46 protein-coding genes and 2 tRNA genes (2 of these 48 cut by a window edge) are annotated in these 57,671 nt (G+C 65.4%); 25 read left to right on the top strand and 23 right to left on the bottom strand.

The features are described from left to right. The 11 genes from hisI to pyk form a co-directional block, all read left to right on the top strand. A protein-coding gene (gene hisI / locus AC3IMC_RS12305) for a phosphoribosyl-AMP cyclohydrolase (protein ID WP_490918839.1) crosses the window boundary here: on the top strand, positions 1-288 show its 3' portion. Its footprint begins 174 nt before the window's first position; only the last 288 of its 462 coding nucleotides appear in the window; its start codon lies off the left edge, out of view; its stop codon occupies positions 286-288. 112 nt (positions 289-400) lie between these two features. Beyond that, positions 401-1,963: an anthranilate synthase component I gene (locus tag AC3IMC_RS12300; protein ID WP_490918838.1), complete on the top strand. Its 1,563-nt coding sequence runs from the start codon at positions 401-403 to the stop codon at positions 1,961-1,963. Beyond that, on the top strand, positions 1,963-2,607 hold the full coding sequence (locus AC3IMC_RS12295) for a Trp biosynthesis-associated membrane protein (RefSeq protein WP_490918837.1): 645 nt from the start codon (positions 1,963-1,965) through the stop codon (positions 2,605-2,607). Before AC3IMC_RS12300 ends, AC3IMC_RS12295 begins: the two co-directional genes overlap by 1 nt. A 105-nt stretch (positions 2,608-2,712) precedes the next feature. Next, complete coding sequence (locus AC3IMC_RS12290) at positions 2,713-3,000, top strand: HGxxPAAW family protein (RefSeq protein ID WP_490918836.1); 288 nt, start codon at positions 2,713-2,715, stop codon at positions 2,998-3,000. Then, positions 3,000-3,821 (top strand): indole-3-glycerol phosphate synthase TrpC, encoded by an 822-nt coding sequence (trpC, locus tag AC3IMC_RS12285; protein WP_490918835.1) that lies wholly within the window; start codon positions 3,000-3,002, stop codon positions 3,819-3,821. Before AC3IMC_RS12290 ends, trpC begins: the two co-directional genes overlap by 1 nt. A gap of 79 nt (positions 3,822-3,900) precedes the next feature. After that, entirely contained in the window at positions 3,901-5,220 is a 1,320-nt protein-coding gene (gene trpB, locus AC3IMC_RS12280; protein WP_490918834.1) for a tryptophan synthase subunit beta, read from the top strand. A gap of 11 nt (positions 5,221-5,231) precedes the next feature. After that, positions 5,232-6,080 carry a tryptophan synthase subunit alpha gene (trpA, locus tag AC3IMC_RS12275; RefSeq protein ID WP_490918915.1) on the top strand — a complete coding sequence of 283 codons (849 nt, stop codon included), beginning with the start codon at positions 5,232-5,234 and terminating at the stop codon, positions 6,078-6,080. A 3-nt stretch (positions 6,081-6,083) separates the two neighbouring features. Next, positions 6,084-7,238 carry a prolipoprotein diacylglyceryl transferase gene (gene lgt, locus AC3IMC_RS12270; protein ID WP_490918833.1) on the top strand — a complete coding sequence of 385 codons (1,155 nt, stop codon included), beginning with the start codon at positions 6,084-6,086 and terminating at the stop codon, positions 7,236-7,238. Between the two features lie 264 nt (positions 7,239-7,502). After that, on the top strand, positions 7,503-12,116 hold the full coding sequence (gltB, locus tag AC3IMC_RS12265; protein WP_490918832.1) for a glutamate synthase large subunit: 4,614 nt from the start codon (positions 7,503-7,505) through the stop codon (positions 12,114-12,116). Beyond that, positions 12,109-13,566: a glutamate synthase subunit beta gene (locus tag AC3IMC_RS12260; protein WP_490918831.1), complete on the top strand. Its 1,458-nt coding sequence runs from the start codon at positions 12,109-12,111 to the stop codon at positions 13,564-13,566. Before gltB ends, AC3IMC_RS12260 begins: the two co-directional genes overlap by 8 nt. 64 nt (positions 13,567-13,630) lie before the next feature. Continuing rightward, entirely contained in the window at positions 13,631-15,118 is a 1,488-nt protein-coding gene (pyk, locus tag AC3IMC_RS12255; RefSeq protein ID WP_490918830.1) for a pyruvate kinase, read from the top strand. Between the two features lie 136 nt (positions 15,119-15,254). On the opposite strand, the gene AC3IMC_RS12250 is transcribed toward pyk, so the two are convergent. Continuing rightward, on the bottom strand, positions 15,255-15,860 hold the full coding sequence (locus AC3IMC_RS12250; RefSeq protein ID WP_490918829.1) for an ANTAR domain-containing response regulator: 606 nt from the start codon (positions 15,858-15,860) through the stop codon (positions 15,255-15,257). Between the two features lie 204 nt (positions 15,861-16,064). Here AC3IMC_RS12250 and AC3IMC_RS12245 point away from each other — a divergent pair. Further along, positions 16,065-16,146: transfer RNA gene (locus AC3IMC_RS12245), tRNA-Leu, on the top strand. Between the two features lie 194 nt (positions 16,147-16,340). Here the strand turns inward: AC3IMC_RS12245 and AC3IMC_RS12240 are convergent. The 9 genes from AC3IMC_RS12240 to AC3IMC_RS12200 all read right to left on the bottom strand — a co-directional run bounded on the left by AC3IMC_RS12240 (position 16,341) and on the right by AC3IMC_RS12200 (position 25,772). Further along, positions 16,341-17,555: a glycosyltransferase gene (locus tag AC3IMC_RS12240; RefSeq protein ID WP_490918828.1), complete on the bottom strand. Its 1,215-nt coding sequence runs from the start codon at positions 17,553-17,555 to the stop codon at positions 16,341-16,343. Positions 17,556-17,794: 239 nt separating this feature from the next. Beyond that, entirely contained in the window at positions 17,795-18,454 is a 660-nt protein-coding gene (locus AC3IMC_RS12235) for a GntR family transcriptional regulator (RefSeq protein ID WP_490918827.1), read from the bottom strand. Positions 18,455-18,493: 39 nt separating this feature from the next. Next, positions 18,494-19,123: a 4-carboxy-4-hydroxy-2-oxoadipate aldolase/oxaloacetate decarboxylase gene (locus AC3IMC_RS12230; protein ID WP_490918826.1), complete on the bottom strand. Its 630-nt coding sequence runs from the start codon at positions 19,121-19,123 to the stop codon at positions 18,494-18,496. Then, positions 19,120-20,493 carry an MFS transporter gene (locus tag AC3IMC_RS12225; protein ID WP_490918825.1) on the bottom strand — a complete coding sequence of 458 codons (1,374 nt, stop codon included), beginning with the start codon at positions 20,491-20,493 and terminating at the stop codon, positions 19,120-19,122. The genes AC3IMC_RS12230 and AC3IMC_RS12225 overlap by 4 nt, the downstream gene beginning before the upstream one ends. Next, the gene (locus AC3IMC_RS12220) at positions 20,490-21,389 is read right to left on the bottom strand and encodes an NAD(P)-dependent oxidoreductase (RefSeq protein ID WP_490918824.1); all 900 of its coding nucleotides are present in this window, start codon (positions 21,387-21,389) and stop codon (positions 20,490-20,492) included. Before AC3IMC_RS12220 ends, AC3IMC_RS12225 begins: the two co-directional genes overlap by 4 nt. A gap of 727 nt (positions 21,390-22,116) precedes the next feature. After that, positions 22,117-22,251, bottom strand: a complete 135-nt coding sequence (locus tag AC3IMC_RS12215) for a hypothetical protein (protein WP_490918823.1) — start codon at positions 22,249-22,251, stop codon at positions 22,117-22,119. A gap of 59 nt (positions 22,252-22,310) precedes the next feature. Beyond that, the gene (locus AC3IMC_RS12210; RefSeq protein WP_490918822.1) at positions 22,311-23,285 is read right to left on the bottom strand and encodes an aldo/keto reductase; all 975 of its coding nucleotides are present in this window, start codon (positions 23,283-23,285) and stop codon (positions 22,311-22,313) included. A 589-nt stretch (positions 23,286-23,874) separates the two neighbouring features. Beyond that, positions 23,875-24,519, bottom strand: a complete 645-nt coding sequence (locus AC3IMC_RS12205; protein ID WP_490918821.1) for a TetR/AcrR family transcriptional regulator — start codon at positions 24,517-24,519, stop codon at positions 23,875-23,877. 662 nt (positions 24,520-25,181) lie between these two features. After that, the gene (locus tag AC3IMC_RS12200) at positions 25,182-25,772 is read right to left on the bottom strand and encodes a TetR/AcrR family transcriptional regulator (RefSeq protein ID WP_490918820.1); all 591 of its coding nucleotides are present in this window, start codon (positions 25,770-25,772) and stop codon (positions 25,182-25,184) included. Between the two features lie 132 nt (positions 25,773-25,904). Here AC3IMC_RS12200 and AC3IMC_RS12195 point away from each other — a divergent pair, with 132 nt between their 5' ends. Beyond that, positions 25,905-26,582 carry an NADPH-dependent F420 reductase gene (locus tag AC3IMC_RS12195; RefSeq protein ID WP_490918819.1) on the top strand — a complete coding sequence of 226 codons (678 nt, stop codon included), beginning with the start codon at positions 25,905-25,907 and terminating at the stop codon, positions 26,580-26,582. A 337-nt stretch (positions 26,583-26,919) separates the two neighbouring features. On the opposite strand, the gene AC3IMC_RS12190 is transcribed toward AC3IMC_RS12195, so the two are convergent. Beyond that, the gene (locus AC3IMC_RS12190; RefSeq protein ID WP_490918818.1) at positions 26,920-28,614 is read right to left on the bottom strand and encodes a phosphodiester glycosidase family protein; all 1,695 of its coding nucleotides are present in this window, start codon (positions 28,612-28,614) and stop codon (positions 26,920-26,922) included. 516 nt (positions 28,615-29,130) lie between these two features. Between AC3IMC_RS12190 and AC3IMC_RS12185 the strand changes: the two genes are divergently transcribed. Further along, positions 29,131-30,969: a sensor histidine kinase gene (locus AC3IMC_RS12185; protein ID WP_490918817.1), complete on the top strand. Its 1,839-nt coding sequence runs from the start codon at positions 29,131-29,133 to the stop codon at positions 30,967-30,969. Positions 30,970-30,977: 8 nt separating this feature from the next. Continuing rightward, on the top strand, positions 30,978-31,637 hold the full coding sequence (locus AC3IMC_RS12180) for a response regulator (RefSeq protein WP_490918816.1): 660 nt from the start codon (positions 30,978-30,980) through the stop codon (positions 31,635-31,637). 29 nt (positions 31,638-31,666) lie between these two features. Here the strand turns inward: AC3IMC_RS12180 and AC3IMC_RS12175 are convergent, their stop codons facing one another. Together AC3IMC_RS12175 and AC3IMC_RS12170 are read right to left on the bottom strand one after the other, a co-directional pair. After that, on the bottom strand, positions 31,667-32,305 hold the full coding sequence (locus AC3IMC_RS12175) for an AfsR/SARP family transcriptional regulator (RefSeq protein WP_490918815.1): 639 nt from the start codon (positions 32,303-32,305) through the stop codon (positions 31,667-31,669). Between the two features lie 288 nt (positions 32,306-32,593). Continuing rightward, positions 32,594-33,487: a hypothetical protein gene (locus tag AC3IMC_RS12170; RefSeq protein WP_490918814.1), complete on the bottom strand. Its 894-nt coding sequence runs from the start codon at positions 33,485-33,487 to the stop codon at positions 32,594-32,596. 320 nt (positions 33,488-33,807) lie between these two features. Here AC3IMC_RS12170 and AC3IMC_RS12165 point away from each other — a divergent pair, with 320 nt between their 5' ends. Then, positions 33,808-34,860, top strand: a complete 1,053-nt coding sequence (locus AC3IMC_RS12165; protein ID WP_490918813.1) for an isocitrate/isopropylmalate family dehydrogenase — start codon at positions 33,808-33,810, stop codon at positions 34,858-34,860. A gap of 4 nt (positions 34,861-34,864) precedes the next feature. On the opposite strand, the gene AC3IMC_RS12160 is transcribed toward AC3IMC_RS12165, so the two are convergent. The 5 genes from AC3IMC_RS12160 to AC3IMC_RS12140 all read right to left on the bottom strand — a co-directional run bounded on the left by AC3IMC_RS12160 (position 34,865) and on the right by AC3IMC_RS12140 (position 40,966). Beyond that, the gene (locus AC3IMC_RS12160) at positions 34,865-36,076 is read right to left on the bottom strand and encodes an MFS transporter (protein WP_490918812.1); all 1,212 of its coding nucleotides are present in this window, start codon (positions 36,074-36,076) and stop codon (positions 34,865-34,867) included. Then, a complete protein-coding gene (locus AC3IMC_RS12155; RefSeq protein ID WP_490918811.1) occupies positions 36,073-38,070 on the bottom strand; it encodes an aconitate hydratase in 1,998 nt (665 codons plus the stop codon). The genes AC3IMC_RS12160 and AC3IMC_RS12155 overlap by 4 nt, the downstream gene beginning before the upstream one ends. A 77-nt stretch (positions 38,071-38,147) precedes the next feature. Then, entirely contained in the window at positions 38,148-39,227 is a 1,080-nt protein-coding gene (locus tag AC3IMC_RS12150) for an ABC transporter substrate-binding protein (RefSeq protein WP_490918810.1), read from the bottom strand. A gap of 33 nt (positions 39,228-39,260) precedes the next feature. Continuing rightward, positions 39,261-40,004, bottom strand: coding sequence for an ABC transporter permease (locus AC3IMC_RS12145; RefSeq protein ID WP_490918809.1), 744 nt, complete (start codon positions 40,002-40,004; stop codon positions 39,261-39,263). A 116-nt stretch (positions 40,005-40,120) separates the two neighbouring features. Then, the gene (locus AC3IMC_RS12140) at positions 40,121-40,966 is read right to left on the bottom strand and encodes an ABC transporter ATP-binding protein (protein WP_490918808.1); all 846 of its coding nucleotides are present in this window, start codon (positions 40,964-40,966) and stop codon (positions 40,121-40,123) included. A gap of 140 nt (positions 40,967-41,106) precedes the next feature. Here AC3IMC_RS12140 and AC3IMC_RS12135 point away from each other — a divergent pair, with 140 nt between their 5' ends. The 3 genes from AC3IMC_RS12135 (at position 41,107) to AC3IMC_RS12125 (ending at position 44,257) form a co-directional block, all read left to right on the top strand. Continuing rightward, positions 41,107-41,898 carry an IclR family transcriptional regulator gene (locus AC3IMC_RS12135; protein ID WP_490918807.1) on the top strand — a complete coding sequence of 264 codons (792 nt, stop codon included), beginning with the start codon at positions 41,107-41,109 and terminating at the stop codon, positions 41,896-41,898. Positions 41,899-42,020: 122 nt separating this feature from the next. Continuing rightward, entirely contained in the window at positions 42,021-43,340 is a 1,320-nt protein-coding gene (locus tag AC3IMC_RS12130) for a CaiB/BaiF CoA transferase family protein (RefSeq protein WP_490918806.1), read from the top strand. Further along, positions 43,340-44,257 (top strand): hydroxymethylglutaryl-CoA lyase, encoded by a 918-nt coding sequence (locus tag AC3IMC_RS12125; protein ID WP_490918805.1) that lies wholly within the window; start codon positions 43,340-43,342, stop codon positions 44,255-44,257. The genes AC3IMC_RS12130 and AC3IMC_RS12125 overlap by 1 nt, the downstream gene beginning before the upstream one ends. A gap of 115 nt (positions 44,258-44,372) precedes the next feature. Here AC3IMC_RS12125 and fdhA read toward each other — a convergent pair whose 3' ends face one another. The 3 genes from fdhA to AC3IMC_RS12110 all read right to left on the bottom strand — a co-directional run bounded on the left by fdhA (position 44,373) and on the right by AC3IMC_RS12110 (position 48,420). After that, complete coding sequence (fdhA, locus tag AC3IMC_RS12120; RefSeq protein WP_490918804.1) at positions 44,373-45,593, bottom strand: formaldehyde dehydrogenase, glutathione-independent; 1,221 nt, start codon at positions 45,591-45,593, stop codon at positions 44,373-44,375. 125 nt (positions 45,594-45,718) lie between these two features. Beyond that, positions 45,719-47,119, bottom strand: a complete 1,401-nt coding sequence (locus tag AC3IMC_RS12115; protein ID WP_490918803.1) for a ferredoxin reductase — start codon at positions 47,117-47,119, stop codon at positions 45,719-45,721. After that, on the bottom strand, positions 47,116-48,420 hold the full coding sequence (locus tag AC3IMC_RS12110) for an aromatic ring-hydroxylating oxygenase subunit alpha (RefSeq protein WP_490918802.1): 1,305 nt from the start codon (positions 48,418-48,420) through the stop codon (positions 47,116-47,118). Before AC3IMC_RS12110 ends, AC3IMC_RS12115 begins: the two co-directional genes overlap by 4 nt. A 498-nt stretch (positions 48,421-48,918) precedes the next feature. Here AC3IMC_RS12110 and AC3IMC_RS12105 point away from each other — a divergent pair, with 498 nt between their 5' ends. Next, positions 48,919-49,191, top strand: coding sequence for a hypothetical protein (locus tag AC3IMC_RS12105; RefSeq protein WP_490918801.1), 273 nt, complete (start codon positions 48,919-48,921; stop codon positions 49,189-49,191). 74 nt (positions 49,192-49,265) lie between these two features. On the opposite strand, the gene AC3IMC_RS12100 is transcribed toward AC3IMC_RS12105, so the two are convergent. Then, complete coding sequence (locus AC3IMC_RS12100) at positions 49,266-49,937, bottom strand: Pr6Pr family membrane protein (protein WP_490918800.1); 672 nt, start codon at positions 49,935-49,937, stop codon at positions 49,266-49,268. A 312-nt stretch (positions 49,938-50,249) separates the two neighbouring features. On the opposite strand from AC3IMC_RS12100, the gene fdh reads away from it, so the two are divergent. The 3 genes from fdh (at position 50,250) to nrfD (ending at position 55,785) form a co-directional block, all read left to right on the top strand. Further along, positions 50,250-53,585: a formate dehydrogenase gene (gene fdh, locus AC3IMC_RS12095; protein WP_490918799.1), complete on the top strand. Its 3,336-nt coding sequence runs from the start codon at positions 50,250-50,252 to the stop codon at positions 53,583-53,585. 104 nt (positions 53,586-53,689) lie between these two features. Further along, a complete protein-coding gene (locus tag AC3IMC_RS12090) occupies positions 53,690-54,697 on the top strand; it encodes a 4Fe-4S dicluster domain-containing protein (RefSeq protein ID WP_490918798.1) in 1,008 nt (335 codons plus the stop codon). Then, positions 54,694-55,785, top strand: a complete 1,092-nt coding sequence (gene nrfD / locus AC3IMC_RS12085; protein WP_490918797.1) for an NrfD/PsrC family molybdoenzyme membrane anchor subunit — start codon at positions 54,694-54,696, stop codon at positions 55,783-55,785. The genes AC3IMC_RS12090 and nrfD overlap by 4 nt, the downstream gene beginning before the upstream one ends. 14 nt (positions 55,786-55,799) lie before the next feature. On the opposite strand, the gene selD is transcribed toward nrfD, so the two are convergent. Beyond that, positions 55,800-56,825 carry a selenide, water dikinase SelD gene (gene selD, locus AC3IMC_RS12080; protein WP_490918796.1) on the bottom strand — a complete coding sequence of 342 codons (1,026 nt, stop codon included), beginning with the start codon at positions 56,823-56,825 and terminating at the stop codon, positions 55,800-55,802. 44 nt (positions 56,826-56,869) lie between these two features. Here selD and AC3IMC_RS12075 point away from each other — a divergent pair. Then, positions 56,870-56,964 (top strand) — tRNA-Sec (locus tag AC3IMC_RS12075). 35 nt (positions 56,965-56,999) lie between these two features. Continuing rightward, positions 57,000-57,671, top strand: partial view of an L-seryl-tRNA(Sec) selenium transferase gene (selA, locus tag AC3IMC_RS12070; protein WP_490918795.1) — the 5' portion only. Its footprint extends 660 nt past the window's final position; 672 of the gene's 1,332 nt are visible here — the first part of the coding sequence; the start codon lies at positions 57,000-57,002; its stop codon lies off the right edge, out of view.

The following is a 57,671-nucleotide window of genomic DNA, read 5'->3' as shown; positions in this document are numbered from 1 at the left end:
CAGCAGTACGACACCAACGAAGTCCTGATGCTTGGCTGGATGGATGACGAGGCGCTGCACCGCACCATGACCACCGGCCGCGTCACCTTCTACTCCCGTTCCCGCCAGGAGTACTGGCGCAAGGGCGACACCTCCGGGCACGTCCAGTGGGTCAAGTCCGTAGCAATGGACTGCGACGGCGACGCGCTGCTGGTGCGCGTTGACCAGGTGGGTGCCGCCTGCCACACCGGCACCCGCACCTGCTTCGACGGCAGGGCGCTGGACGTTACCACGGGCCAGGCGGACTAGGCCGGACAGGCTGCCGGCCGCCGGTTCCACCGGGACCGCGGCCATTCCAGGAAGCAGAATCAAGGAGCCGGCAGGGCCGGCCCTTTCGAAGAACAGGCGGACAATCAAAGCCATGCAGGACCTTGGAACCATCAGCCCGACACTTGAGGAGTTCCGGGAACTTGCCGGCCACAGCCGCGTCATCCCGGTCAGGCTCAAAGTCCTCGCCGACGCCGAAACCCCCATCGGCCTCTACCGGAAACTGGCGCAGGGGCAGCCCGGTACGTTCCTGATGGAATCGGCGGCCGTGGGCGGGGCATGGTCCCGCTACTCCTTCATCGGGGCGCGATCACGGGCAACCCTGACCACCAAGGACGGCCAGGCCCACTGGCTCGGCGAGCCGCCGGCCGGCGTTCCCGTGGACGGCAGCCCCGTGGACGCCATCCGCGACACCGTCGAGGCCCTGCGCACCGAGCGCTTCGAAGGGCTGCCGCCCTTCACCTCGGGCCTGGTGGGCTTCCTCGGCTGGGAAACGGTCCGGCACTGGGAGCGGCTGGTGAGCCCGCCGGAGGATGACCTGCAGCTGCCTGAGATGGCCCTCAACCTGGTCACCGACATGGCCGTGCATGACAACGTGGACGGCACGGTCCTGCTCATCGCCAACGCCATCAACTTCGACAACAGTTCCGAGCGGGTTGACGAGGCCTGGCACGACGCCGTGGCCCGGGTCAAGGAACTGCTGGCAAAGATCAGCGCCCCCGTGGTGCAGCCCGTGTCCGTGCTGGCACCGGCGGCGCTGGACTTCGCCTCCAGCGTCCAGGAACGCTGGGATGAGGCGGAGTACCTGGCGGCGCTGGACCGCGGCAAGGAAGCCATCGTGGACGGCGAGGTCTTCCAGGTGGTGATTTCGCGCCGCTTCGAGATGGAATGCCAGGCCTCCGCCCTGGATGTGTACCGCGTCCTGCGGAACACCAATCCCAGCCCCTACATGTACATCTTCAGCCTTGCGGACGCTGAGGGCCGGGAATACTCGATCGTCGGCTCCTCCCCGGAAGCGCTGGTGACCGTTACGGGCGAGGAAGTCATTACCCACCCCATCGCAGGCTCGCGCCCCCGCGGGAAGACCGTGGAGGCGGACAAGGCCCTCGCCGAGGAGCTCCTGGCCGACCAGAAGGAACGCGCCGAGCACCTGATGCTGGTGGACCTGTCCCGGAACGACCTTTCCAAGGTCTGCGTGGCCGGCACCGTCGACGTCACGCAGTTCATGGAAGTCGAGCGCTTCAGCCACATCATGCACCTGGTGTCCACCGTCGTTGGGCAGTTGGCTCCCGACGCCACGGCGTACGACGTCCTGAAGGCAACGTTCCCGGCCGGCACGCTGTCCGGCGCCCCCAAGCCGCGCGCCCTGCGCCTGCTGGACGAACTGGAACCACACCGCCGCGGCATCTACGGCGGAGTGGTGGGATACCTGGACTTCGCCGGTGACATGGACATGGCCATCGCGATCCGCTCCGCCCTGATCCGTGAGGGCCGTGCGTACGTCCAGGCCGGCGGCGGCATCGTGGCTGACTCGGTCAACCCCACTGAGGCCCTGGAGACGGTCAACAAGGCGGCGGCGCCCCTGCGGGCGGTGCACACGGCCGGTTCCCTGCATAATATCTCCGCCGAGTCGCTGCCTGGCGGGACGGACTCCTGATGCCCGAGGCAGGACCCGGAGCCGGGCAGGCGGGGAAGTCCAGCAAGGGCAGCGGCACACCTATCTGGGCGCGGAAGTCCACCCTGGTGCTGCTGATCGCACTGCTGGCCCTGGCCGCCTTCGGTACCACCACACAGACTTGGCTGACCGTCGCGCTGGACCCGGACCAGGTGGGCCAGGGTGCCGCCTCGCAGAACGCACTTCAGGTGCAGGGGAGCAAGGCCGCGACCACCGTTACAGCCCTCGCGCTGGTGGCCCTCGCCGGCGGCCTCGCCGCGGCCATCGCAGGCAGGATCGCCCGCTGGATCATTACCGCGATCATCGTCCTCGCCGCCGGCGGCGTGGCCACCGCCGCGGCCACTGTCCTGGCCGACCCGCTGACGGCAGCGCAGGGATCCATCGCGGCCGCAACGGGCATCTCGGGAAGCCAGGCGCAGGTGGACGTGACCGCCTTCCCGGTGCTCGCCGTCGTCGCCGGCTGCCTGCTGGCCCTTGCCGCCCTGCTGATCCTGCCCGCGTCCCGGTTCTGGCGCACGCGGACCAAATATGACGCCCCGGGAACCGCAGGGGCAGCCGCACCCGCCGGCCCGGTGGACGAAATCGACAGCTGGGACCGGTTGTCCCGCGGCGACGACCCGACCTAGGTCCGTCCGCACGCCGTCCGGCGGTCCGGGCAGACGCCCGCGGTACGCGGACGGTGCCCAAAAAATGGCAGAATGTAAGCAGTATCCATCCTGAGGAGATTTTCCATGAGCAAAGCACCTGCGTCCGTTTCCAAGTCCGGCACCCGCACGGTTGCCCCCGGCGCCATCGACCACAGCCAGGAACTCGGCCACGGCAACAGCCCCGCAGCCTGGACCTGCGTCATCGTCATGCTCATCGGCGCACTCATCGCAGCCATCGCCTTCGTGATTGCCAGCACCCCCATCTTCATCGCCGGTGCCGCTGTCATGGTCGTGGGCCTGATCCTCGGATACGTCATGCGCAAGGCAGGCTACGGCGTCGACGGCAGCAAGCTGAAGAACTCCGGCCACTGATGGCGACTGTTCTCGACGACATCAATGCCGGTGTCAGGGAGGACCTGGAGGCCAGGAAACGCCTTGTTTCGCTGGCTGAGCTGAAGGACCTTGCCCAGGCAGCCGCCCCTGCGCGCGACGCCTGGGCCGCCCTCGGCGGGACCTCCCCAACGCGGGAACAGCTGAAAGTCATCGCGGAGATCAAGCGCCGCAGCCCGTCCAAAGGCGATCTCGCCAGCATCGGCGACCCGGCGTCGCTCGCCAGGCAGTACGCCGACGGCGGTGCCTCCGTCATCAGCGTCCTGACCGAACAGCGCCGCTTCAAGGGCTCCCTGGCAGACCTCGACGCGGTGCGTGCCGCCGTCGACGTTCCGCTGCTGCGGAAGGATTTCACCCTTGACGAGTACCAGATCTGGGAAGCCCGCGCCCACGGCGCGGACCTGATCCTGCTGATCGTCGCTGCACTCTCGGACGCGCAGCTGAAGGAGTTCTCCGCGCTGAGCCGTGAGCTCGGCATGAACGTGCTCGTCGAGACGCACACCGAAGAGGAAATCGAGCGGGCGGTGGCCGCCCAGGCGCGCATAGTCGGCGTCAACGTGCGGAACCTGAAGACGCTCGACGTCGACCGTTCAGTCTTTGCCTCACTGGCGGGTCTGATTCCGGCCGGGTCGCTCGTGGTTGCCGAATCCGGCGTCAGGGACGCCGCCGACGTCACGCATTACGCCGCCAGCGGCGCCAACGCAATACTGGTGGGCGAAGCCCTGGTAAGCCACTCGACGCCGCGTGAGCGGATCGCCGAATTCACCGCCGCCGGCGCCGCCGCCATCGCCGCACGCGGCTGAAACCCCGCGGCGCGGCAAACCCGTCCGGCACCGGCCGGACTGCACACCTTTGACCACTTACTCTGAACAGGATGGACTGATGGCTGACGCACCTTCAGGAAACGCTGACAACAACACCGCGGAAGCCTTCCTGCAGGGCGGTTCCCTCCGCCACGCCCCGGGGCCGTATTTCGGCAACTATGGTGGGCGCTGGATGCCCGAATCCCTGATCGCCGCCCTGGATGAGCTTGAGGAAACCTTCAACAAGGCCAAGGACGATCCCGAGTTCCGCGCTCAGATCGATGACCTGAACAAGAACTACTCGGGCCGGCCCTCGCTGCTGACCGAAGCCAAGCGCTTTTCCCAGCATGCCGGAGGCGTCCGGGTGTTCCTCAAGCGCGAGGACCTCAACCACACGGGATCCCACAAGATCAACAACGTCCTGGGCCAGGCGCTGCTCGCCAAGCGCATGGGCAAGACCCGGGTCATTGCCGAGACCGGCGCCGGCCAGCACGGCGTCGCCAGTGCCACCGCCGCCGCCCTGATGGGCCTTGAATGCGTCGTTTACATGGGAGCGGAGGACTGCCGCCGCCAGGCGTTGAACGTCGCCCGCATGGAACTGCTGGGTGCCAAGGTCATCCCTGTCACCAGCGGGTCCCAGACCCTCAAGGACGCCATCAACGAGGCCCTGCGGGACTGGGTGGCCAACGTCGCCAACACCCACTACCTGCTGGGCACCGCCGCCGGCGCGCACCCGTTCCCGGCCATGGTCCGCTACTTCCATGAGGTCATCGGCGAGGAAGCCCGCGCCCAGATCCTCGAGCAGGAAGGACGACTCCCCGACGCGGTGTGTGCCTGCATCGGCGGAGGCTCCAACGCCATCGGCATCTTCCACGGCTTCCTGGACGACCCCTCCGTCAGGATCTACGGCTTCGAGGCCGGCGGCGACGGTGTGGAGACCGGACGCCACGCGGCCACCATCACGCTCGGCAAGCCCGGCGTGCTGCACGGTGCACGTTCCTACCTGATGCAGGACGAGGACGGGCAGACCATCGAGTCGCACTCCATCTCCGCAGGCCTGGACTACCCGGGCGTTGGACCTGAGCACTCCTACCTGTCCGACATCGGGCGGGTCAGCTACGAGCCGATCACCGACAGCGAGGCAATGGACGCCTTCCGGCTGCTGTGCCGCACCGAGGGCATCATCCCCGCGATCGAGTCCTCGCACGCCCTTGCCGGGGCCATCAAGGTGGGCCAGCGGCTCGCCGCGGAGGACCCTGCAACAGCTTCGGAAAAAATCGTCATCGTCAACCTGTCCGGCCGCGGCGACAAGGACGTAGCCACCGCCGCGGAATGGTTCGACCTGTTGGACAAGGATTCCGCGGAATCGGAAATCGGCAAAGAGGGGGAGCAGCTGTGAGCACCGCAGGAATGGACAACAGGGCACAGACGGCCGGCAACGCGCCGATGGCCAGCAAGTCAGCGGCGGCCATCGACAAGGCCCGCTCCCAGGGCCGCGCCGCCCTGATCGGCTACCTCCCGGCCGGGTACCCGAGCGTTGAGGAGACCATCGCGGCCGGCATCGCCCTGGCCGAAAACGGTGCGGACCTTATCGAAATCGGCATCCCCTACTCGGACCCCGTGATGGACGGCCAGGTGATCCAGGCCGCCACCACCGAGGCGCTGGCCAAGGGCTTCCACGTCAAGCAGGTCTTCGATGTCGTTGCCGGCATCACCAGCAAGACCGACGCCGCCGTCCTGGTGATGACCTACTGGAACCCGGTGGTCCGCATGGGCGTGGATGAGTTCTCCCGCAGGCTCGCCGAAGCCGGGGGAGCCGGGCTCATCACCCCGGACCTCATTCCGGACGAGGCCGCCGAATGGATGGAAGCCTCTGACAAGTACGGCCTTGACCGGGTGTTCCTGGTTGCTCCGTCCTCCACCACGGAGCGCATGCAGCGGACCGTGGACGCCAGCCGCGGCTTCGTGTACGCCGTTTCCATCATGGGCGTGACCGGTGCCCGCACCAGCGTCAGCTCCGCCGCCAAGGACGTGGTAGCCGCTGCCCACGCCGCCGGCGCCGAACGCGTCTGCGTCGGGCTCGGCGTCTCCAATGCCGAGCAGGTCCGGGAGATCGCCGCCTACGCGGAAGGCGTCATCGTGGGCACCGCCCTGGTGGCGGCCGTGCGCGACGGGGGAGTGGACGCCGTCGCCGCACTCACCAAGGACCTCAGCACTGGCCTCGCCCGGGAATCGGCCCCGGCCAAGGACGGGGCGTAACCCATGCAGACCCTCCTTCAGGCAGCCGTCCTGGTGCCGGCGAGCATCCCCAGCCCAAGCTGGTCCGGCTTCGACATTCCCCTGCCCTGGGGCAGCCTGCGCATCCACGCGTACGCGCTGTGCATCCTGGCCGGCATTGTCCTGGGCCTCTGGCTGACCGCTGTCCGCTGGGCCAAGCGAGGTGCGCCTGAAGGAAGCGTCTGGGACATCGTCATCTGGGCCATTCCCTTCGGCATCATCGGGGGCCGCCTGTACCACGTGGTGTCCTCACCGGACGCCTACTTCGGGCCTGGCTTCGACGGTACCGGCGACCTCTCCCTGATCCCGCAGATCCAGCGCGGCGGCCTGGGCATCTGGGGCGCCGTCGTCCTCGGTGCCGTCGGTGCCTGGATCGGCTGCCGACGCAGCGGCGTCAAGCTCAGTGCGTTCGTCGACGCCGCCGCACCCGGGCTGCTCCTGGCACAGGCCGTGGGCCGCTGGGGGAACTGGTTCAACCAGGAGCTCTTCGGCGCGCCCACCACCCTTCCCTGGGGCCTGCAGATCGACCCCAACAACGCCAACTTCCCGGCAGGGATGCCGGCGGACACCCTGTTCCACCCCACGTTCCTGTACGAATCCCTGTGGAACCTGGCCGGCGTCCTGATCCTGCTCGCGCTCGACAGGCGGTTCCATTTCCGCCGCAGCAGGCTCTTCTGGCTCTACGCGATGTACTACACCCTGGGCCGCGTCTGGATCGAGGCAATGCGGATTGACGACGCCGAACAGATCAACCTGTTCGGCATCACCACCCGCCTCAACGTCTGGACCAGCATCTTCGTCTTCCTCGCAGCCCTCGCCGCGTTCATCCTGCTGGGGCTGAAGGGCCGTCCGGAGCCGGACACGGTGTACCTGGCCGGCCACGGACCGGAAAAGACTGTGGCAGCCGGCACCGATGCCCGCACGGAAGATGACGTCCGCTCTCCGGACCCCGTTGTCTCAGATAGTGATTCGCGTGATAATCTCCCTGATAACCAAAGCGGTTCCCGGCATGCTTCCGACCCCACGGAAAATGCCGAGGCGGCACCGGCCGGCTCCAAGCCTGGAACGGGTGCAACGGCTTCCGGAACTTCCGGCAGCACAGCCACAGGAGCCGCATCGGAGGCTGGCCCCGGTAAGTAGGGAGCCGGCCACGCAGGGCAGCAGAGCCACCGCTCGAAGGGCCCGAAACCACAATGTCGTGGCATGGGGCACCGTCCGGAAGGCATAGAGCTGCTCTCCGGTGTTGCCCAGGGCAGGAGCCTGCGTAACCGTTAGTTCAGCAGGCTGCGCTGACCTACAATTTCCAGTAAGTAACACTTTGTTGTGCCCAATGTGAGCGGCGCCCGACGAGTGGGGCCAATGGTGTCCCTTCCATACGCACGATCAGGAGGAAGGACGTCTCCCATGACCCAAACTCTTCACACTCCCAGCTGGTCTGAACCGGATCAGCCTGAGACTGCATTGTCGCCGTTCAAGCGCTTCGCGGCCTTGCCGGAGGCTGCCGGGCTGTACAACCCGGAGCAGGAGAAGGACGCCTGCGGCCTGGCGATCATCGCCACCCTGCGTGGTGAACCCGGGTACGACATCGTCGACGCCGCATTGACGGCGCTGCGCAACCTTGAGCACCGCGGCGCCGTGGGTGCCGACGAGGGAACGGGCGACGGCGCCGGCCTCCTCATGCAGATCCCGGACGAATTCTTCCGGGCTGTCACCGAATTCGAGCTGCCCGCTCCCGGCCAGTACGTTGCGGGTACCGCGTTCCTCCCCGCCGAGCAGCGCGAAGCCGACGCTGCGAAGGCCGGCATCGAGGGCCTGGCGGCGGACGAGGGCCTGAAGGTCCTGGGCTGGCGCGAGGTTCCCGTCGTCGCCGACCTCGTTGGTGCCATGGCGCGTGCCTGCATGCCGTACTTTTCCCAGCCTTTCCTGGCGTCCGCCAACGGCGAGGAACTGGACCGCAACGAACTGGACTCCCGCGCCTGGCGTATCCGCAAGCGCGCGCAGAACAAGTTCGGCGTCTACTTCCCGTCGCTGTCCTCCCGGACCATCGTCTACAAGGGCATGCTCACCACCGCCCAGCTGGAGCCGTTCTACCCGGACCTTTCCGACAAGCGGTTCAAGACCAAGCTGGCGATCGTCCACTCGCGCTTCTCCACCAACACCTTCCCGTCCTGGCCGCTGGCGCAGCCGTTCCGGACCATCGCCCACAACGGTGAAATCAACACCGTCAAGGGCAACCGGAACTGGATGCGCGCCCGCCAGTCCCAGCTGGCCAACCCGCTGCTGGGTGACTCGCCGGAAGAGCTGTACCCCATCTGCACCCCCGGCGCCTCGGACTCGGCTTCCTTTGACGAGGTAGCGGAACTCCTCTGGCTGTCCGGCCGCCCGATCACGCACTCGATCATGATGATGATCCCCGAGGCCTGGGAAAACCACGCCACGATGGACCCTGCACGCCGTGCGTTCTACGAGTACCACTCGCTGCTGATGGAACCCTGGGACGGTCCTGCCGCTGTGTCCTTCACCGACGGCAACCTGGTTGGCGCCACCCTGGACCGCAACGGCCTGCGCCCGGGCCGGTTCTGGATCACCGAGGACGGCCTCATTGTCTTCGCCTCCGAGGTGGGCGTCATTGACGTCGAACCCTCCAAGGTGGTCAAGAAGGGCCGCGTGTCCCCGGGCAAGATGTTCCTGGTGGACACCGACGCCGGCCGCATCATCGACGACGAAGAGGTCAAGGCCGAAGTGGCCGCGGCCAACCCGTGGGCCGAGTGGGTCAAGGACAACCTGATCGACCTCAACGACCTCCCCGAGCGTGAGCACGTGGTGCACACCGCCGCGTCCGTCAACATCCGCCAGCGGACCTTCGGCTACACCACCGAGGAACTGAAGATCCTGCTGGGCCCGATGGCCCGCACCGGTGCCGAACCGCTGGGCGCCATGGGCTCCGACACTCCTGTGGCCGTGCTGTCCAAGCGCCCGCGCCTGCTCTTCGACTACTTCGTGCAGTCCTTCGCGCAGGTCACCAACCCGCCGCTGGACGCCATCCGCGAAGAGCTGGTCACCTCGCTGACCTGCGCCATCGGACCCAACGGCAACCTGCTGGATACCAAGCAGGTCCGCCAGCCGCAGGTCCAGCTGCCGTTCCCGGTGATCAATAATGACCAGCTCGCCAAGATCGCCAACATCGAGGACGCCGACGGCAACCGCGTGGCCATGAAGGTCCGCGGCCTGTACCGCCCCGAAGGCGGCGAGAACGCCCTGCGCGCCCGGCTCACCGAGATCTGCGAGCAGGTTTCCGGTGCCATCAACCGCGGCGTGCAGTACATCGTCCTGTCCGACCGCGACTCGAACGCCCAGTGGGCGCCCATCCCGTCGCTGCTGCTGGTCAGCGCCGTGCACCACCACCTGCTGCGCAGTGCCAACCGCACCAAGACCGCCCTGGTGGTCGAGGCCGGCGACGTCCGCGAGACGCACCACGTTGCCGTCCTGATCGGCTATGGCGCCTCCGCCGTGAACCCGTACCTGGCCATGGAATCCGTGGAGCAGCTCATCGCTGCCGGCGACGTCACGGGCGTCACCCCGCAGGACGGCGTCTACAACCTGATCAAGGGCCTCGGCAAGGGCGTCCTGAAGATCATGTCCAAGATGGGCATCTCCACGGTGGCCTCCTACACCGGCGCGCAGACCTTCGAGGCGCTGGGCCTGGGCCAGGAACTGGTGGACGAATTCTTCGCCGGAACCCACTCCCAGCTGGGCGGCGTGGGCCTTGACGTCATCGCGGCCGAGGTTTCGGCACGCCACCAGATGGCCTACCCCGAGGGTGGCATCGAGCAGCCGCACCGCCCGCTGCTCGGCGGCGGCGAATACCAGTGGCGCCGCGACGGCGAACCGCACCTGTTCAACCCGGAGACCGTCTTCCGGCTCCAGCACGCCACCCGCGAACGCCGCTACGACATCTTCAAGGCCTACACCAAGGGCGTGGATGACCAGTCCACCAACCTGATGACCCTCCGCGGCCTGCTGAAGTTCAAGAACGAACGCCCCGCCGTTCCCCTTGAGGAAGTGGAGCCCGTCTCCAGCATCGTCAAGCGGTTCTCCACCGGCGCGATGAGCTACGGCTCCATCTCCAAGGAGGCCCACGAGACGCTGGCCATCGCCATGAACCGGCTGGGCGGCAAGTCCAATACCGGTGAAGGCGGCGAGGACGTGGACCGCCTGATGGACCCGGAGCGCCGCTCCGCCGTCAAGCAGATCGCGTCCGGCCGGTTTGGTGTGACGAGCCTCTACCTGACCAACGCCGACGACATCCAGATCAAGATGGCGCAGGGTGCCAAGCCCGGCGAAGGCGGCCAGCTGATGGCCCAGAAGGTCTACCCGTGGGTTGCCCGCACGCGGCACTCGACCCCCGGCGTTGGGCTGATCTCCCCGCCCCCGCACCACGACATCTACTCGATCGAGGACCTGGCGCAGCTCATCTACGATGCCAAGCGCGCCAACCCCTCGGCCCGTGTGCACGTGAAGCTTGTCTCGGAAGTCGGGATCGGCACTGTGGCGTCCGGCGTGACCAAGGCGAAGGCCGACGTCGTCCTTGTCTCCGGACACGACGGCGGCACCGGCGCCTCGCCGCTGAACTCGCTCAAGCACGCTGGTGTCCCGTGGGAGCTCGGCCTGGCCGAGACCCAGCAGACCCTGATGCTTAACGGCCTGCGCGACCGCGTGGTGGTGCAGGTGGACGGCCAGCTCAAGACCGGCCGCGATGTGGTCATCGCCGCACTGCTCGGCGGCGAGGAGTTCGGTTTCGCCACCGCGCCGCTCGTGGTCGAGGGCTGCATCATGATGCGCGTCTGCCACCTGGACACGTGCCCCGTGGGCGTCGCCACCCAGAACCCCGAGCTGCGCGCCCGGTTCAGCGGCAAGCCGGAGTTCGTGGTCAACTTCTTCGAGTTCCTCGCTGAGGAAGTCCGCGAGATCCTGGCCGAGCTCGGTTTCCGCAGCCTCGAAGAGGCCATCGGCCATGCCGAGGTGCTGGACACCCGCGACGCCGTGGACCACTGGAAGGCCGACGGCCTGGACCTGGACCCGATCCTGCACGGCCTGGAGTTCGACGACGACGCGCCGCTGCGGAACATGACCGGCCAGAACCACGAGCTGGACAAGCACTTCGACCAGCGCCTGATCACCATGGCCACCGAAGCGCTGACGGACCGCAGCCCGGTGAAGATCACCGTGGACGTGATCAACACCGACCGTTCGGTGGGCACCATGCTGGGCCACGTGGTGACCAAGACCTTTGGCACCGACGTGCTCGCCACGGACACGATCGACGTGACCCTGAACGGCACTGCCGGCCAGTCCCTGGGCGCCTTCCTGCCCGCAGGCATCACCCTGCGGCTGTTCGGCGACTCGAACGACTACGTGGGCAAGGGCCTCTCCGGCGGCCGCATCATCGTCCGGCCTGACCGCACCAACGTCTTCAAGGCGGAGACCAACGTGATCGCCGGTAACGTGATCGGCTACGGTGCCACCAGCGGCGAGCTGTTCCTGCGCGGCCAGGTGGGCGAACGCTTCCTGGTCCGCAACTCCGGTGCCACGGCCGTCGTCGAAGGCATCGGCGATCACGGCTGCGAGTACATGACCGGTGGCCAGACGCTGATCATCGGACGCACCGGCCGCAACTTCGGAGCCGGCATGTCCGGCGGAACCGCCTACGTCCTGGACCTGCGGACCACCCGCGTCAACAAGCAGGCGCTGGAGTCCGGCGAGCTGCAGCTGCGTGAGCTGGACGCCGAGGACCGCGACATCGTGCACGGCCTGCTGGTCAAGCACGTTGAAGAAACCGACTCCCAGCTGGCTGCGCGCCTCCTCGAGAACTTCGATGACACCGCTGCCCGCATCACCAAGGTGCTGCCGCGCGACTACGCGGCCGTGCTGCAAACCCGTCTCGACGCCATCGAAGAGGGCCTTGACCCCGACGGCGAAGAAGTATGGTCTCGAATCCTGGAGGTAACCGGTGGCTGATCCACGCGGATTTCTGAAAGTACGCCAGCGTGAAACCCAGCCGCGCCGTCCCGTTCCCGTCCGCATCATGGACTGGAAGGAAGTCTACGAGGCCCAGGAAAAGGGTGTCCTGAAGGCGCAGGCCGGCCGCTGCATGGACTGCGGCGTTCCGTTCTGCCACCAGGGCTGCCCGCTGGGCAACCTCATTCCCGAGTGGAACGACCTGATGTGGCGGGACAAGGGCGACGAGGCCATCGAGCGCCTGCACGCCACCAACAACTTCCCCGAGTTCACCGGCCGGCTGTGCCCCGCGCCATGCGAGGCGTCCTGCGTGTTGGGGATCAACCAGCCTGCGGTCACCATCAAGCAGGTGGAAGTCTCGATCATCGATGAAGCGTGGGACAACGGCTGGGTCAACCCGCTGCCGCCGGCCCGCCTGACGGGCAAGACGGTTGCCGTGGTTGGTTCCGGGCCTGCCGGCCTTGCGGTCGCCCAGCAGCTGACCCGCGTGGGCCACACTGTTGCCGTCTACGAACGGGACGACAAGATCGGCGGCCTCCTGCGGTACGGCATCCCCGACTTCAAGATGGAAAAAGAGCAGGTCGACCGCCGCGTCGAGCAGATGAAGGCGGAAGGGACGCGTTTCCGTACCGGCGTTGCCGTCGGCACGGACGTCACGTGGGAGCAACTGCGCCGGCGCTACGACGCCGTTGTGGTGTGCACCGGTGCCACCGTTCCGCGCGACCTGCCCATCCCGGGCCGCGACCTGGACGGCGTCCACTTCGCCATGGACTACCTGGTGCCCGCAAACCGCGCGGTGGCCGGGGAAACCATCGAAAACCAGATCCATGCCCAGGGCAAGCACGTGGTGATCCTTGGCGGCGGCGACACCGGCGCCGACTGCCTGGGCACTGCCCACCGACACGGCGCAGCGTCCGTCACCACCCTGGCCATCGGCAAGCAGCCGCCGGTGGAGCGTGCGAGCCACCAGCCGTGGCCGACGTTCCCCAACCTCTTCGAGGTGGCCAGCGCCCACGAGGAAGGCGGCGAACGCACCTACCTCGCCTCCACCGTGGAGTTCGTCGGCGAAAACGGCAAGCTGACCGGGGTGAAGGTGGCTGAGACGGAGTTCGTCGACGGCAAGCGCCTCCCGAAGGCCGGTACCGAGCGGATCATCCCCGCGGACCTGGTGTTCCTGTCACTGGGCTTCACCGGAGCCGAGCCTGCGGGCATCACCGAGCAGGTTCACGCCGAGTTCGACGGCCGCGGCAACGTTGCCCGCGACGGCTACTACATGACCAACACCGAGGGTGTCTTCGTTGCCGGTGACGCCGGCCGCGGCCAGTCCCTGATCGTGTGGGCCATTGCCGAAGGACGGGCCGCCGCTGCCGCCGTCGACAAGTACCTCATGGGGAGCACCATCCTGCCCGCGCCGGTGGCACCGACCGACCGCGCCATCGCCGTCCTCTAGGGCTGCACCGAGGGTTCACCTCTTCGACAACTTAACCAATGCAAGTGACCAATAGGGTAGGTATATGAGACGCGCAAAAATTGTGGCTACGTTCGGCCCGGCTATTGCCAGCTACGAAAACACCCTCGCGGTGCTCGAGGCCGGCGTCGACGTCGCCCGGATGAACATGAGCCACGGCGACTACACCGTGCATGACAACACCTACGAAAACGTCCGCAAGGCCGCGTCCGACCTTGGGAAGGCCGTCGCCATCATGGCGGACCTGCAGGGTCCCAAGATCCGCCTGGGCCGCTTCGTTGACGGGCCGCACGCCCTGGCCGTGGGTGACATCTTCACCATCACCACCGAGGACGTTCCCGGCACCCAGGAGATCTGCTCCACCACGCTGAAGAGCCTCACGGAGGACGTCAAGGTGGGCGATGCGCTGCTGATCGACGACGGCAAGGTGGCGCTGCGCGCCATTGAGGTCGACGACGTCAAGGTCGTCGCCGAGGTGACGGTCGGCGGCATGGTGTCCAACAACAAGGGCATCAACCTTCCCGGCGTTGCCGTGAACGTCCCCGCCCTGAGCGAGAAGGATGAGGACGACCTGCGCTGGGCGCTTCGCCGCGGCGTGGACCTGGTGGCACTGTCCTTCGTCCGCGATGCCGCCGACATCACCCGCGTGCACGAGATCATGGACGAGGAAGGCCGCCGCGCGCCGGTCATCGCCAAGATCGAAAAGCCGCAGGCCGTGGAGCAGCTGCCCGAGATCATCGACGCTTTCGACGCGATCATGGTGGCCCGTGGCGACCTTGGCGTTGAGCTGCCGCTGGAGGAAGTGCCGATCGTCCAGAAGCGCGCCATCGAACTGGCCCGCCGCTGGGCGAAGCCCGTCATCGTGGCCACCCAGGTGCTCGAGTCCATGATCGACAACCCGCGCCCGACGCGAGCGGAGGCCTCGGACTGCGCCAACGCGGTGCTCGATGGTGCCGACGCTGTCATGCTGTCAGGTGAGACCAGCGTGGGCAAGTACCCCATCGACACGGTCAAGACCATGGCCCGGATCATCGAGTCCACCGAGGTCCACGGCCTGGAGCGCGTCCCCCCGCTGGGGACCAAGCCCAAGACCCGTGGCGGCGCCATCACCCGTGCCGCCGTCGAAATCGCCGACCAGCTGGACGCCAAGTACATCTGTGCGTTCACCCAGTCAGGCGACTCCGCACGCCGACTGTCCCGCCTGCGTCCCATCAAGCCGGTCTTCGCTTTCACCCCGGTGGAGCAGGTCTGGAACCAGCTGGCGCTGACCTGGGGCATCCAGCCCGTGCTGGTGCAGATGGTGGACCACACCGACGCCATGACCGCGCAGGTTGACCGCAGCCTTGAGGAAATGGGCCTGGTGCAGGACGGCGACCTGGTGGTTATCGCCGCCGGTTCCCCTCCCGGCAAGGCCGGCTCCACCAACTCGCTGAAGGTGCACAAGGTGGGCGACCTCGCCGACTCCACGCGCGGCGGGGAAATCGGCAGCAACCGCGAGAAGCTCGGCCCCTGGCCGGAAAAGAAGAAGAAGTAGTCTTCACCTACGAAAAAAAGGACCCCTGCCGGCTGGCAGGGGTCCTTTTCCGCTGTGGCGCTGGTCTGTGCGGCGACCTACCGGTGCGCGGTTGGGCCCGTCGTCGTAATTCTTCCCGGGCCCAACCGGCGGAAGGCTAGTTGACCTGGTTAATGATGGTCTCGGCCACTTCGCGCATGCTGAGGCGGCGGTCCATGGAGGTCTTCTGGATCCAGCGGAAGGCTTCCGGCTCGGTGAGGCCCATCTTGGTGGTCAGCAGGCTCTTGGCGCGTTCCACCAGCTTGCGGGTGGCGAACTGCTCCTGGAGGTCGGAGACTTCGCTTTCCAACGCCTTGATTTCCTCGTGGCGGGACAGCGCGATCTCCAAGGCCGGGATCAGGTCCGCGGGCGTGAACGGCTTGACGACGTATGCCATGGCGCCGGCATCGCGGGCCCGCTCCACGAGTTCCTTCTGGCTGAAGGCGGTCAGCAGCACCACGGGGGCGATGCGGGCCTTGACGATCTTTTCGGCTGCGGAAATGCCGTCCATGACGGGCATCTTGACGTCCATCAGGACCAGGTCCGGTTTCAGTTCCTCGGCCAGCTGCACGGCCTTCTCGCCGTTGTCCGCCTCGCCCACAACCTCATAACCCTCGCCCCGCAGGATTTCGATGATGTCGAGGCGGATGAGGGTTTCATCCTCTGCCACAATGACGCGGCGCGCCGGCTGGGACGTGGACTTTGACTCCGTCTGTTCAGTCACGGGATCTCCTTGAAAAGGTACGGCGGGACATCACTATCTTAGGTGCCACCGCGGCTGTACTTGGCTTGCAGGGGTTCGGTTGCGGCGACGGCGGCGCGATTCTGGAATTCAGCCTATCTGCATGTAGAGTAATTCCGCGTACGTGAAGCGATCGCGTTGCTCACAGTCAGCTGTGGGCGTAGCGTTTTGCTCCATGTATTCCGCGCCCGAGTGGCGGAATTGGCAGACGCGCCGCACTCAAAATGCGGTATCGAAAGGTGTGTGGGTTCGAGTCCCACCTCGGGCACAGTGTTTCCAGAGGTCAGGGGGCATTGTGCCTTTCTTCTGTTGACAAAGCTTGACTTTGTGGAGTTTTGGGCAGTCGGGAGCCGGGCGAGTGCCGCGTGAGTCGTGAGGAGGGAGTCCCGCCTCGCGCACCGTCCGTACGTGCTTCGTCGGTCGCAGCGTTCGTGCGGAGGCGCCGAGCGTTCAGGCGGCCCGTCACCGGCGCCGCTGCAGGGCGGACTCGATCTCGTCCATTGCGCTTTTCACACCGGTTTCCCGGCCCAGCAGAGCCCCCAATTCCCGCGCCCGTGCGGTCATATCTGCGTCGCTTAGGGCCTGTTCCAGTGCCCCGGCCAGACTCGCCGCGGTGAGCTTGCGCTGTGGTATGGGTTTCGGTGCGACGCCGAGCTGGTGGGCCCGCTGCGCCCAGAACGGCTGGTCAGCGCCGAACGGGACGATCACCGTGGGGACACCAGCCCCGATCGCTGCGCCGGTCGTGCCGGCGCCGCCGTGGTGCACGTTCGCCGACATCCGGGGGAATAGCCAGTCATGAGGGACGGATGGTGCGGAGAACACGCGCTCGTCCTGGTCCATACCACCGCCGAGAGCGCCCCAGCCCGTGAGCAGCACGGCTCGCACGCCGGCGAGGCGGACGGCCTCGCAGACGATGCCGCGCAAGGCTCGCGGGTCATCGGTCTGCATACTGCCGAATCCGATGCTCACGACCGGGCCCGGCGCGTCGAGGAACTCCGCCAATGACGCATCGGGCGCGGAACCGTTGCTGCCCAGGGTCCAATACCCCGTCGCGAGTCGTCGAGTCTGTGCATCGGATCGGACGGGGACGACGGCACTGCTGAACCCGTACACGATCTCCGGCAGGACTACAGGCGGGCCCTTGACGCCGAGAGCGGTGCGGGCAGCGCGCTCCGGCATTTGAAGGAGCAGCCGCGTTCCGGCGGCAGTGATACTGTGCGACACTCGGCGGCCGATCGGACCCCATCGGTCCAATCCGGGGGCGAGAGGACCCGGATAGGCGGTACTCGGTGCTTCCAGTGGCTGCAGGTGCGCGCGCAGCACAGCCGCTCCGGTCGAAGCCGCGACCGGCAGCGCCAGGCCCATCCCGCCGATGCCGGACACGATCACATGCGAACCCCGCGCGAGCTCCGCCGTGTCACGAGCCCAGTCTTCCGCGAGCGCACTTACGAGCCGGCCCATGTCGCGCATCGACACCCGACCACCCGCTGCCGTGATGGCCTCCTTATCAGCGCCCCGCAGGGGTGCGAACCGCACGCCGGCCGCTACGAACTGGTCCTCGTAATCCGGAGGTGCTGCGGCGCCCACCCGATGCCCGCGCGACGTTGCTTCGCGCGCGAGTGCGATATAAGGTTCGACCCCACCGCGAGTGTCGTTAGCAATGAAGATGATATCCACGCATACACGCTAACTTCAGTAACTGAAGATAGAGCCCGGCCACCACCAGTGCGTTGATGAGCAGGCGCCATTCGACGTGCTGGTAGGGAGTGCCGTGGTTGTGTGTCACTGCAAGTCCGTTGGCAGGGGACCAGTAAGCGTGCATGCTGACGAGCCTCCGGTGCTTTGGATGGTGCGGAGACGGCGAAGTCGTCAGGATGACCGAGGCTGGAGGCGGTGAATTGAATCTGCTCGACTGGTCAGCGTCTGCGTGTGAGGGCTGCGTAGGAGGTGCGGAGGTGGCTTTCCATGAGGGCCCGGGCCCTGTGTTCGTCGCGTTGAGTGATGGCGTCGAGGATGAGCCGGTGGTCCTGGAGACTTCGATGGAGTTCGTCGGTGGAGTAGTACTGAAAGGACCCTGACATCAGTGGAGCGAGGGCGAGGTCTTTGGCGATGTTGAAGAGTCTGGGTGAGGCTGCCGCTTCGAGGAAGAGCAGGTGCAGTTGGTGGTTGAGTTCTGCGATTTCGGTCCGGTATCCGTCTTTATGGTTGGCGGCGACTTCGTCCATGCGGTCACACAGCCGGTTCAGTTCCTGGAGCTGGGAGTCTGACCGGCTGTGTGCCGCTAGGCCTGCTGCGTGGGACTCAAGCAGTGCCCGGATTGACATCACTTCTGCCGCGTCGGCGTTGGTCCATTCCGCGACGAAGACGCCGCGGTTGGGGGAGACAACGACCAAGCCTTCGTCGGCCAGTTCGCGCAGAACGGTTCGGATGGGTGTGCGGCTGAGGGAGTATTCCTCGCAGAGGCCCCGTTCGGTGAGATGGCTCCCTGGGGGCAGCTTGCCCGTGGTGATTTTGGCACGCAGGTCCTCTAAAACGTCTTGACGCTGCGTGTCCATTTCCCTCCCGAGATCTGTCATGATCTCAGCCGACCACGATGCTACTGGTCCAGCTTATTATCAGGGCAGGGTCAGTCCGAGCAGGTCCAGTGTCGTGGCGCCTTCCCGGATCTTCGCGCGCATCTCTTCTTCTTTGAGCTCGCGCCGTTCGGCCAGGTCGAGGGCCGTGTCGATGTCGCCGGTGTTGACCTTGACGAGGCCGTCGGCGTCACCGACCAGTATGTCGCCCGGCTGGATGAGCACGCCGCCGATGACCACGGGAACGTTGACGCGGCCTTTTTGGACCTTTGTGGTTTTGCGGATGCAAACTCCGCGGGTAAAGACGGGGAAACCTGACGCGATGATTTCCTGGCTGTCGCGTACTGCGCCGTCGATGACGAGTCCGGCGAGCCCGCGTTCCTGGGCTGCGAGGGTTAGCACATCACCCCAGGGACCGGCTTGGGTGTAGCCTTTCGCGTCGACCACCAGGATGTCCCCTTCGCCGGCCTCCAGGAGGGCGATGTGGATGAACCAGTTATCGGCGGGTTCGAGGTCCACGGTCACCACCCGGCCAGCGATTTTCGTGCGCGGGTCGAGGGGTTTGATGGCGGGGTCAAGGGCGTCCCGTTGTCCATTGGCCTCGTAGACGGTGGCGGCACCCAGCCCGGCAAGTCGGTTGATGCGGGGGTCGGTCATTGCGGTGGTGGTCATTCCTTGTGATCTCCTGTGGTGACGAGTTCTGCCTGGTCGTCGGCTTCTTCTTCGGCGATGCGGGCGGTCGCTTCGGCCTGCTTGACGAATTTCAGGCCGACGACCATGGCCGCGGCGACGAGGCAGGTGACGCTGACCAGGGCAAGGCCCCAGTTGTTGTTGCCGGTGGAGTCTTTGAGTGCGCCGAATGCGAAGGGGCCGACGAAACCGCCGAGGTTGGCTACGGAGTTGATGGCTGCGAGGCCGACGGCTGCTGATTGCCCGGTGAGGAAGAGGGAGGGCAGGGACCAGAACGGGCCGTAGGTGGCGTAGACGGCGACGGTGATGACGGTCAGCAGCACGATGGACAGCCAGAGGTTGTTGACGGCGAACGGCATCAGGGCAAGTCCGACGCCGGCGGCGATCAGCGGGATGCCGACGTGCCAGCGCCGTTCGCGCTTTTTGTCGGAGCGGCGGGCCCAGTAGACCATGACGATCGCGGCGATGCCGTAGGGGACGGCGTTGATGTATCCGACGGCGGTGTTGCTGAGCTGGGTGGCCGCGGCCGAGATGATCTGCGGGGTGAAGAACGCCAGGACGTAGATCGCGACGGACTTGCTGTAGTAGATCAGGGACAGGGCGAGGACGCGGCCGCCGGCCAGGCTGCGCCAGAACGAGACATGGCCGTGGCGCTGGACTTTGGCGGCCTGCTCGGCCTGCAGGGTGGTTTCAAGCCAGGTTTTCTCTTCGGCCGTGAGCCATTTGGCCTTTGCGGGGGAGTCGACGAGGACGAAGAGCGTTACCGCGGCCAGGATCAGGGCGGGTGCTCCTTCAAGGATGAACACCCAACGCCAGCCGTCGAGGCCCAGCCAGGCAACGTTGTCCATAATGACGCCTGACAGCGGGGCTGCGATGACGGTGGCCAGTGGCAGGGCGACCATGAAAAGCGCGACGACGCGTGCCCGTTCACGTTCGGGGAACCAGTAGGACAGGTAGAGGATGACGCAGGGGAAGAATCCGGCCTCTGCGATGCCAAGAAGCGTCCGGGCGATCGCGAGTTGGGTGAAGTCCTGCACGAAGCCGGAAGCGACGGCTACGACTCCCCAGGAGATGAGGATGCGCGCGATCCAGCGGCGGGCTCCGACCTTACGCATCAGTATGTTGCTGGGCACTTCGAAGAGGAAGTAGCCGATGGAGAACAATCCTGCGGCCAGGCCGAACTGGGCGGTGGTGATGCCGATGTCGGCGTTCATTTCCTTGGCGACGAACCCGACGTTGGCCCGGTCGATGAAGGCGATGATGTAGAGCACGACGAGTAGGGGTAGGACCCGGAATTTGATCTTGCGGACGGTGGCGTCCCCGATACGGGGACGGATTGCGGCGGCGCTCATGCCGACACCTCCTGGATGGCAGCGGATTTGGAGGCCCGGACTGTGGGTGTCGCCAGCCAGTCCATGGATGCTTCGAACGACGGGTTTTCGGGCCCGCCTGTTCGTGCGACGTTGTCGGCGGTGGTTGCGAACTTTTCCGCAACCAGTTCGGTCAGTCCGGCCGGGTATCCGATGCCTTCCAGCTGGGCAGCTGCTTCGAGGACTTCGACGTGGCGGCGGACAGAGTGGGCAGCGTGGGTGGCGACCATGCTCCTCAGCAAATCGGTAAAGGGAGCCTGGTCAACGTCCCCAAGCACGGCGAACAGCTGGTCGAGAACGCCATAGGACTGCGCGGCGGGCAAAGCCTCAGTGGCCAGGGCTTCCAGTCCCTTCATGATTACCGAGCGCAGCAGCTTGACGGTCACGGCATCACCGGGAGCGCTGTCGAGCAGGACCCGGACCGGTGCGCCAACCGAAGCCAGCAGGTCCAGGACGGCGCTGTCGGGCTTGCCCGCATACAGCAGCGGAGTGTGCACTCCGTTGAGCGCGACAGCACCGGTAATCGCGATGTCGATGTAGGCGATGCTTGCGGTATCAGCCTGCGCGGCTGACTCCCTCTTGGCCTGGGCACTGGCCGTCGTCATATCAACGATTGTGGCACCGGGAGACACATGCTGTACCAGCGCATCGGTCACAAACGGCAGTACCGAGCCCGGCACACAGACCAGAACGATGTCCTGGTCTGCAATCCACGGCCCCAGGGTCGACCGGATGGGGGTGCCGGATTTCTCGGACCAGCTAACGGCGGCAGCCGGCGGCTGCGGATCCGAAAGGGAAAGGACGTGGGCGGCGTCCGCGGAGAGCGCCTCCGCCCAGCACAGGCCAACTTGGCCAGAACCAATGATTGTGGTTTTCAAGACAGACTCCTTCGTCTCAGCGTCTGTGATCAAGAATACAATCTAAGAACCATTATGGCAACGGTGAATAGAACCGGTAGAAAATTGAGCGCGATGGCATTTTTATTGTCGCTCTTTGTGGCTTACCCCGGAGGGGCTCAAGTCCTCGTGCAGCCCCTTCTCCGCCTATCGCGCCTTACTTCGGGTCAAACGCGGAGGACCCCGCCGGATCGGTCGGCGGGGTCCTCTGGCGTTTGAAGGGCAGGCCCTGTTTTCGGGCCAGGGCCGAGCTTTGGGCAGTTGCTGCTGATCGACTCCACAGTAGGTGGAGGCGCCCCACCTCCCGTGAGGATGCGCTGTGGCGGTGCCCTTCTTACATGCGTTCCTATACTTTCCGCACAGCATCGCTGTGCCTGCGGATGCCCTGTAAGCCGGCCGTGCCCTCGAACCGGATGAAGCAGACGCAGACCATACCTTAAAGGCAAATGCCAGGGAGATCAGTTGTCTTGTCGCTAGTTGAGAGGGGGCACATTGCCTTCGCTCTCCGGGATTGTTGTGCAGCCGAATCCATTCGGCGCGCGTGTTTGCCGTCGGCAAGGAGTCCGGGCGGCCGGCACGTGCCGCGCAGTCGCCCTACAACCAGTCGGCCACCGGCAGTACCGCACCGGCCTGGACGACAGAGACGGCGCCGAGGCTGCTGCCTGCCCCAGCAGGGCAACAAATCGCAGAACTGGTAATCCTGTACCGGCTAGTGACGCAGCACGGAATCCCGGAGCCTGCCGTCCAGGAGCCGGTCAACGAATCCGTGCCCGACGGCGACGTCACAGTCCTTGGCACAGCTGCTTCTTAGCTCTTCGGCAAAGCCCACGGTGTTTCCTCCCACACAACGCAGGCTCGGCATTCGTGGAATGCCGAGCCTGGAGCGGGTTCGGTTACCGGGGATCAGTATCCGGCGATTTCGTGCGGGACGTAGGGACTTTCAAGTTCTGTCTTTTCCTCCGGCGTGAGCGTTAGCTCGAGCGAGCTCAGGGCGTCGTGGAGATGTTGTGGCTTGCTCGCACCGACGATGGGCGCGCTGACCACACTGTTGGAGCGGACCCAAGCCAAGGCCACCTGGGCGCGTGGCACCCCTCGACGTTCGGCAATAGCGCGCACGGCATCCGCGACCGCCCGGTCGCCGCTCTCGGCACTGTAGAGCGTCTTGCCGAACTCGTCCTTCTCCGAACGGTTGGTTTTCTCGTCCCAGTCCCGGGTCAGTTTGCCGCGGGCCAGCGGACTCCAGGGCAGGACCCCGATCTTTTGGTCGGCGCAGAGGGGGAACATTTCGCGTTCCTCCTCCCGGTATACGAGGTTGTAGTGGTCCTGCATCGTCACGAACCGGGTCCAGCCATTGGTCTGCTGCAGATACAGGGCCTTGCTGAATTGCCATGCGGCCATCGATGAGGCACCGATATAGCGGACTTTGCCGGCCTTGACGACGTCGTGCAGGGCTTCAAGCGTTTCCTCTATGGGTGTGGCCGGATCCCAGCGGTGAATCTGGTACAGATCGACATAGTCCGTCCCCAGCCGGGTCAGGCTGGCATCAAGCTCCGCGAAGATGGCCTTGCGCGAAAGTCCCCTTCCGTTCGGGCCGGGCCGCATCACGCCGTGGACCTTTGTGGCGATCACGATTTCCTCGCGGCGGGTGAACTCGGCCAGCGCGCTGCCCACGATCTCCTCGCTGGAGCCGTTGGAGTAGACGTTCGCGGTGTCGAAGAAGTTGATACCGGCATCCACGGCTTGGCGGATCAGTGGCCGGCTCTCACTTTCAGGCAGCGTCCACGGATGGGGACCCCGCGCGGGATCCCCGTATGTCATACATCCCAGTGCCAGGGGCGAGATGTCCATGCCGGTGTTGCCGAGCTTGATGTAATCCATGTTCGTCCTCCGCCTTGCAGTCCCGGTCGCAGCTGCAACCCCTGCCCCCACGCTATGTGAAGAACAGCCCCTTGTGCGCATCTGCACGCGCGGGCACAAGCACCGTTTCATCAACGCGCCGGACCGCGGCACGGGGAGCACGGTCGCAAAGGGCCGTCGACGTGGGGGAGTCATGACCATCGTGGCTGGACCGCGACATTTATGTGCCTTGGTTGCCTTGGGGAGTCCCGGTATCCCGGCGGGTTCTCCGTACGCTTTCCTTGCGGGCTATGTCGTACCAGAAAACAGCACTTGGCTCGGGTGCGTAAGTATCAAGGTGTCGGTAAAGAGCATCCAGGAGTCTGGCTAGCTCTTCATCTGACAAGCCTGTGACCAGTTCCGGCCCCCTAGGGTCCAGGAGGATGCTGAACAGTTGTGTATCCGTCATCACTGGCAGTTGCCACCGGCCCGCGCAACTCTCTTCATGTTGCCTCGCCAGTGCTTCGCCCCTGTTCACTGACCCTCGAGGATTGAGGGTACGCGTGCGGCAGCTTTCTTGGAGCAACGCACAAACGCAAAACCAGATGACTGCGGGCTCGGCGATGAAAATTCAAGGGGCAATGCTGACGTCACCTCCATGGTCGCGGATGAGGAAAGTGGCCATGCGCTTGGCGAACACGGCTGCCTCTCGGTCTCCCTCGACAGCCGAAATGATCGAACCCTTTGTCAGGATGTGGCAGGAGCGGGCAAAAACGTCAGGTCGTTCAAGGCCGCCCTCCACAGCCAGGGCCCGTATGAAGGCGCGGACTTCTGCTAAATATTCAATGGATGCAACTCCCAGTGGATGAGCGGGACCCATCTCCAACAGGGTGCTGACGAAGGCGCAGGCTTGGAAATCATCCTGGCGGAACCACCCGTCCAGGACATCGAAGATGGCCAACAATCTGCCCGTAGGGCTGTCCGTCCGCCGTGCGGTTTCGGCGATAATCGCATCAACCGTCAGGTCCTGGTGGCAGCGCTCCAGATAGGCAAGGACCAGTTCGTCCTTGGAGGCGAAGTGCGTATAGAACGTTGCTTTGGCGACCCCGGCTCTGGAGATCAACTCATTGATGCCGACATCGCGGATGCCGCGCTGTAGGAACAGCTCGTATGCCGCAGCCAGGATGCGCTCCCGGGCACCACCTGTAGTCGGCCGTGCAGGAGTAGCAACGCCAACGCCACCAAAGGCGGCCGGAACGTCGTATGTGTGTGCCATCAAAAGCCGACCCTACACGAACAGACAGACCAGTCGGTACACCTCAGCTCATCAACACGGCATGTTGGGGCTTACTGAAGCCGAGGCATTTCTCTGCGATGGAGAAGGGCGCCCCGATTCGTGAAGACGCCCGGGGACATGTCGGGCTGGGGATTTAGCGTTGGAGGTACAGGGCCAGGCCGAGGATGCAGTCATTGACGGCTTGACGGGTGAGGACGACGACGGCACCTGCAAGGGCACCGGATGCTGCTGGGATGGCTAATAGACCGAGGTGAGTCGGTGCGATTCTTCTTCGCCGGGCTTCTCGGGTGGGCCCGGAATGGCCCTACTCATATTCACAGGGCTGGAACGCGGGTACGACATGGCTGCTTGTAGGGCGTTCGGGGGGATTGAGGAGACAGCGCCGGGGGGCGTATTCCCGCATTTGTCGCGCCAAGGAGGGTGTGGACAGCGTCCACTCATACGTCAGCTTTATGGATGGCAGTGGGAGCGGGCCTCCCGCCGGTCGACGTGGCTCTCGGTGTGATTTCCGCGTCTGAGAAGAAGGTAGCTGGGCCCAGTGTGGTCCGTTGCCAGTCAATCTGACGTCAGGCTGGGGCGTGTGCGCGCGCCGGCGTTTTGTACGCGGTGATGAATGCGGGGGTGTTATAGACCGGCCGGAACTAGGTCTTGGCAGCGGGTGGCGCGCAGGCGTCGTTGATGATTCGCCGGGCCAGGTTCAGGGCGCGTTTCCCGTAGGTGGCACCGTCCAGGACGGCCCCTGTGGCGTATGCCCCGTTGAGGACGATGAGGAGTTCTTCGGCCAGTTGCCCGGGGTCGTCCGCCCCGGCATCAGCTGCAAGGGAGTAGAACAAGTCGCGGACTTGCTGCTTGTGGCTAACAGCTGCCATGTGGGCCGGGTGTGCGCCGCCGGGGAACTCGGTGCTGGTGTTCAGCATAGGGCAGCCGCGGTAGGTCGGGCCGGCGCAGTCCGTAGCCAATACCTCAAAGATGGCTAGGAGCTTGTCCTGCGGTTTGGGCCGGTCATCGGCGGCTTGCCGCATGCGGTCAAACCAGGCGTCAGCGCGGCCCTGGACGTAGGCGGTGGCTAAGGCGTCCTTGGTAGGAAACTGACGGTAGACCGTGGCATTGCCAACCCCACACTCCTTCACCACAGTGTCCATCCCCACCGCCCGGATGCCCTGCTGGTAGAACAGCCGGGTCGCCACTTCGAGCACGTTGCGACGGTTCTCCTCGCCCGATCTGCGCGCCACCACACCACTCCTTATGGATCGTGAGAGTTGTTCCCGGTCACAAGTTTGACAGACGGAACGATCCGTCACAAACTTGAGAACGATCCGTCACATTTGATCCGTACAGGCGGGACAGGAAGCAAGGAGAACATCATGAAGGCAGCAGTCTTGGGGACCGGCATGGTCGGGCGGATCATCGCATCGCGCCTGGTCGAGCTGGGCCACACCGTGGTAATGGGCACGCGCGATCCGGAGGCAACACTGGCCCGCACTGAGGCGGACGCCATGGGCACGCCGTCCTTCGCCGGGTGGGCCGCTGAGAACAGTGGTGTCACCCTGGCCCGTTTCGCCGATGCCGCAGCCGGTGCCGACCTTATCGTCAATGCCACCAACGGCGGCGCCTCACTGGAGGTGCTGGCCCAGGCGGGCGCGGAAAATCTCGATGGGAAGATCATCCTCGACATTGCCAATCCGCTGGACTTCAGCAACGGCATGCCTCCAACTCTGTTCGTCAAGGACACTGATTCCCTCGGTGAGCAGATCCAGCGCGCCTTCCCCAAGGCCCGGGTCGTGAAGTCCCTGAACACCATGAACGCCGATCTCATGGCCCGCCCGGGGCAGCTGTCCGATCCCGGGACCGTTTTTGTGTCCGGGAATGACAGTGACGCCAAGGAAATCGTCACCGTGCTCCTGAAGGACTTCGGCCACCAGGATGTCATCGACCTTGGCGACATCAGCACTGCACGTGGCACCGAAATGCTCCTGCCCGTTTGGCTCCGCCTTTGGGGCGCGCTCGGGACCCCCGCGTTCAACTTCAAGATCGTCCGCTGATCCCTTCGGCCGCCCTGCCGGACTGCGACGCCGGCAGGGCGGCCCACTTCGCTCACCCGAGGTAGCGCACCTCGACGCGGTAGCCTCCGACAGGACTTCTTTGCCTCGAATCTGCGACCGCGGTAAACGACACAGCGACCTAGGCAGACCTAAGCATGAACGGCTTCGGCCCCACGGCACTGCAGCGGCTGTCTGCAGATTGCCGGATTTTTGCTTGATATCGCATGATCTGGCGGATCCTATGTGGTCGCCGGGGCACGGGAAAGGCGCGCCCCGTTCGCTGAGCGCGCCTTCCCTGCCCTTCAGGTATGACCTTGTCTGCTGGGGCCGTGCCGGCTTATCCCTTGCGGCCGGGAAGAAGGAGAAGGGCGTCCCCGACTGGACGCTCGCCGGTGGCGTCGGAGGGCGAGTTAACGACTTGACCGTCCTCGACCATGGTGGTGGATCCACCGCCGTCGAGGTTGATGGCATTGACCATGCCCAGCGAGCGGGCGACGTCGGCTGATTCCTTGATGCTCAGGCCGAGGCTCGTGGTCTGGCGGCCGTCGGCCGTGACCAGCAGGGTGCGGCCTTGGGCATCGATGCCGGCAATGGTGCGGGGGTTGCGCTTGTGCACCCAGCCGTAGAAGAAGCTGTTGCTGTCATTGGTGCGGACCATGCCGTCACGCTTGGCGGTGACGTTCAGCTGCCCGTCTTGGACGAGAGTCGGTCCGCCGTTGATCACGTCGGTCGTGGGGCTGGTCTTGAGCTTCTTGCCGCTCTCATCGACCAGGTCCGTGTCGACTTTGAGTTTGGAGCCGGGGGTGGCCAGGGCGGCGAGCTTGTCGGCGTCCGCTCCGATGGCCTGAAGGGTCTGGCTGCCGGGCGGGACGGCGGTGCCGCGGCTGTGGTTGACCGCGGTGACGGTGCCGTTGCCATCAAGCACGACTTCAAGTCCCGGCCCGGACGGGGTGGTGGGGCCGAATTCCGGAGTGAAGCCGACGATCTCGTCCGCGTCCGTGCAGGTGAAGTCATGCAGCGGCAGGTTGGTGGGGGTGTCGTCGGTGCCTCCGCAGTTGCGGATGAGCCCGGGGACCCGGTTGATCCCGTCCAGGGGAAGTTCTTCGGCCTGGCCCGGTCCGGTGACTGAGCCGTGCCAGTGCAGGCGCTGGATGGAGGTGCCGTTCTTCTCGATGACCAGGGAGGGCCGGTCCCCGACGGGTTCGCTGAGGACCTTGCCGTCCTGGGCTGCTGCCCCTGCAGGGTCGCCCGGGGCGCCGGCGGCGGGGTCCATCACGAAGTAGCCGCCATTCGTGGCAGCCAGGGCACCGGCAGCGGCGGCGAGTGAGCTCGTTGTCTCGCGGTCTTGGAGATTCGGGCCGAACGACGAGGTAAGGTCGCCGCGGAATTCCTTCGGGTCGATGGTCAGTACCTGCAGGTTCCAGGGGCCGCGGTCATCTTCGCTGGAGCCTGCGTCGCCGTCCCAGCCGGTGTAGATAGTGGAGGATTTGTAGCCGGCAGCCTTGATTTGATCGACGGTCGCTGCGCCATCCGCCTTCGCAGCGAACTGTCCGGCCCGGACGCGGTATCCGAGGTCGCCGCCGGCGTCGGCCAGCTGGGGTGACTGGACGTGCTCGACACGGGCAGGAACTTCGGCGGCGATGAGCTTGTCGGCAACAAGCTGCGCCTGCGCTTGGGTGGACAGCGCCGTGGCGGGGGCGTCAGGGTCCGGGGAGGTGGAGGGGACGGCCACCTCGATGGTCCAGAAGAAGTCCTGGTTGGGAGTGCCGCGGGTGATGACGGTCCGGGTCAGGCCCGGGGCAAGGGTGGTCACTGTCCGGGTCTCGGGCTGATCTGCCGCCCCAAGATCAAGGTGGGCGGGCTGTGACGGCGTGGCAGTCTGCTGATCCGGTGCCGGAACCATGGGTGCCGCGGTGGAGGCGCCCACTGGCGCGAGGAGGGCGACGGGAATGGATACGGCCAGCGCGGTGACAGCCGCACGGCGTCGCACCACGCCCGTCACGGGAAGACGGCGGGTTGTTCTGGAGCTCAAGGTAGGCCTCTTAAGGTTGGGGTCTCAACAGGAGCTCCCAGGCTACTCATCAGTAATTAATCGGGTATGGCTGGCTGGTGAACTGCGCCTATCGGAGGGGCAACCTTCGACCCTTCGCGCCTGAGGGCCCCGCCACGAAAAGATGAGGCGCCCAGTTAAAACTGGCAAGCTGCCCAGCCGCCGTCGTACTTCCTTGCGTTTAATCCAAGGGTGGCTGCCCTGGACGGGAACTACCGATTGCCGCCATTGCTGCTGCTGAGGCAGCAGCTCTGTCAGTAAGCCGCGATAACGCGGCTGTAACGCTCCCCGGACTATTTTGACTTCCGCAACGTCAACCCGCCGCTCCGATTCGGCACCGGGCAGATTAAACCCGACATGCAGCGCCGGGAGTACGAGCCCGGTGCCAGGCCAAGTCAAGGAACCCGCCCCCGTCATCACCACCTAGGGAAAGATGTCCTGTTCATCCCGGCCTCCCGTGATCTCCCCGAGCATCCAGGCTTGGAGAACGGATCCTGAATGACTTTCCGACAGTTCTGGGGAGTGCTGACTGCAACGGCTGGACTTGTGGCGTTGGTGCTGGTCAATGTCGACTGGGCGCCGGCAGCCCTGGGCGACCCTGCCCGGACCCTTTTTCTGAACGCGCAGGGGGTCCTGCGGTGGAGTCAAAATCCAAACCGGGTGCCGTTTTCAGTGACGGAGTTACTCCTGTTCTTCGCGGTGGGCCTGGCCTTCGTGGCTGCAGGCATCGCCGCTTGGTACAGCAGGCCCAACCGCAATCCAGGCCTGCTGCTAGTGGTGTCGGGGTGGATGTGGCTGGCCGCCGGTCTTCGCCTGTCCAGCAGTCCACTGGCCTTCACTCTTGGGGTGACTTTGACGCTGATGTACCAGCCACCTTTGCTGCAGCTGGCCTTGTGCTTTCCGGGGGGCAGACTGCGCAGCAGGTGGGAGAAGCGGTTCGTGACGTTCTTCTTTGCCTCCTGGCTCTTCATCGCGATCGCCGGGTGGGCGTTCTTCGACCCTCGGGAACAGATTGCCGGGCACGCCTCCAGCTCGCAGAACCTTTTCCTGCTGTGGAACAGTGCGGAGATCACCAACCGGATTGGAAATGCGGCCAGGGTGTTCCAGATCTGTGTGGGACTTTCCGTGGTGGCTGTGCTGGTGGCGCGCTGGCGCTCCGGAACGCCGGCCTATCGCTCCTCATTTCTGCCGCTGTGGCTGGCCGTCATACTGAAGACGGCTGCGACTATCTGGGTGTCCCTGGCGGTGGTGCAGCTGTCGGGGACCCTCTCGCCCGAAGCGTTGCTGTGGCAGTACCCGGCCACTGCGGTGGTGCCTTTTGCGGTCTTGTTAGGCCTTTGGCGGTACCGCTTCGCCCGTGGCGCCCTGGGCGATGTCATGGTCGAAATCGGCGCGGTGCCGGTTAACGACCGGCTTATCCGCGTCCTGCGCCGCTCGGTGCACGACCCCACCCTGACACTGTGGCGTTGGTCAGAGGAGGTGGGACAGTTCATTGACGACGACGGCGGGCAGCAGTGCCTGCCCAACGGCACCTCGGGCAGGGCTGCGATTGTCCTTGAACGCAGTGGCAGACCCTTCGGCGCCTTGGTCTTTGATGAGACGCTCAAGGACCAGCCTGAACTGCTCGCTGCCCTCAGCAGCGCTACGACCCTCACCCTTGAAAACCAGCATATGGAACAGCAGCTGCGTGAAAAGCTGATCGAAGTCAGGCGCTCGCGGCAGCGCATTGTCACCGCCGGGGACGACCGTCGGCGGCAGCTGGAAAGGGACTTGCACGACGGCGCCCAGCAGCGGCTCGTGGCCGTCGCCATGGTCTTGGCAAGGGCCGTCCGGGTGCAGGATCCACAAGAGATGCAGGTCCTCGTCCAGCAGGCCCGCAAGGACCTCAACGAGGCCCTTGCCGAGCTGAGGGAGCTGGCGCACGGCATGTATCCGCCGTCGTTGCGCGACCGCGGCCTTATTGCTTCCGTGACCTCCCTGGCTGAACGCGCTGAGGTACCCATCCAAGTCAAGGCCGACCTTCCCCTGCGGCCGCCACCGACGGTCGAGATGGCCGCCTATTTCATCTGCGCGGAGGCGGTGACCAATACGGTCAAGCATGCAGCAGCCACGTCCATGAATATTTCCCTGGCCAGCAACACGAAGGAACTCGTCATGACGATTGCCGACGACGGCCGGGGCGGGGCAAGATTCGGCCCTGATGGGGGCCTGCTCGGCCTGACAGACCGTGCGGAAGCTTTGGGCGGCGTCCTTGGCCTTTCCAGTCCGCCGGGCCGGGGAACCACTATTACCGTTACCCTCCCCTTCGTCAATGATTCCGAGGGGGCCATGCCGTGACTCTGCGTGTGGCAATCGCTGATGATTCCGCTCTCTTGCGGAGGGGATTGGCCGTCCTGCTGGCTTCCGAAGGCCTGGACGTCGTGGGGGAAGCCTCGGATGCGCAGGGGTTACTGGATCTGGTAGCCGGCCAACGGCCTGATGTGGCTGTGGTGGATATTCGGATGCCCCCGTCGTATACGGTTGAGGGCATTCGGGCAGCGGAGCGGATCCGGCGGGACCATCCCGAAACTGGCGTGCTGCTCCTTTCCCAGTACATCGAAACGGATAACGCCATGGCCCTCATGGGCAACGGTGCCGGCAGCCTCGGGTACCTGCTGAAGGAACGCGTGTCGGACATGGACGAGTTCCTGGAGGCACTGCAGCGGGTGGCAAGGGGTGGAACCGCCGTCGATCCAGACCTGGTCAGCCGCATGGTCTCCCGGCCGCAGGCAGCGGCGCGCTACAGCCAGGAACTGTCCAGCCGTGAGAAGGACGTACTGGCGCTGATGGCGGAGGGCCGCACCAATACCGGGATAGCCGCGGCGCTTCTGATGAGTGAGCGCACTGTCGAGGCGCATGTCCGCAGCATCTTCCTCAAGTTCGGGCTCCACCCTGAGCCAGAGGACCACCGACGGGTGCTGGCCGTCCTGACATACCTCCGCGCCGGCCACGACCCCAGGGCCTGAAGCGTGACCAGCGCAACCTGACCCCGTCCTCAAGATGCAACCAGCGCGGCTACGCGCGAGTGAAGTTCTGCGCGCATCAAATGGGCCAGCTGAAAGCCGGGTTCGAGGCCAAGAGTCTCCTGGCAGAGACTCCGGAAACGGCGGTAGGACCGTTGCGCCCCGTTGATGTTCCCGGCGGCGAGCTGCGCCCGAACGAGCAGGACCACCGAACGCTCCCGCAGGGGTTCGATACCGGCCGCGGCCAGCCCGGCCCTTTCGGCCGTCTCCGCATCGCCGTCGGCGAGCGCCCGTTCTGCTGCAGCGTCCAAGGCCATGACACGCAGGTGACGGAACCGCTCCTGTTCGCCGATGACCCAGTCCTCATAGCAGCCCGGCAGGAGTTCCGCCGTCCTTAGATCCTCAATTGCAGGTGTCTCTCCGGATGCGTGTTTCAGCGACTGCTCCAGGAGATGGACGTCAACGGCTACTGACGGGTCCAAGGCCAGAGGGTCTTCCGTGCCCTGCAGCAGGCCGGGAAGCTCGTGGGCAACGTGCCACAGGGTGACCCGCACGCTGGCTGCGGCTTGCTGGTCGTTGCTGTCCGGCCAGAGCAGCCCCGCCATGGCCGTCCGCGATCGCGGCCCAAGAAGCGCCAGTGCAGTGATGAGCCGGCGTTGGCGGCTTGTCACGCGCACTGGTTGGCCTAGGCGCCGCAGCTGCCAGCAGCCCAAGAGAGTCAAAGTCCAGGTGGTGTCGGTCATCGCCAAATCCTCACTGTCTTCGCGGGTCAAAGCGTGCTTCCAGTCTGCTGGCGTCCCGGGACGGGCACTTCCGTGCTGTCACTTAAAGGCAGCCAACGGGGCTGCCTCGGGAAGAAGAGTGGTCCTGCATTACCGGGCCTTTGGACATGCGGGAACGGCGGAGGCCCCAATCGTCCTCCGCCGTTCCCCCATGTCCGCCTGCCGGCAAACGGGCACCTAACTCACGTACACCCAGGGAACGCCGAGGTAATTGGCCGAACCGTCGCTGAAGTTCAGTTGCGCGGTGGAGCCCCCACCCCGGGCATAGACGTAGAGGGAAGCTGTAACCCGCAGGTAGGCCTGGTCGGCGCCAAGCAGGTCGGAGTAATACATGTTGCGCCAACCATCGAACCGATCGTTGACATTGATGTTGTCATCGCTGACGTCAAGGACATTGGCGGTGCCGGTGGCCTTGTAGTTGTACTGGTAGCCGACGGCTGAGAGATCGATCCGGACATGCGCTTCCTTCGAGTCCCAGAAGCCGTCGTCTGCCCGGACGATGTAGAAGCCGTTAAAAGGGACCGACACCGAATGGGAGTAGTTGCGGTTTTCCGGTGCCCTGTAGGTGAACCACCAGTCCATGTGCACGGTGAACGACCGCGCGCCGGTGCCGAACAGACCTGATCCTGCACCGTTGGCGTATACCGAAGCGTCTATGTTGCCGGGGTTGTAGCCCTGCCAGTACACGTTTCCGTCGGAACCGTGCAGCGTCCCGTAGTAGGGGGTCAACCAGCCAACGGCTGCCGCGCGGGCATTCAGTGCGGCGCCAAAGCCCGGATGAAGGCTGGCCAGCTCCGTAGAAGATGAGGCGGCGGACAGTTCTTTGCTAAGCGAGGTGACCAGCTGGAGGGTCTCCTCGGTTTGCTCCTCGTGCAAACGCTCTTGGTTTTTGAAGGCCTCGCCCAATTCGCTGGGCAAGGTGTCCTGAAGCTGTGAGAGCCGGGTTTGCCCCCTGCTTTCAAGTTCCCGCAAGCGGTTGGCCTGTCTGGTCTGCAAACGGATGACCTCCTCGCGACGGTCGGCCACCAGCTGGTCGAGGACCTTGTCTATGTCAGTCTTGATCTTTTTCACGGTATTTCTTTCCTTTGCATCTTGGGATGGAGCGCCACGTTTGATGGCCGTAGGCCTGGAGGGGAGGCTGTGGCTCCACGATATGAACGGCCGGTTATCTGCCCGTCACGCGCTTAGCGCGGACGGGGGGGCAGGATCCGCTGTGCCCCGGACATGGTGGATGGGAACCCCGCATCTGCCCTGAAGGCCCAACAGCCACGGCTCTCCAGAGCCGTGTGGGCAGGCGCGTGTCGAAGATGCCCTGTGTCGTATTTGCACGATGAGGGGTTCGCCTGACCACCCGCATATGCTTTTCAAATACCACGAGCGATTGGATGTGCATGGGCCGCAGTTATGTCATTGACGCAATTCCCGGTGACGGCATTGGCGTGGACGTCACCGACGTCGCGATGCAGTGCGTCGACGCCGTAGCCGGAATTTACGACTTCGACGTCCAGTGGCGGGTCCGCGACTGGAACAGCCAGCTGTACCGCAAGGCGGGCCGTATGATGCCCGTCGACGGTATAGAGCAGCTGAGCAGCGGTGATGGCATCTACCTGGGCGCCGTAGGGACACCCGACGTACCCGACGACGTCACCCTCTGGGGGCTCCTCATCCCTATCCGCCGGGAGTTTGACCAGTACATCAACCTCCGGCCCATGCGGTTGCTGCCCGGCATCGTCAGTGCCATGCCCGGCATCGAGGAACTGGACATCGTAGTGGTTCGGGAGAACGTTGAAGGCGAGTACTCCCAGATCGGGGGAAGGTTCGGCAGCGGAACCGACGGCGAGTTCGCGGTTCAGGAGAGCGTCTTCACCAGGCGCGGTATCGCGCGGGCGGCGCACTTTGCCGCCAGCCTTGCCACCGAACGCGGCGGGCAGCTCGTCTCGGCAACAAAGTCCAACGGCATCATCCACACCATGCCCTTCTGGGATGAGGTGGTGGCGGCGACGGTCGAGGCGTTCCCCGGCGTCGCCATCGAAAAGGTGCTCATTGATGCCCTGGCGGCACGGTTGGTGATGAAGCCGACGAGTATCCGGACCATCGTTGCGTCGAACCTGTTTGGGGACATTCTCTCGGACCTGGTGGCTGGTATTGCCGGCTCCATTGGGATTGCCCCCAGCGCCAACCTCAACCCGGAGCGCCGGCACCCGTCCATGTTCGAACCCGTGCACGGCTCTGCTCCGGATATTGCGGGCAAGGGTATCGCCAACCCGGTCGGTGCTCTGTGGGCCGCGGCAATGATGCTCGACCATCTCGGGGAGGCGGAGGCGGCCCGGTCGCTGACCCTGGCTTTTGAGGGCACCCTCGCTGACGGCACGGCGACGCCGGACCTGAAGGGCACCGCCACCACGGCGGAGTTCGCCGCGGCAGTGCTGTCGCGCCTGTCCTAGGCAACTAGGCTGAGCGCAAACGCTTCTCCAAACGGAACGCGACCAGCGAGGCTGCCGCCCCCGCTGCCGCGACTACAGCCGCAAGCGTCCATCCCACCGCCGGACTGAACTGGGAGAAAACGATCCCGAACAGCAGCGGCCCCAACGATCCGCCGATGTAGGTGCCGCTCTGAGTGATCCCTGTGGCCTGGACGGTGAACGGATGCGCCGTACGCGAGACCACGTAGTGGGCCAGGCCGTTCCAGCCCCAGCCCAGACCGAAGGCGACGACGGCCCCGGCCGCATAGGCGAGCGGGAAACCGGACGCCATGCCGAGCAGCCCTACGCTACCGGCCCCCATCATCAGGGCCACCGTGGCCATCGAGCCGCCGATTCCCCGGTCCGCGGCAATGCCCACCAGCGGGCGGGCCAGAATCCCGGCCACACTGGCGACCCCCAACAGTAGACCCGCGCCGGCGGCAGCGAATCCCGCCTGCACCGCCATGGTGACAGTGAAAGCACCCACCGCATTGGCCTGCCCCGCACCCAGCGCGCTGGCCACGGCTGTGGCAAGAAGGAACGCTTTCAGCCTCCAGGGGAGTGGCTCGCCTGAAGCGTCACCGGAGCGCCGGTGGAGGGCGGCCGAGCGTGGGAGGGACCTGAAGAGCGCCGGGATCAGGGCAGCCGCCAGCAGTGCTGCCAGCGCAAAGGTCCAGCTCCACCCCACGGTAAGCGCAAATACCGGGACGGACAGGCCAGCGGTGAGCGTCGCCGTCGGAATGGCGGCCTGCTTGAGGCCAAACGAGAAGGCGCGGTTGCGTACCGCCACCTGATCCACGATCAGGCCGTTGGACAGTGGGTGGATCAGGGCGTTCGCGGCACCGGCGAAACTGAGCCAGACGATTAGCCACGCCCAGTGTGGAGTGGCAAAGGCGATGCCGGCCAGCGCAACGAAGCCCAGCCCGACAGCGAGCGGAACTCCACGGCGGAGCCCGAGGCCGCCCGCCACGTACCCCGCCGGGACAGACAGCAGTGCGGAGACTGCCCAGAAGGCGGCCACCGCGACTCCGAGCGACGACGCCGTCATGCCCAGGTCCTGCTCCAGCTGGACAGCCAGGCCGCCGACGAGGAAGACGGGCAGCACCGCCACCACCGTCGTCAGCGCCGCGATGGCCGTGGCGCGCTGTCCCGGTCGACGCGCAGGTGTTCGAACGGGTTTGGCGGCTGCCGGCCTCATCGTGCGGATCGGCTTTGCGAAGCGCCTGCCGCATCATCCTGGGCGGCGCCATCACTGCCCAACATGGAGCGCCCGCCGGTTCGTACCTGGGCCAGCAGGCCGCCCGCAGTGAGGACGGCACGTTCGGCGGGCGAGAAGTCGAGCCCGAGCACCAGTTCAGTGCCTCCGTCCACCCGGGCGGTGATGGAGCGGCGACCATGGGCGAGGGAGTCGGCAAGCCCTTCGATGACCCACCGCTGCCCGGTTGAGCTTTGCGCGTCGGAGGGGAGTATCAGCGGCACGATCCCGGCCGCGATGAGGTTGCGGCGGTGGATCCGCGCGTAGCTGCGGGCAGCGACCACCCGTACCCCCAGGTACAGCGGGATCAGGGCGGCGTGCTCCCGCGACGAACCCTGCCCGTAGTTTTCCCCGCCGACAATGATTCCGCCGCCCCATTCGAGGGCGCGATCATGAAAACCAGGGTCGAGGCGGCGGAACATGAAGCGCGCGCAGACGGCGATGTTGGACCATACAGACATGGCGATAGCGCCGTCGGGAGCCATGTCGCCGGTGGAAATGTCATCACCGACGGCGATCAGCACCCGGGCGTCCAGGCCAGCCGGCAGCGGTGAGGGCTGTGGCGGTGGGACGAGGTTGCTGCCCCGCTCGATCTCGATGTTGCGACGTGTCTCAAGAGGCAGCACCCCGGCGATGTGCAGGTCGTGGACTTCCGGACGCGGAGGAGTGGCGGGGCGGAGCTCGGCGCGGGTCACGGTGGAGGCGTCGACGATGGCGCCTTCCAGCGCACTGGCCGCAGCGGTTGACGGCGAACACAGGTACACGCAGTCCTCGGCTGTACCGCTGCGGCCCGGGAAGTTGCGGTTGAACGTGCGCAACGACGGCGCACCCTCCGTCGGTGCCTGCCCGATGCCCACGCAGGGGCCGCATACCGGCTCGAGCATCCGCGCCCCGGCTGCCAGAAGGTCCTCGTAGACACCGGAAGCGATGATCGTCTGCAGGATCTGCCGTGATCCCGGGGTTACCGTGAGCTGGACAGACGGATGGACGGTATATCCCTTGAGGATGGCCGCCACAGTGGCCAGGTCCTCATAGGAACTGTTCACGGAGGAGCCGACGCACACCTGCACCACCTCGGTGCGCGGCAACTCGGACACTGGACGGACGTTGCCTGGTGAGTGCGGCAGTGCCACGAGCGGAACGAGACGTGAGAGATCAATCTGCTCGTCGTCGTCGTACCTTGCGCCCGCGTCTGCCGCCAGGGGTACAAACTGATCCTCGCGGCGCTGGGCCCGGAGCCAGGCACGGGTCTGGTCATCGGAAGGAAAGATGGCCGTGGCAGCGCCTGTTTCGATGATCATGTTGCAGATGGTCGCGCGTGCCGCGACTGACAGGCTGGCCACACCCTCGCCGTGAAACTCGAACACCTTGCCGCGGCCGCCGCGCACGCCGTGGCGGCGCAGCAGCTCCAGCACCACGTCCTTCCCTTCGGCATGGGGTCCGAGCGTGCCTGTCAGTTCCACGCCTACGACTGCGGGGCACACAAAGTCGAACCCATAGCCCGCCATCGCCACGGCCACCTCCAGCCCGCCGGCGCCGAGGGCGAACATGCCGAGGGCGCCCGCCGTGGAGGTGTGGGAGTCAGCGCCCACCAGGACCTGGCCCGGGCGGGAAAAGTGTTCCAGATGGATGTAGTGGGAGATGCCGTGCCCGGCGGGGGAGTAGCGCAACCCGTAGCGCGCGGAGAACGTCCGGAGGTAGTGGTGGTCCTGCATGTTCTTGTCATCGATCTGCAGGACGTTGTGATCGACATACATGACCGCCAGCGGCACCGCGATGGAATCCCCGCCGAGCATTTCGAACTGCATGGCGGTCATGGTCCCAGTCGCGTCCTCGATGAGGATCTGGTCGACGGCGATGGTGATGTCTGCACCGGGGGTCAGCTCGCCGGACGCGAGATGGCTGGCCAGGATTTTGTGGGTCAGTGTCCCGGGCATTGGGAGCTCCTCAAGCAGGAATGCGGTCATGGCGCAGGCACGCCATCCGTTGTGGATGGCGTGCCTGCAGGTTGGGGCTACTTCACGAATTCGTTTGTATAGGTGTCAGCCAGCTTTATCTCCTTGTCCCCGACCTCCGGGTTGGCCACCTGCTGGGTTTTCAGGACCGCCTTGACGCCGTCCTCGGTAAAGGTTCCGTCCTTGCTGAGCGTCTTCTTCAGGTCCTCAATGACCTTGGCGTAAAGGGCCTTGTCTCCGCCGGCGAACTTCTCCGGCATTTTCGCGGCAATCTCCTCGCCGGAGTGGCCGTCGATGAATTCGAGGGTGCGCTTGATCGCCTTGGCGAGCTTGCCTGCGGTTTCCTTGTTCTGGTCCAGCCATTCGGTCTTGGCATAGAGGGAGGAGGACGGCCATGAGCCGGTGTCGAAGACTTCCTTCAGCCCCTCCACGGTCCGGACGTCTTCCAGAAGGACCGGATCGTGGCCTATCCGCTTTCCGAGTACGGAGATGTCTGGTTCGAGCATCACCGCGGCATCCACCTGGTTCTGCTCCACGGCGGCAACGGCAGAGGACCCGGCGCCGATGGCTGATACCGCGGCATCTGTCTGCTGCATGCCGTTCTTGGCCAGCAGGAGCTTGACGAACATATCGGTGGAGGACCCCGGTGAGGTCACGCCGACGTTCTTGCCCTTGAGGTCCGCAATGGACTTGATCTGGCCCTCGTTCTTGGGCGCCACGATGAGGGCAAGCCCGGACGACTCTCCCATGTCAACGAACGCCTTGATGGGCTGGTTCTTGGCCTGCATCTGGATGGTGTGCTCGTAGTATCCACTGGTGACATTTGTGCTGCCCCCCACCATCGCGGTGAGCGCTTTCGAGCCGCCCTGCAGGTCCTGGAGTTCGACGTTAAGGCCCGCCTCCTTGTAGTAGCCCAGTTCCTGGGCCAGCGTAGTGGGAAGGTAGGTCAGGAGAGTTTGGCCGCCGACGCCGATGATCACCTTGGTGCCTTCCCCGCCGCCGGCGGCACCGGTCCCGTTCTGGCCGGGAGGTGCAGCCGCAGGGGCTCCGCAGGCGGAGAGGGCGAGGGCAACGGAGGCAAGCAGGGTCAGGGGGCGGACGAGGCCGCGGCGTCGGTGCCGGATTTCGTTCTGTGTCATGGGATGTCCCTTTCAGGCGGTGATGGTGATGGGTTACGAGGACCGGGCCGGGCGCCACCTGAGGAGGTGCCGTTCGAGGCGGTTGACGAGGAGGTCGATGATCAGGACCACGAACATCAGGATGAACATGCCGGCGAAGACCCCCTTGGTGTCGAAGACACCCTGGGCCTGGGCGATCGCGTAGCCCACGCCGGCGGAGGCTCCGAGATATTCGCCCACCACTGCGCCGGTGATGGCAAAGCCTACGCTGATGTGCAGGCTGGAGAAGATCCAGGTCAGCGCGCTGGGGATGAAGACGTGGCGGAGTAGTTGCTTCTCCGTCGCCCCCAGCATGCGTGCGTTGTCCACGAGGACGCGGTCCACGCTCTTGACGCCCTCGAGGGTGTTGAAGAAGACGATGAAGAACACAAGGGTGAAACCGAAGGCGACCTTTGACCAGATCCCCAGGCCGAACCATAGAAGGAAGATCGGGGCCAGCACCACCCGGGGAAGGGCATTGAACATCTGCAGGAACGGGTCCAGGAGCCGCTCCAGGAATCGGACCCTCGCAAGGAGGAAGCCCAGGACCAAGCCGGCCGCCGCACCCGTCAGGAATGCGAGGATCGATTCCTGCAGGGTGATCCACAGGTGCGGGAAGACAAAGCCGCTGGAGATCCAGACCCATACGGTCATCAGGATGTCGGAGGGGAGGGGGAAGAAGAACGGGTCGATGACGCCAACGCGTCCCAGCAATTCCCAGGCGCCCAGGACAACGACGGCGAGGGCCAGTTGTCCCATCCGGATGGAGAAGTTCGACGCTTCACCCCTCTTGCGCTTGGGGCTCCGGACCCCCGACGTAGCCCGCTCCTTCCGGAGAGGAAGGCGTTGTGTCTTTTTGGAAACTGGTGCCACCGTCATGCTGCGTCGCTCTCTTCCTCTTCCCGTGCCGATTCATAGGTCTTGGAGACCTCGACCTTGAGGCGCCCCCAGATTTCCCTGTGGAGCTCGACGAACTTGGGATCGTCCCGGATATCAAGGAGGTCCCGGGGCCGGGGGATGTCGATCTCGTAGCTGCCGACGACGGTGCTGCCCGGTCCGGCCCCGAGGATGACCACTTCGTCGGACAGGGCAATTGCCTCGTCCAGGTCGTGGGTGATGAACACGACGGCCTTGTCCGATTCCTGCCAGAGCTCAAGGAGCTCGTTCTCCATGATCTGCCGCGTCTGTACGTCGAGCGCGGAGAAAGGCTCGTCCATCAGCAGGATGTCCGGGTTGACGATCCAGGCCTGGGCAACCGCGGTGCGCTTGCGCATGCCGCCGGAGAGCTGGTGGGGGTACCGGTCAGCGAAGTTCTTCAATCCCACCTTCTCGAGCCACCGGCGTGACTCGTCGTAGGCCTCGGCCTTGGAGACCCCGGCCATGGTGAGCCCGAGGCTGACGTTGTCGATGACCGACTTCCAAGGCAGAAGGGCGTCCTGCTGGAACATGTAGGAGGCGCGGCGGTTCACCCCGTGGACGGGCTCACCAAAGCTGTGGACAGTGCCGGACGAAGGATTCAGGAGTCCCGCCGCCATGTTGAGAATGGTGGACTTGCCCGACCCCGTCGGCCCAACGATGGAGACAAACCGTCCGGGCTCGACCTTGAGGTCGATGTCGCGGACGGCGAAGTACGATCCACCGCCGGGAGTTGCGAACTCCTTGGTGCATCCGTCGAGTTCAACCGCAAACTTGGAACGTTCAGGCTGTAAGGGGTGCGTCATTGCTGTTCTCCCGCTAACCACATTGTGAGTTGATCGCCATATAGTGGACGCAAGGCTAACAGTAACGTCTGTCACACTACAAGGGGAGCCGCGCGGAGCGGCCGTCATCATCTGAGCGAAGAAAGAACTCGAAACGAGCCATGAGCACAACCGAAAACGCCGCCGCCCCGTTGCTGGTGCTGAAGAAGATCACGTCCATCCTGGATGCCTTCTCGCTGGTGCGGCCCGAGATGAGCCTGGCCGAACTGCGGACAGAAACCGGGCTGCCCCACTCCACTGTGCAGCGCCTGGTGACCAATTTGGTGCACGAGGGGTTGCTCGACCGGCGTGGGGACCACTTCCGGATCGGGATACGCATGACCCACTGGGCGGCACCTGCCCGGCAGGGGCTGGATTTCCTGGAACTGCTGACGCCAGTGATACGGCGATTGCGCGATGAGCTGGGCGAGACGGTCTGTATTTTCAGGGAATCGCAGGGAAGCAGGGTTTGCGTCGCGCTGGCCGAGACCCGGCGGGTACTTCGACGTGCGGTTGAGGTCGGCGACATCATGCCGCTCCACGCCGGTTCGGCGGGGCGTGTATTGCTCGCCTGGAACACCGACCTGGCGGAGAAGGTCTACGGTTCAGGGCTCCGGTCCATCACCCATCAGACCATCACGGACGCAGTGAGCCTTGACGCCGCCGTCGCCAAGACCCGCGCAGACGGTTTTGCCATCACCACCGGAGAGCGGGTTTCCGGGGCAAGCGGCCTGTCCGTTCCCATTTTCGGCCCCCAGGCTGAGCTCTACGGTGCACTTACCGTCATGGGGCCCACCATGAGGATGCCCTATGACGTGTGCGCTTCCTGGATAGAACCCGTCATCGCGGCCGCTGCGGAAGGCACGCGGCTGATCGGCGGAAGTCTTCCACCGGAGGCGGAGCCCATATCGTGATTTGATGTTCACAATATGATGCATTGAGTGCATACTGGTTTCCTGCACCACGGGGAGCCGCCGGCGTCTGTCCGTGTGTACTGCCCGCTGGGTCTGCATCAGGAATCAGGAGTTGAAATGTGATGAAGGTTTTCGAAACCGGCACTAAGGACCGCGGCAAGGACGCTGCGGACGGGCACGGGCACAGGAACGCGCAAGACACACCGTCAACTCCTGCAAGCAGGGCCGAAAATATGGCCGATGGTGCCGGTCCTCTGTCCGGGGTGCGTGTTCTCGAACTGGGCTCCTTGATCGCGGGCCCTTTCGCAGGACGGCAGATGGCAGACTTTGGCGCCGAAGTCATCAAGGTCGAATCCCCTAACCGGCCGGACCCCATGCGCGAATGGGGCCGTGCGCGGGTCAACGATCATCCCCTGTGGTGGTCGGTGCAGTCCCGCGGCAAAAAGTGCGTCACCCTGGACCTGAAAGCCCCGCGCGGCCGGGAGCTCTTTCTTGAGCTCTGCAAGGAAGCCGACGTCATCCTCGAGAACTTCCGCCCGGGCACCATGGAAAAGCTTGGCCTCGGCCCTGACGAGCTGTGGAAGATCAATCCCGGCCTCATCATCGCCAGGGTCTCCGGATACGGTCAGACTGGTCCGGAAGCGTCAAAGCCGGGTTATGCCTCCGTCGCCGAAGCGCGGGGCGGATTGCGGCACCTGAACGGCTACCCCGATCAGCCGCCTCCCCGGACAGGAATCTCCCTGGGGGACAGCCTCGGCTCGCTGTATGCCCTGCAGGGGATCCTGCTGGCGCTGTACTGGCGGGATGCCCGCGGGGGTACTGGCCAGGTGGTCGATGTGTCGCTCGTCGAGGCGTGCTTCTCGCTGCTGGAGAGCGCTGTACCGGACTACGCCGCCACCGGTATTGTTCCCGGACCCAGCGGCTCTGGACTCAAGGGGATAGCGCCGTCGAACATCTTCCAGTCCAGCGATGGCAAGTGGGTTGTCATAGCGGCCAACCAGGACTCGGTCTTCGTGCGCCTCGCCGCCGCGATGGGCATGCCCGGCCTCGCAGAAGACCCGAGATACCGCGATCATGCGCAGCGGGGCCGCAACCAGGAGGAGCTTGAAAGCGTCATCGCCGATTGGGCAGTGCAATACTCCGCCGGCGAGTTGGTCAACCGGCTCGATCAACACGCTGTTCCGAACAGCATGGTGAGCACCGTTGAGGACATCTTCGAGGATCCGCAGCTTAAAGCCCGGGACATGCTCGTGGAAGTGGCTGACGAGGAGCTGGGCGCCGTGGTCCAGCCGGGAATCGTCCCCAAGCTCACGCGCTCCGCTGGCCGGATTGGCTGGAACGGGCCTCTCGTGCATGGATCCCACAATGCCGACGTGTACCAGGGGCTCCTGAACCTCACCGAAGAAGAGCTGCAGAACGCGCGTAGCGAAGGAGCGATCTGATGGCGTTTGCCCATGGAACCAGGCCCGTCTCAATCGTGGACGTTAGCCCGCGCGACGGCTTGCAGAACGAGAAGACCCCCGTCAGCACGGAAGACAAGGTCACGCTCATCAGCGAGCTGATCCGGATGGGTGCGCAGCGGATCGAAGCCGTCAGCTTTGTGAACCCCAAAGCCGTTCCCCAGATGGCCGATGCCGACGCCGTGATGGCGGCGGTCCCGCGCACCGAGGCCGTGAGCTACATCGGTCTGGTGCTCAACACCAGGGGTGCCTTCCGGGCCGTCGACGCCGGTGTGGATGAAATGAACTATGTGCTCCCGGTGACCGATGCATTCGCGACGGCCAACCAGAACACCACAGTTGCTGCAGCGCTGACGGCGCTGGAGGAAGTGTCTGACATCGCTGCCTCGGCATCCATTCCACTCAGCGTTACAGCCGCCGTCGCCTTTGGCTGCCCCTACCAAGGTGATGTCCCGATAGGACAGACCCTCGAGGTTGTCCGCAGTGCAATTGGCCGTGCGGACTTGGCGGAGGTGGCGTTGGCCGACACGATTGGCTGCGCCGTGCCGTGGCAGGTGGGTGAGGCTTTCGCAAGGCTGCGCGAGGAAACCGACCTGCAGTTAAGGGCCCACCTCCACGAGACCCGCCATACTGCGCTGGCCAATACTTATGCGGCGATGGCATCGGGCGTGGATGTGTTCGACAGCAGCGTCGGCGGTCTCGGAGGCTGCCCCTTCGCCCCGGGCGCAGCCGGAAACATCTCCACGGAGGATCTCGCGTGGATGCTCGGGCGTGCCGGCTTCCAGACAGGCATCGACCTGCAGAAAGCAACGGAACTGGGCCGCTGGATCTGCGGCCTGGTCGGTACGAATCCGCGTTCCGGGCTGGCCGGGGCGGGAGTGTTCCCCGCGGCAGCCTAAGGCGGGGTACTTAGGCAGGGGGTCGTCTTGTCGCAGCAAACGACGCGGCCGCTGCGCCGCCCGCACAGTGCGGGTGGTGCAGCGGCCGCTTTAGCCTGCCGGGTGGGACCCCTCCCTAAGACAGGTTGCCCAGGTATCCGTTCGGGTCCAGGACATACTTCGTGGCGGCGCCGGCGTCGAATTCGGCGTACCCACGCGGGGCGTCCTGGAGTGAAATGGCCGCGGCGTTGACAGCCTTGGCAATCTGGATCCTGTCATGCAGGATCGCCATCATCAGTTGCCGGTTGTACTTCATCACCGGGCACTGCCCGGTGGTGAAGGACAGGGACTTCGCCCAGCCGGTTCCCAGGGACAGGGACAGGCTGCCCTTCTGGGCTGCCTCGTCCGCGGCACCCGGGTCCCCGGTGACGTAAAGCCCGGGAATGCCAACGGAGCCGCCGGCGGCCGTAATGTCCATGAGCGAATTGAGCACGGTGGCGGGCGCCTCCTGGGCGCCGTGACCGTGTCCACGGGCCTCGAAACCGACAGCGTCGATGCCGGCGTCGACTTCCCGGACGCCGAGGATCTGCTCGATCTGGTCTGCCGGGTCGCCGTTGGCCACGTTGACGGTTTCGCAGCCAAAGGACCGGGCCTGGGCCAGGCGGTCCTCATTGAGATCGCCTACGATGACCACCGCCGCCCCCAGCAGCTGGGCGCTGGCCGCCGCGGCAAGCCCCACGGGACCTGCGCCGGCAACGTAGACGGTGGACCCGACGCCCACACCTGCCGTGACTGCGCCGTGGAAACCGGTCGGGAGGATGTCCGAGAGCATGGTCAGGTCCATGATCTTCTCCAGGGCCTGGTCCCGGTCGGGGAACCGCAGCAGGTTCCAGTCCGCATAGGGGACCAGGACGTACTCTGCCTGCCCGCCAACCCATCCGCCCATGTCGACGTAACCGTAGGCGGACCCGGGGCGGTCCGGGTTCACGTTCAGGCAGATTCCGGTCTTGCCCTCTTTGCAGTTCCGGCAGCGTCCGCAGGAGATGTTGAAGGGGACCGAGACGATGTCCCCTACCTTGATGAACTCGACGTCGGGCCCGGTCTCGATGACTTCCCCGGTAATCTCGTGCCCCAGGACGAGACCGGCCGGGGCGGTGGTGCGTCCACGGACCATGTGCTGGTCCGACCCGCAGATGTTGGTGCTGACGGTGCGCAGGATGACCCCGTGCGGGACCTTCCGGCCGACGTTGATGGGATTGACGCCTGGCCCTTCCCTGAGCTCAAAAGTGGGATAAGGGGTGTCGATGATTTCGACGATCCCAGGTGCCTTGTACGCAACGGCTTTGTTACCTGACATGGATTGGCTCCTTGGTTGGCGATCGAATGCTCACAGAAGGTCTGATGCTGGCGGCATCAGACCTTCTGGGAGGCAGTTGTTATCAGTTTTCGTGAAGCAGATGGGGGCATGGGCAGGTGTAGCGACTAGGCATCGATCACCAAGTCGGTCTGCGCTGTGGAGCAGCAGGGAAGGAACTTTCCTGCATCGATCTCACGTTTCCGGATACCGCCCTGGTGGTTCATGTCGACGTCCCCGGAAAGCTTGACGACCTTGCAGGAACCGCACATGCCTTCCTGGCAGTTCGCCCCGATTCTGACGCCGGCGCGCTGTGCCGCCCCGAGAATCTGTTCGGTCGGATCGATGCGTACATTGATGCCTGTCCGCATGAAGGACATGGTGAGGCTGCCCGTTCCCACAGTGTCGAAGCTCGAGGCGTCGGGGACCTCGGCCTCCGGCGCAGACTCCGAGGAGGTGGCGGTCGCGTCCGGCTCGACCGCTTCCAGCGGAAGCCCTGTGGCCGGCAAGGTTCCTTCGGCGTCGTAGCCGGGCTCGTAAAGACCGAACGCGGTGGGCTGGCCTTCAAAGTAGTCCTCGGCGGAACCGGCGATTTCCTCCGCGATCTCCTCGGCAATGTCCGACGCAAGCGCGATCTCTGCTTGGTATTCAAGGAGCGTCTTGCGGTCACCCGAGAAGAATTCCATGTAGATGGAGGTGTCATCGACGCCGACCTTTTTCAGGAGCTCGGTGGCACTGTTCAGGTAGCCCTCGGGCCCGCAGGCGTAGACCTGGCGGCCGTTGGCGTCGGGAGCAACCTGGTCGAGCATGGCTGCGGTCAGCCGTCCACTGAGCCCTTCCCACCCTTCGGGCTTGCTGCGGTCGCCCAGGGAGTAGAAGACCTTGACCCGCGAGTCCACGGAAGCGATGTAGGCCAGCTCCCGGTGGAAGGCAAAGCCGCCGGCTTCGGCTCCGTGGTAGAGCACCACAACATCAGCATGGCCGGGCAGGGAGTGGATGGTCCGCACCATGGACATGATGGGCGTGATGCCTGCGCCGGCGGCCAGCAGGAGGTAACGCGCCCGCCGGTCGGCATCGGGCAGGTGGAATGCCCCCACCGGTCCGAGCATCTCGAGGACGGTGCCGGGTTTGACGTTCTCATGCACCCAGGGTGAGACCAGACCCGTAGGATCGCGTTTGACGCTGATGCTGAACGTCCAGGGCTCCGTGGGCGAGCTGGACAGCGAGTAGCTGCGGTCCACCGGATCCTGGTCGTCGCCGTTCACGGGAAAGGCTACGTTGACGTACTGCCCCGCGCGGAACGCCAGGGGTGCGCCATCGCAGCGGCGGAACACGAAGGTCATGATGTCCCCGGCCTCGGGAACAGTCTCCACGCATTCGGCCATGAACTCCTGCGGGTGCCAAGGACCCAGTGCACGGGCAGCGCGGGCAGGTGCCTCGGTGCTGCCCATCACCCGGTTCCATGGCATCTCAAGACCGCGGATGCGCTGTGGTTCCTGGATCACTGTCTCAATGAGGAGTTCGGTCATGCCAAGTGCTCCTGCACCCGCTGCACGTACCAGTTGATGAAGGCCTCCACCTGGTATTCGCTCTTCATGTAGGGGCCTGGCTCGTAGGCGGGGCTGGCAGCGCCCTGCTGGCACAGCTCCACGAACGCCTTGTCCTGCAGGTTGGTCTGCTTCCAGGTATAGGTAAGTTTCTCCAGGTCGTAGTCCACGCCTTCCTCGGCGTCGTCAGCCACCAGCCAGGTGGTGCGGACCAGCGACTGGTGTTCGTTGATCGGGAAGACACCGAACGTGATGACGTGGTCGCCAAGGAAGTGGAACCAGCTGTTGGGCTGCAGGTGCATGGAGCAGCGGCCCAGCCGGAAGTCCGGCAGGTCGCCGAGCAGCTTCTTGGACAGCCGGCGCCCGTCGGCCGAGAATGACTCGCCTTCGCCGTCGAGGGATTCGCGTGAGATGCGGATTCCGGCGATGCGGGTGTCAAGCTCCTCGACCACGTCGTAGGGCAGGCCATAACGGCGGCAGCGCTCCTCGAGGGAAGACTGGGCTTCCTTGTTGCGGTCCCATACTTCCTCGAGGTGGGGCGGGATGAGGCCCTCGGTCAGGCCCCATGTGGGAAAGAGCGAACAGGCGAGTTCCGGGTGTCCGTCGCAGTGGTAGCACTCACGGTTGTTCTCCATGACGAGCTTCCAGTTGCCCTCTTCGATGATGTTCTGCTGGTAGGCGATCTTCGTCTTGGACAGGTCGTGTGGCGCGAGGTAAGGCTCGAAGATCTTGGCGGTCTCGTCGAAGTCTGCGGGCGGAACGTCTGCGATGCAGACGAAGATGAGTCCGGCAACCTCGCGGCTGTGGGCGCGCTTGAGGGCGAAGCAGTTCTTGTCGAACTTGGCTTCGCCGGGAGCGGAGGCGTGGATCAGGTTGCCCTCGGGGGAGTAGGTCCAGGAGTGGTAGCCGCAGACAAGGTTTCCGGTGGAACCGGCGGCTTCGGTCAGAACACGCGCACCGCGGTGGCGGCAGACGTTGTGCAGGACGTTGACGTCTCCCTCGTCGGTGCGCAGCACGATCAGGGAGTAGGGGCCGTAGTCGACCGTGATGTAGTCGCCCGGCTCCGGCAGCTCGGCGACACTGCCGGCAAAGATCCAGTGCTGGCCGAAGATGGCTTCCATGTCGATCTTGAAGATCGTGGGGTCGGTGTAGAAGGGGGCGTCAAGGGAGTAGCCCGTGCGCCGGAACTCGAACAGCGCAGCGATCTCTGCAAGCTGCTCGGCAGGCAAAGTCGAAGCGAGTTTTCCGCGTGAGTTGAGGGGCACGTTCACTGGAGCAGTCATTTTTTCTCCCGGAGGGCTGTGTAGTAGGCGAGACGTAGGGACCACGGAGTCGGTGGCGGCAACCGGCGTCGTCGAAACGTTGTGGTCATGAGATTAGGGAGGATCGCACTGCGACAGCGTCCTGGACGAACACCCTGCCGTACGCGCTGTACGCAACATCGATCACCATATGCAACAGTGTGACTCGTGACACCCTTGCTGTCAATCTATTAACGGAAGCGGTTTGGAAGTGCGGATTCGCGGGGAAATCGGAGGTCCTGGGGCGCGGGGAAATTGATCCTTCTGCACTGGCCGCCGCCGCCCACCATGGCCGCTGCGGAGGCCGGGTGTGAGCGGGGGGCGGGTACGGATTTGAGTACGACGGCGGCGCCTGCCTTGAGAGGCTTCGACCAGTTACGTCTTGGTCCACTTGCGGACCAAGGAGGAATAAAAACGCCCATCGTTGCCTTGTTCCTTACGAGGCGCCGGCCGATGGTGGCCTCACTCGAAAGGACCCCCTTGCCTGTAGCTTTCATTCCATTCACCATGCGCGCTTCCGCCCGTGACGGCCACGGCCGCACCTTCCGCACTGACATCGAGCGGCTGGCCGACGGCCACCTCCGATGGACGCCCCTGGATATGTTGAAGTCCACCAACACGCAGGCCGAGTTCCGCGGCGCGGTTCCCAAGGGGCCGCATACCGCCGATGATGCGAGCCTCGCGCAGTATCTCGAAGACCGCCTGGCAACGGACGACATCCATTTGAATCTCAGCGTCAGCATCGAGCGGTAGAGATTTCAGGCACGCCCCGGACCGTCTATGGTCCGGGGCTTTTTGCGTCCACCGCCCTGGTGCCGGCCGCGACCTCAGATGCGGCCCTTCCCCGGAAGTAGTTCCCGAGCGTGACGGCGCAGCCAGCCGGGCGGGGCTGCCGGCTGGGCCGTGGTTTCCTGTCCGGGTCCGCGGGCGAGGCCCACACGGGCATCGCCGACGAGGTGCACGAGTATGCCGACCAGGAGAAACGCGGCGAGTACCAGGGCGCTGGTGGCGATGACCGCCGGCCAGCCGCCGTCGAGCCCCGGGTTGAGGAAGTCGTAGGGGTACCAGCCGTCGAGGCCGCCGCGCACCCAGGAGAAGATCAGGAACACCCCCGGGTAGCAAAGCCAGGCGAGGGGCCGCCGCCACGGGCCACGGACGGTGCGCGTGACCAGGAGCCAGTCGAGCCCCGCGACCAGCGGTGCGATGCGATGGGTGACCATCCACGGCCAGTACATGTCCAGCGTCCACCACGGTTCACCAGGCGGAGCCACGAGCACCACATAAATAATGCCCGTCATCACCAGGTAGAACGCGAGGGCGCCACAGAGGTGGTCCCACCACTGCGGCAGCCGCGCACGCGGCCGCGCGGCGGACACGAGGAACACGAGCCCGAGGGCGAGGTTCGACTGGAACGTGAACTGGGAGATGAGCTGGGGGATGTCGACGGAGTTGCCGGGCTGGGTTGCGTCGTATAGCTCCTGGCCGAGGGCCGCGAGCATGGCAAGTCCGGCGCCGCCACGTATTAGACGGATCCAGGGGCGGTCCGGATGCAGCGCCCGGTGGCACCGAGGTTGCGTTGAACCGGAGGACTCAGCGTCGGCACGTGGCTCATGGCATCAGCGTAGTGTTGCGCCAAGCCGGGCCCCAGGGTCCAAAGGACCGGCTTGCCACCGACCGCCGCCTCAGCCACGGTTCGCGTCAGGAAGCACGGGGGATCGCACGGAACGAGCGAAGAGCGGACCGGGCATCCGGGAAAGACACGCCCGCGGTTGACCTGTTGCTTTGGGCAAGCTTCGGGATATGCTCCAGAAATGGCACCGCGAAGTTTTCTTCAATGGCCGGTCGTCCGTCAGCTAAGTACGGGTGACCTGTTGGGCCGTGGCCCGGCGGTGACGTCGGCCAAGACCAAGGCGATAGCCCCCCGGACTGCCACTGCGGACCGGGTTGTGCAGAGCGTGTGCCCCTACTGCGCCGTCGGGTGTGGACAGCGCGTCTACGTTAAGGACGAGAAGGTAGTCCAGATCGAGGGCGACCCGGATTCACCCATCTCCCGCGGCCGGCTCTGCCCTAAAGGCTCTGCCAGCGAACAGCTCGTCAATTCGCCGGGCCGGCAGACCAAAGTTCTTTACCGCGCGCCGCGTTCCACTGAGTGGCAACACCTGGACCTGGCTACTGCCGTCGAGATGGTGGCCGATCGGTTTATCGAGACCCGCCGCAGGACGTGGCAGCAGCAGGATGAGCAGGGCCGGCTGCTGCGCCGCACCATGGGTATCGCCTCGCTGGGCGGGGCAACCCTGGACAACGAAGAAAACTACCTGATCAAGAAGCTTTTCACCGCTGCGGGAGCTGTGCAGACGGAGAACCAGGCCCGCATATGACACTCCGCCACGGTTCCCAGTTTGGGAGCCTCGTTTGGACGCGGTGGTGCAACGCAATCACTGCAGGACATGGCCAACGCCGACTGCATCGTCATCCAGGGTTCCAACATGGCCGAGTGCCATCCGGTGGGATACCAGTGGGTGGCGGAGGCTAAAGCCCGCGGGGCGAAGGTCATCCATGTCGATCCGCGGTTCACGCGTACATCGGCAGTGGCGGATAAGCACATTCCTATCCGGGCTGGCTCGGACGTAGTGCTCCTTGGCGCGCTCATCAACTACGTGATCAGCAACGACCTCTGGTTTAAGGAGTATGTCAGCGCATACACCAATGCAGCCACGCTGGTCCACGAGGACTTCCGCGACGCCGAGGACCTGGGCGGGCTGTTCTCCGGCTTCGACCCTGAAAAGGGCGCCTACGACACGTCGTCCTGGGCATATGCGGAAAAAGGGGAGGGCACCATTGACGAGCCCGGACCCGGTTCGGAGCACGGCGCCGAGGCCACGGCGCGTGCAGCCGGCCACGCCTACGGAAGCGGCGGTCCGCCGTTGGAGCATGCAGAAGTCCAGCGCGATGACACCCTCCAGGATCCGCGGACCGTTTTCCAGATCGTGAAGCGGCATTACGCCCGTTACACGGCGGAGACGGTGCAGGACATGTGCGGCATCAGCGTCGCGGACTTCGAATATCTGGCGAGGACCATCACGGAAAACTCCGGGCGGGACCGGACCACGTGTTTCGCGTACGCCGTCGGTTGGACCCAGCACTCCCTGGGAGCGCAGTTCATCAGGGCAGCCGCCATCCTGCAGCTTCTGCTGGGAAATGTTGGACGCCCGGGCGGCGGCATCATGGCACTGCGCGGCCACGCCAGTATCCAGGGCTCCACGGACATCCCTACCCTGTTCAACCTCCTGCCCGGGTACCTGCCGATGCCCAGTGCCGGGCGCCATGACACCCTGCAGGAGTATTTGTCCGTTATCGGGTCCAAACAGCAGAAGGGTTTTTGGGCCGACGCCGATGCCTACACCATCAGCCTCCTCAAGGCATGGTGGGGTGACGCCGCAAACGAGGACAACGACTGGGCGTACGACTATCTTCCGAGATTGACCGGGGCCCACGGTACCTATGAGACCGTGATGGGCATGCTTGAGGATGAGGTGGAGGGCTACTTTATCCTCGGTCAGAATCCGGCGGTGGGTTCCGCCCACGGCCGGATGCAGCGCCTGGCCATGTCGCATTTGAAGTGGCTGGTGGTGCGTGACCTGAACCTCATCGAGTCGGCGACCTGGTGGAAGGACAGCCCGGAGATCGAGTCCGGGGAGCTGCGCACCGAGGACATCGAAACCGAGGTCTTCTTCCTCCCCGCGGCAACCCACGTGGAGAAAGCAGGGTCATTCACCCAGACCCAGCGGCTGCTCCAGTGGCGGCACCAGGCCGTGGCTCCTCCGGGGGAGTGCCAGAGCGAACTGCAGTTCTTCTTCGAACTGGGCAACCGGATCCGGGAGAAGCTGGCCGGTTCCCAGGACGAACGCGACCGTCCGTTGCTCGACCTGACCTGGGACTATCCCACGGACGAGCACGGCGATCCGGATGCTGAGGCAGTGCTTGCGGAGATCAACGGCCGCCACTTGGATGGTCCCGACGCGGGCAAACCCCTCTCCGCTTACACGGAGCTGCGCGCCGACGGTTCTACGGCGGCGGGCTGCTGGATCTACACCGGCGTGTACGCTGACGGCTTCAACCATGCCGCAAACCGCAAGCCAGGCCAGGACCAGGGGCCGGCCGCGCCGGAATGGGGCTGGGCCTGGCCGGCAAACCGCCGGATCCTCTACAACCGCGCGTCGGCTGATCCAGCCGGAAAGCCGTGGAGCGAGCGGAAGAAATACATTTGGTGGGACCAGGAGCAGGGTAAGTGGGTCGGAGACGACGTGCCGGACTTCCCGGTCGACCGGGCACCGGGCAGCAAACCTGATCCCTCTGTCGGTGGTCCGGCCGCGCTCAGCGGCGATGACCCATTCATCATGCAGGCCGACGGCAAGGGCTGGTTGTTCGCGCCGAAGGGCCTCATGGACGGGCCCCTTCCCACGCATTACGAAGCCCAGGAATCCCCGGTGGCGAACGCGCTGTACCCGCAACAGCAGAACCCGGCCCGGCTGAGGTTCCCCCGTGGCGACAACCTGAGTGCGCCAAGCGCGGGGACCAGTGGCGCCGACGTCTACCCCTACGTGTTCACTACCTACCGCCTCACGGAGCACCATACTGCGGGCGGAATGAGCCGCTGGCTGCCGTATCTGTCGGAACTGCAGCCCGAGATGTTCTGCGAGGTCTCGCCGGAACTGGCTGCTGAGCGGGGCCTTGAGCCTTACGGGTGGGCGACGATTATTTCGCCGCGCTCCGCCATCGAGGCGAAGGTGCTTGTTACCGACCGGATGGCGCCGCTCAAGGTTGGTGGCCATACCGTGCACCAGATCGGGCTTCCCTACCACTGGGGCGTCGGCAACAGCGCAGTCGTCAGTGGCGATGCGGCCAACGACCTGCTTGGTGTGACCCTCGATCCCAACGTCCAGATCCAGGAATCCAAGGTGGCGTCCTGCGACATCCGGCCAGGGCGCCGGCCGCGGGGCAAGGAACTGATGGCCTTGGTTGCCGAGTACCAGGACCGTGCCGGCGTGACCATCGAAACCGGTAACCGCGCCGTCACCGATCCGGCGGCGGAAGGTTTCGAAACCGGCCCCGGCGGGGACGGCCCCACCGATGGTGGGCCGGGCTGATGAGTGTCATCGCTGCTGCATTAACCCACGCACACATTGCCCCGCCCGGGCTGCCGCTGACTGCCGGCGGCGCTCCGGGTACCGACCCGACGTTGGAGGACTAGATGGGCCAGCTGTCCGGACCGACCGACCCCACCGCCGATGCCCACTGGGAACACACCCATCCGCGGAAGGGGTTCTTCACCGACACATCGATCTGCATCGGCTGCAAGGCCTGTGAAGTTGCCTGCAAGGAGTGGAACCACAACCCCCAGGACGGAAACCTGGAACTGCTCGGGTCCTCGTATGACAACACCGGAGAGCTGGGCGCCAGCACGTGGCGGCATGTCGCGTTCATCGAGCAGGGCCAGGAACGCATTGTCGAAGCGCGGGAATCAGGCCGTGCCCTCGTGAGCCTGGGCATGCCGCGCATCGGTCCTCCGGCTCCGGCGTCACCTGCTGCAGTGGACCTTGAAGGAGCAGATACCACCCCGCCGGATACGGCAGATTTCCGGTGGCTGATGTCCTCCGATGTCTGCAAGCACTGCACGCACGCCGGCTGCCTTGACGTCTGCCCCACCGGGGCGCTGTTCCGCACCGAGTTCGGCACCGTGGTGGTGCAGGATGACGTCTGCAACGGCTGTGGAACCTGCGTGGCCGGGTGCCCCTTCGGCGTGATCGAGCGCCGCAGCAACGGCACGGTCAAGGTGGCCACCAGCAGGGAGGAGCATGCCAAGCATCCCGCCGTTCCCAATGTGGGCATCGCCCAGAAGTGCACGCTGTGTTATGACCGGCTGCTCGACGACCAGACGCCCGCCTGCGCCAAGGCATGCCCCACGACGTCCATCAAGTTCGGCGACCACGACGACATGGTGGAGACCGCCAGGGAACGGGTAGCCATCCTGCACTCGCAAGGCATGACCGAGGCGAGGCTTTACGGCGCGAATGAACACGACGGTGTTGGCGGAACCGGATCGGTCTTCCTGCTGCTGGACGAACCCGAAGTCTATGGGCTTCCGCCGGACCCGCGGGTGCCAACGGCCGACCTGCCGAAGATGTACCGGCGGGCCGGCATGGCGGTAGCGGGCATGGCCGCGGCAGCTGCACTGGCGTTCCTGGGAGGACGGGCGTGACCCTTTCGGAGTTCGACAGCTTCCGGCCGTCAGAGCCTGCCCGCCGGCGCCGGCAGGGCGGCCAGCGAGGCCCAGGCCGCCGCCGTGACAACGGTGACGGCTCCCGGGAAATGCCCATGGTGCCGGAGCCGGAGTTCACTTCCTACTACGGCCGTCCGGTGGTCAAGCCGGCCCCCTGGGGCGATGACGTTGCCATCTACCTCTTTTTGGGTGGGGTGGCAGCCGGTTCGGCCCTCCTCGGCCTCGGCGGGCAGCTGACCGGGCGGCCGATACTCCGCCGGAATGCCCGGCTGGGCGCCTTGACGGCAGTAAGCGCCGGTGCTGTTGCCCTGGTGAAGGACCTGGGCCGGCCGGAGCGTTTCCTGCACATGCTGCGGACCTTCAAGGTCACCTCGCCGATGAGTGTGGGGTCCTGGATACTGAGTGCGTTCAGCGCCGGCACGGGTGTGGCGGCGGTGGCGGAGATCGACCGGATGACGGGAAGCAGGCTTCCGCTGGGTCCTTTGCGGAAGGTGCTGCAGGCTGTTGAGGGACCGGCCGGCGTTGAGGCCGCGTTATTCGCCGGCCCGCTGGCGGCGTACACGGCGGTCCTGCTTGGCGATACTGCAACACCGACGTGGAACGCTGCCCACGAGGAACTGCCTTTCGTTTTCGTGAGCTCGGCCTGCCTCGCGTCTGCCGGGCTGGCCATGGTCACCACACCGGTCCATGAGACGGGTCCCGCCCGGAAACTCGCCGTGCTTGGTGTGCTGGGTGACGTGGCTGCCATGAAGGTGATGGAACGCCGGATGGACCCGGTAGCCGCGGAGCCCCTGCATCAGGGCAAGCCAGGCGCCATGCTGAAATGGAGCGAGCGGTTGGCGGTGGCCGGCGGCCTGGGGGCACTGCTGGGCGGCCGTAACCGCGTGGTGGCGGCGGCGTCGGGAGTGGCTTTGCTGGCTGCTTCGGCACTGACCCGCTTCGGTGTCTTTGAGGCGGGCCTCGAATCCGCAAGAGATCCGCGGTACACCATCGAGCCGCAAAAGAACCGGCTCGCGGCCCGCCGCGCCGCCGGCGTCACCGGCGACGCGATCACCACCGGCAGCTGAGCGGGCTGCCGGGGTCAGCGGATGTCGATGCCCTGCCCTGCAGTGGTGTGGCCGATCACGGGGTATCCGGGCAGCTCGCCGACCACCAGCAGGCCGCCGGAGGTTTGGGCATCAGCCAGGAGCAGCAGGTCGTCTTCGGTGACGCCGGCACCGGGGCGCACGTGCGGCCGCACCCAGTCGAGGTTGCGCCGGGTCCCGCCGGAGACGAAGCCGTCCCGCAGCGCCGCCCGGGCTCCATCGATCAGCGGTACCGCTTTCAGGTCGATCACGGCTCCCACTTCCGAGGCACGGACCATCTTGAAAAGGTGGCCAAGCAGGCCGAAGCCGGTGACATCCGTCGCTGCACGGACGCCGGCGGCAACCGCCGCCTCGGATGCGTCGCGGTTGAGGCCCGCCATCGTCTCCACCGCTTCAGCGAACACCTCCCCGGTCTGCTTGTGCCGGTTGTTGAGAAGTCCGACGCCGAGTGGCTTGGTAAGCGTGATCGGCAGCCCCGGCAGGGCGGCGTCGTTCCGCAGCAAGCGCCCCGGGTGGGCGACGCCGGTGACGGCCATGCCGTATTTCGGCTCAGGATCGTCGATGGAGTGCCCGCCCAGCACCGGGCACCCAGCCTCGGCGGCCACGCTCAGCCCGCCGCGGAGGACCTCGGTCATCAGTTCCATCGGCAGTACACCGCGGGGCCAGCCGACGAGGTTGATGGCCGTGACCGGCCGGCCGCCCATCGCGTAGATGTCCGAGAGGGCATTGGCGGCCGCAATCCGGCCCCAGTCAAATGCATCATTGACGACGGGCGTGAAAAAGTCAGCGGTGGTGAGGACTGCAAGATCATCGCGGACCAAGACCGCCGCGGCGTCGTCGCCGCTGTCGAGTCCAACCAGCACTTCCGCGCCCGGCTGCCCGATCAGGCCGCGGACCGCATCTTCGAGCTCGCCGGGCGGAATCTTGCAGGCGCAGCCCCCGCCATGCGCATAGTCGGTGAGCCGGAAAGCGCCGGCGGCACCATCATCGAGTTGCTGGACTGACGTCTGTGCCTCATTCACCCGCCTAGCGTACCCCTCAAGGCAACCCTGCTATATTGAGGCGCGGTGGCGTCCGGGTCCTGGTGGGCCCCCCGGTCTTCAAAACCGGTGAGGCTGAGCATCTCGGCCTGGCGGGTTCGATTCCCGTCCGCCACCGCCAACCACCGGCGTGAATGCCGCGAAAAGAGGAGGGCTGTGGACCAGGTCGATCCCCGGCGCCTGATTCCCCGCACGAATGACCTGCTGGCGCTCCCGGCCGTCAGGGATGCCCGGACACGGCTGAACGAGCGCGTCATCCGTGAGCTCGTCAGGAACGTCCAGGACCAGGCCCGGCGCGGTGAGCTCCCGCCCGGCCAGGTTGAACCGGCCCTGCTGGCCGCCGTTGCGTCACATTCTGCAACAAGCCTGCGCCCGGTGCTCAACGCAACCGGTGTGATCGTCCATACCAATCTGGGACGGGCGCCCCTTTCCGAGGCCGCGGTAGAGGCCCTTGTCGCCGCCAGCGGCTACGTTGACGTGGAGCTGGACCTGGCGGATGGCAGCCGCTCCCGCCGGGGCGCCGGCGCGCGGGCGGCACTGCTCGCCGCCTGTCCCGCCGCTGAAGACGCCCTTGTGGTCAACAACGGAGCTGCGGCGCTGGTATTGGCCACAACAGCCCTCGCTGCCGGCAGGGAGGTGGTGGTGAGCCGCGGCGAACTTGTCGAAATCGGTGCGGGCTTCAGGCTGACCGACCTGATGGAGTCAACGGGGGCGAAACTGCACGAAGTGGGCACCACCAACCGCACCCACCTGCATGACTATGCGGGAGCCCTCGGGCCGGACACGGGCTGCGTGCTGAAAGTCCACCCCAGCAACTTCCGCGTCGAT

Source organism: Arthrobacter sp. E70, assembly GCF_058266945.1.
This window is presented reverse-complemented; position numbering and strand designations above follow the sequence as displayed.

Bases quoted from the DNA above. Each gene is read 5' to 3' on its own strand.
- AC3IMC_RS12300 (WP_490918838.1), top strand. From the start codon at position 401: ATGCAGGACCTTGGAACCATCAGCCCGACACTTGAGGAGTTCCGGGAA.
- AC3IMC_RS12295 (WP_490918837.1), top strand. From the start codon at position 1,963: ATGCCCGAGGCAGGACCCGGAGCCGGGCAGGCGGGGAAGTCCAGCAAG.
- AC3IMC_RS12290 (WP_490918836.1), top strand. From the start codon at position 2,713: ATGAGCAAAGCACCTGCGTCCGTTTCCAAGTCCGGCACCCGCACGGTT.
- trpC (WP_490918835.1), top strand. From the start codon at position 3,000: ATGGCGACTGTTCTCGACGACATCAATGCCGGTGTCAGGGAGGACCTG.
- trpB (WP_490918834.1), top strand. From the start codon at position 3,901: ATGGCTGACGCACCTTCAGGAAACGCTGACAACAACACCGCGGAAGCC.
- trpA (WP_490918915.1), top strand. From the start codon at position 5,232: ATGGACAACAGGGCACAGACGGCCGGCAACGCGCCGATGGCCAGCAAG.
- lgt (WP_490918833.1), top strand. From the start codon at position 6,084: ATGCAGACCCTCCTTCAGGCAGCCGTCCTGGTGCCGGCGAGCATCCCC.
- gltB (WP_490918832.1), top strand. From the start codon at position 7,503: ATGACCCAAACTCTTCACACTCCCAGCTGGTCTGAACCGGATCAGCCT.
- pyk (WP_490918830.1), top strand. From the start codon at position 13,631: ATGAGACGCGCAAAAATTGTGGCTACGTTCGGCCCGGCTATTGCCAGC.
- AC3IMC_RS12235 (WP_490918827.1), bottom strand. From the start codon at position 18,454: ATGACAGATCTCGGGAGGGAAATGGACACGCAGCGTCAAGACGTTTTA.
- AC3IMC_RS12230 (WP_490918826.1), bottom strand. From the start codon at position 19,123: ATGACCACCACCGCAATGACCGACCCCCGCATCAACCGACTTGCCGGG.
- AC3IMC_RS12225 (WP_490918825.1), bottom strand. From the start codon at position 20,493: ATGAGCGCCGCCGCAATCCGTCCCCGTATCGGGGACGCCACCGTCCGC.
- AC3IMC_RS12210 (WP_490918822.1), bottom strand. From the start codon at position 23,285: ATGGATTACATCAAGCTCGGCAACACCGGCATGGACATCTCGCCCCTG.
- AC3IMC_RS12205 (WP_490918821.1), bottom strand. From the start codon at position 24,519: ATGGCACACACATACGACGTTCCGGCCGCCTTTGGTGGCGTTGGCGTT.
- AC3IMC_RS12195 (WP_490918819.1), top strand. From the start codon at position 25,905: ATGAAGGCAGCAGTCTTGGGGACCGGCATGGTCGGGCGGATCATCGCA.
- AC3IMC_RS12185 (WP_490918817.1), top strand. From the start codon at position 29,131: ATGACTTTCCGACAGTTCTGGGGAGTGCTGACTGCAACGGCTGGACTT.
- AC3IMC_RS12165 (WP_490918813.1), top strand. From the start codon at position 33,808: ATGGGCCGCAGTTATGTCATTGACGCAATTCCCGGTGACGGCATTGGC.
- AC3IMC_RS12160 (WP_490918812.1), bottom strand. From the start codon at position 36,076: ATGAGGCCGGCAGCCGCCAAACCCGTTCGAACACCTGCGCGTCGACCG.
- AC3IMC_RS12155 (WP_490918811.1), bottom strand. From the start codon at position 38,070: ATGCCCGGGACACTGACCCACAAAATCCTGGCCAGCCATCTCGCGTCC.
- AC3IMC_RS12150 (WP_490918810.1), bottom strand. From the start codon at position 39,227: ATGACACAGAACGAAATCCGGCACCGACGCCGCGGCCTCGTCCGCCCC.
- AC3IMC_RS12145 (WP_490918809.1), bottom strand. From the start codon at position 40,004: ATGGGACAACTGGCCCTCGCCGTCGTTGTCCTGGGCGCCTGGGAATTG.
- AC3IMC_RS12140 (WP_490918808.1), bottom strand. From the start codon at position 40,966: ATGACGCACCCCTTACAGCCTGAACGTTCCAAGTTTGCGGTTGAACTC.
- AC3IMC_RS12135 (WP_490918807.1), top strand. From the start codon at position 41,107: ATGAGCACAACCGAAAACGCCGCCGCCCCGTTGCTGGTGCTGAAGAAG.
- AC3IMC_RS12130 (WP_490918806.1), top strand. From the start codon at position 42,021: ATGAAGGTTTTCGAAACCGGCACTAAGGACCGCGGCAAGGACGCTGCG.
- AC3IMC_RS12125 (WP_490918805.1), top strand. From the start codon at position 43,340: ATGGCGTTTGCCCATGGAACCAGGCCCGTCTCAATCGTGGACGTTAGC.
- fdhA (WP_490918804.1), bottom strand. From the start codon at position 45,593: ATGTCAGGTAACAAAGCCGTTGCGTACAAGGCACCTGGGATCGTCGAA.
- AC3IMC_RS12115 (WP_490918803.1), bottom strand. From the start codon at position 47,119: ATGACCGAACTCCTCATTGAGACAGTGATCCAGGAACCACAGCGCATC.
- AC3IMC_RS12110 (WP_490918802.1), bottom strand. From the start codon at position 48,420: ATGACTGCTCCAGTGAACGTGCCCCTCAACTCACGCGGAAAACTCGCT.
- AC3IMC_RS12100 (WP_490918800.1), bottom strand. From the start codon at position 49,937: ATGCTCGCGGCCCTCGGCCAGGAGCTATACGACGCAACCCAGCCCGGC.
- AC3IMC_RS12090 (WP_490918798.1), top strand. From the start codon at position 53,690: ATGGGCCAGCTGTCCGGACCGACCGACCCCACCGCCGATGCCCACTGG.